Here is a 55,902-nt window from a genome sequence, read left to right on the forward strand (position 1 = left end):
GTAGGCCATGGCCGCGTTGCGTGCGCCGTGCTGGGCTTCTGATTCGGCAACGACGCTGTTGACCAGGATCTGCGGGTTGCCGGACAGGCGCCGCACAAAGTCGCGCATCGACAAAATCGGCACGGCGAAACGTGATTGGTTGATGTCGCAGATGACCAGCGCGCCGGCATTGATGAACGGGTTACGCGGGCGACCGCGCTCGAATTCCAACTGCACCATGGAGTTGAAAGGCTGCCCCGAGGGCTCGTGGCCCAGGCGTTCCCAGATGGTCTCGCCGCCGTGGTCGATGGCCTGCACCAGGCTGAACACCTTGGAAATGCTCTGCACCGAGAACAGCGTGTCGGCATCACCGGCGCAATAGGCCGAACCATCGTTGCCGTATACGGCGATGCCGAGTTGGTTGGCGGGCACGTCGGCGAGTGCGGGGATGTAGTCGGCGACTTTGCCGAGGCCGATCAGTGGACGCACTTCGTCGAGGATCGACGAAAGCATCGCCTGCATGTCTTGTCCTGTCATCTGTGTTGGAATCGCTGGTAAACGGGTCGCGGAGGATACTTCAATGCGCCCGAAAGCCCCACACAATCTCGACCACGCGCTCGGCGATCACCAGGTAGACCAGGATCAACAATAACTGCAGCGCCAGGTGATAGCGCAGCTTGGCAAGCCGGCGGATTCCATCGCTGACATTCAAGAGCATCAGCAGCGTCGACAGGATGATCAGGCCCCAGCCGGCCACGCTGGAGGCAAACACCCCGATAAACAAGTCACGCTGGCCGAGCAACGTATTCGTCCCCGCCGCAAATAGCAGCGCACACACCAGCAGGTTTTTCACGTTGTCGAAAATCTGCGTGCTCAGATCGTTTTCCAACAACGCCATATACCGTTTCCATAACGTGCGCATGGCAAGTACCGGGTAGGGATCACTCGTCAATCAAAGTAGTCCAAATGCCCGTACACTGCACCGTTGCGCTTATTCCACGAGGACTTTTGCATGAAATTGATGATCGGCCTGGCCGCCCTGCTGTTGGTATCGGCTTGCACCACGAACACGCCCAGTACGCCCCCGGCCCAAGACGCCGCTGCGTCGACGTGCCTGGCAGGCGGCGGCACGATGAAGCAAGTCGGCAAGTTGCAGACCTGGAAGTGCATCACGCCATACAAGGACGCGGGCAAGGCGTGTACCGACTCGAGCCAGTGCGAGGGTGACTGCCAGACCAGCGTGACCACGCAAACAGGCGCCACACCCATCAGCGGCACCTGCCAGGTGGACAACAGCCACTTCGGCTGCTCGGCAACGGTGGAGAAAGGCAAGCTGGGTCGGGCGATCTGCGTGGACTAAAGGTCGGCACTTACCTATCTGGGCGTTAAATCCGCTGTCCTGATGCGGGGTCAGCGCTGAACCGGGATGCGAATGTCACCGCCGCGGCACTGGGTCTTCACGCTCTTGGGGCAACCGGCAAAGCGCAGTTCCTTGCTCAGGCACACCCGCACTTCGGACAGCACCTTGCCCTTGCAGATTACCGCCACGCTGTGGTCGCCCATGGCAGGGTTGCTCTGGCGGAACAGCCGTTCTATGTCCCGTGCCTCAAGGTAATTGGGCACATTGAATGGCTGCAGTTGCTGCGGGATTTGCACCGTGGCCAGCGCCGCATCGGTTGCTTGCAGGTAACGCGTGGCACCCAGGCCACTGCACGTACCGTGCTTGGCCCATTCATGCCTGAGCAATGCCTGTGTGGGAAACATTAGCGCGCCCTTGGCCATGTCGTCGGCCGACAGCCGCGATTGCGGGTCGCACGACGCTGGCCACCCACCCCGTGCGTACTGCGGCCAAAGCCCATGCAGCACGAACCCGTAGCCTTTGCCCGTGCACTGTTCGTTAGCCGGGTGCGTCATGCAGAACGTCGGTGACCACGACAACGACAGCACATAAAAGTCAAAATCCCCCGCCGGCCGCTGCTCCCGTGGTGCCGCGATTGCACTTGTGGCGACAGCCAGCCACAACATCATCCAGTACTTCATCCCTGTGTTCCCCAAGAAAAATGAACGGCCAGCCTATCGCGCCTACCCCGGGTGATGAGGGTTACGTTGTAGCACCTTGTCGAGGATCAGATCGGTCTTCAACGCTTCGATCGCCTGCGAGGGGTGTTCGGCTTCCCCGCGAATATGGGCATTCATCGCCAGCACGTGGTGCCACTGGATATGCGCGTGGCAAGGCACGTCCAGCACCTCGTCCACTTCACCCTCGAGGCGCAGCGGTTGGTCTTCAAACACCGCAAAGGTAATGCGCCCCTTGCTGCCGATCAGCTCGACCTTGTCTTCGCGACGGTCGGCGACAAAGTTCCAGCACCCCATGCCCAGTGCGCCGGACGCGAACGTCCAGCAGGCGGTCACTGCATCCTCGGCGGCGTAGCGCCCGGCCTGCCGTGCGGTAAAGCCCGAAACCTCGACGATATCCCCGGCCAGGTACTGGAACAGGTCGAACCCATGGCTTGCCAGGTCGGCAAAGTAACCACCACCGGCGATGAGCGGGTCGGTGCGCCAATTGGCGGCGCTGGCATCGTCGGCGCCGGGGGGCTTGCACAGGGTCCAGGTCAGGTGGCGCAATTGGCCAATGCGCCCGTCCAGCAGCCACTGGCGCACCTGCTGAAAACGCGGCAGCGAGCGGCGGTAATACGAGACAAACAGATGCAAACCGGCGCGTTCGAAGGTGCGTTGCATCAATGCGCTTTGCTCGGCATTCAACGCCATCGGCTTTTCCACACAGCAATGCTTGCCCGCGGCGGCCACCATCAGGCTGTATTCGAGGTGGCTGTCGGGTGGGGTGGCGATGTACACCGCGTCCACTTCGGGATCGTCGATCAGGGCCTGGGCGTCGGTATAGAAGCGCGCAATGCCATGGCGTGTCGCATAATCGCGCACCGCTTCTTCACGGCGCCCCATTACCGCCACCAGCGCCGAACCTGGCGCTTTGTAGAAAGCGGGTCCACTCTTTAACTCAGTGACACTGCCACAGCCGATCATGCCCCAGCGTACGGTGCTCATCTGCTCTCCTCGTCCGTTTTGATCAATGGGGCAGTATCCACATCCCCACACGTCAGCGCCATAACCACTTAGCATGACAATTGCATTACACTTTTATGACATTCATCCCACTGCGGGGGCACAGACGATGAAAATAAGAGCCACGGTCATTTGCGAACACGAGGGGCATATCCTCTTCGTGCGCAAGGCCAGATCGAAATGGGCGTTGCCGGGGGGCAAGGTCGAACGCAACGAGCGCCCGGTCGGTGCAGCGGAACGCGAGCTGGAAGAAGAAACCGGCTTGAACGTGGATGGCTTGCTGTACTTGCAGGAACTGAAGGCTCGCGACACCGTTCACCACGTGTTCGAAGCGTCAGTGGTGAACATTGCCGATGCAAAACCGTGCAATGAAATAATCGATTGCCAGTGGCACCCTTATGGCGCCATGGATGAACTGGACACTACCGACGCCACCCGACACATCGTCAAATCCTTCCTACGTCGCCTGTAGCTCGGCACCCTGCCCGCTGGCCACCAGGCCTCGCCTCACCAAGCCATTCTCTTTCTGCCGTTCGACAAAGGATCTGACGAACGCGGCAGCGGCTGTCGTGGCCGGGCCTAAGCGCCTGGCTGCAGTAACAACGCCACCAACGCGCTCCATCCCGTCTGATGGGACGCGCCCAGTCCGCGCCCGGTTTCCCCGTGGAAGTACTCGTGGAACAGCACCAGGTCGCGGCTGGACGGGTCCGCCTCCAGCTGTGCGTACCCCGCCATCGACGGCCGTGAGCCGTTCTCATCGCGCAGGAACAACCGCGTCAGGCGCTGGCTGAGGCTGTCGGCGACTTCCGCCAGGGAGGACAAGTAACCACTGCCGGTCGGGTACTCCACCGAGAAGTTGTCCGCGTAGTAGCGGTGAAATTCCCGTAACGACTCGATCAGCATGTAGTTGACCGGCATCCACAATGGCCCGCGCCAATTGGAGTTACCGCCATACAGCCGCGAATCGGACTCGCCGGGCTGGTAGCGTGCACTGAGGGTGTTGCCGTTCATCTTCAATGCAAGCGGCTGCTCGGCGAACGCCTTGGACAAGGAGCGCACGCCAAACGTCGAGAGGAACTCATGGTCATCGAGCATGCGCCGCAGCAGGTCCTTGGTGCGTTCACCGCGCAGCAGCGCCAGCAACAGGCGGTTGCCCTGCCCTGGCTCATTCCAGCGCGAGACCAGTTTGGCCAGGTCGGGCCGGTGCTTCATGAACCCCAGCAAGCGCTCGCGCAAACCTTCCAGGCCTTCATGCTCACGTTGCTCCAGCACCAGCACGGCAAACAGCGGCATCAACCCCACGATCGAACGCAGGCGCACCGGCTCGTTCTCGCCGTCAGGTCGGTGCAGCACATCGTAGAAGAACAGGTCCTGCTCATCCCACAGGCCTTCGGCACTGTCGTCGACGCGGTTGATGGCGCCGGCGATATACAGGAAATGCTCGAAGAACTTCACGGCGATGTCGACATACACCCCGTTGCGTTTAGCCAGCTCCAGGCCGATACGCATCAAGTCCAGCGCATAGGCGGCCACCCATGCCGTACCGTCGGCCTGGTCCAGCTGGTAACCCGGCGGCAGCCCGGCCGAGCGGTCGAACAACGCGATATTGTCCAACCCCAGGAAACCACCCTGGAACAGGTTGCGCCCCTCAGCGTCCTTGCGGTTGACCCACCAGGAAAAATTCAGCAGCAGCTTGTGGAATATCCGCTCGAGGAAATCCATATCGCCTACGCCGTTCAACGCCTTGTCCTGCTGGTACACCCGCCAGCTGGCCCAGGCATGTACCGGCGGGTTGGCGTCGTCGAAGCGCCATTCATAGGCCGGCAACTGCCCATTGGGGTGCATGAAGCGGTCTTTCACCAACAGCAGCAGTTGCTGCTTGGCATACCCCGGGTCGATCAGCGCCATGGCCACCGCCTGGAAGCCCTGGTCCCACGACGCATACCACGGGTATTCCCAGGTGTCGGGCATGGAGAGGATGTCGAAATTCGACAGGTGCCGCCAATGGGTATTGCGGATATGCAGGCGCTCGATCGGCGGTGCGGGTTGCGCCGGGTCGCCGTCGAGCCATTGGTTGACGTCGAAATAGTAAAGCTGCTTGGACCACAGCAACCCGGCCAATGCCTGGCGTTGCACGTTGCGCGCATCCTCGTCGGTGATGCGCTGCTGCAAGGCGTCATAGAACGCGTCGGCCTCCTGGCGCCGTTGCTCGAACAGCTTGCGGGCGTTGACGTGCGGTGCGTCAACGGGTGCAAAGCGCAGGTAGAGGGTTTTGCTTTCCTGGCCTCCCAGTTCGAGGATGAAACGCGCCGCCACTTTGGTGCCGCTGTCGCGGCGAATCGCCGATTGGACACCCGCGACCACGTAATCATTGATCCCGTCCTTGAACGGCCCCGGCGCAGGCTGCCCATCCAGCCGGGTAACGTTGGTCTCGTTCTCGCAGAACAACCAGTCCACCCCGTCCTGGCCCCAGGCGCCAAGATGCCGATCGGGCAGCTCAGGGTGGCACGCCAGCACCTGCTCCCCGTCCATCTTCAACTGCGGCTTGTGCGCGTCAAAGGTCCAGCTCCAGTCATTGCGCGCCCACAGCTGGGGCATCACCTGCAAGCGCGTCGGCTGGTCCGAACGGTTATGCAGCGTGATACGCATGAAAATGTCGTCGGGTTGGTGCTTGGCGTATTCGACGCTGACATCGCAGTAACGGTTGTCTTCAAATACGCCGGTGTCGAGGATCTCGTACTCGGCATCCTCCAGGCCACGGCGGGCGTTTTCGCTGATCAAGTCGTCATAGGGAAAGGCGGCATGCGGGTATTTGTAGAGCATGCGCATATAGGCATGGCTCGGTACGCCGTCGACGAAAAAGTACAGTTCCTTGACGTCTTCACCGTGGTTGCCCTCGGCGTTATTGAGGCCGAACAAGCGCTCCTTGATGATCGCATCGCGCTCGTTCCACAGGGCCAGGCCCAGGCACCAGCGTTGCGCCTTGTCGCTGAAACCGGCCAGGCCATCCTCGCCCCAACGGTAGGCGCGGCTGCGGGCATGTTCATGGGGGAAGTAAGTCCAGGCATCGCCATCGGCGCTGTAGTCTTCGCGCACCGTGCCCCACTGGCGTTCGCTTAAATAGGGGCCCCACTCGCGCCATCGCTCGGCCTCCTGCGTCGCCAGGCGTTGGCCTTCGGTTGTAGCCAGTATTCGGGTGTCGGGGGTGGCCGTCATTGGGTCCTCCATCGCCTACCAAGTGAGAGGCAGTGTAGAGCCCAATGACGTCCGGGTGCACATGAAGACTTAGAAGATCGCGTAGGTGTAGTTGAAGATCAGGCGCGTTTGGTCCTGGTCGGCGGTGCCGGTGTTTTTACCGTGATAGGTACCGGTCCGCAACGTGGTTCCGAAACCTTTCAGAGGCCCTGCCTGCACCACGTAGTCCAGGCGGAAGTCAGCTTCGTTTTCCTTCTGGTCAGGACCGCCGGCGACCTTCGACTTGATGTCCGAGCCGTCCAGATAAGCCACGGACGCCTTCAAGCCAGGCACATAGGCCTTGAAGTCATACGAGTACTGGCCAAAGTTGACCTGCTCGCCCGCGCGGGAGAACTGGCCGACCACGGCGTCGGTAAACAGGTAGAAGTCGCTGCCGCCGGCACCTTGTGCGTGCGGGTCGGCCAGGCTGCCCTGGTTGACCCACACAAACCCGCCATCATCACCGACGCCAATGTGGCCGAGCATCAGGCTGCTGCCACCCAACTGGTAGGTGAAGGCCGCACTGTAGGTTTTGTTATCCACTTCGTTGGCGTGCTTGGCGTAGCCGCCGTTGTTGTTGAACTGGTAGCCGCTCTCGCCGTTCTTGCCGTCGCTGGTGCTGTCGAAGTAGCGCAGGTCAGTCTTGAACGACTGGTCGTTGCCCAGCGGCAGTACGTGGACCAGGCCGACGTAGTTCTGTTTGTAGAAGTCCTGCAGTTGCGCGTAGTAGTACTGCAACGTCAGGTTTTTCGCGACCACGTTGTCGGAAGAGCCAAACGGTTTGTAGTCCACCCCACCGAACTTGAAGCTGTCGCTGTCGCGGGTACCGCCTGCCACACTCAAGCCTGTGGCGTTGCTCGAGGCCCGACCTTCGGCGCGGTTCAGCTCACCACCGGTGAAGGTGACATTGGGAATGTCGTTGGAGGTGAGGATGCCGCCGTCAAAGGTCTGCGGTGCCACGCGGCTGTCGTTGGAGACCAGGATCGGCAACACCGGCGCCAGGCCACCACCGACGTGCAACTCGGTCTGGGAAATGCGGAACTTCACATTGCCCGCCGCGCGACCGAAGGAATCGGCAGGCTCGGTGCCGTTGTTCTTGGTCGGGAAGAAGCTGTTGCCGTTACCCGACAGGCCTGCGCCAGCAGTGTGGCCATCGCCGCCGTCCAGGCGCAGCGCGCCGAAGGCCATGACATCAAAACCGAGCCCAACGGTGCCTTGGGTGAAACCGGATTTATAGTCAAAACGCAGCGCGGTGGCGGCTTCGCGCAGGTCGTTGTTAGTTCCCGAGCGGTTATCCGCGCTGTAGTACATGGTCCGCGAACTGACGGACGCATGGCTGTCCTCAAGGAAACCGCTGTGACCATTGCCCGTGCCCAGGGAACCGAGCCCGAAATCATCAGCGTAGGCGTGTTGTGCAAGAACGGCGGCGGTGATCGACAACGCCAGTGTAGAAATTTTCATTAATGACGGCCCCTAAACATTTTTTTATGTGCGTGGTGTGCATAACGGCGTTTTCATCCTTGCAAACGTGACGATTCTTTCATGCCGACCGGGGCGGACTCCGTGAAGAATTAGTTAGAAAACCTGCCGAAAAATGAAATTTCTCGCCTTTTGATTTTTGTCATATTCACGTCATTTCATTCATTTGCAGAATGAAGTCCTGAAGAATCTTCGTTTGCCAGCCGGCCTGCAGCTCAACAGAATCCAGGCAAAGGCCACTTCCATCGCCATTGCCATCAGGAATTTTTCTATGCCCAACACCGCACATGTCAGCCCCGACGAGATCCGCAAGGGCTTTTCCAAGGCCATGTCCGACATGTACCGAGATGAAGTTCCCCTGTATGGCGCGCTGATGGAGCTGGTGGCCGAGACCAATGCCCACGTACTCGACACCCAACCGCGCCTGGCGCGACAGCTGCAACGGACCGGCGAAATCGAGCGCCTGGACATGGAGCGCCATGGTGCGATACGCCTGGGCACCGCCACGGAGCTGGCGACCATCCGCCGCCTGTTCGCGGTGATGGGCATGCAGCCGGTGGGCTATTACGACTTGACCCCGGCCGGTGTGCCCGTGCACTCCACCGCCTTTCGCGCCGTGCACGAACAGGCGCTGCAAACCAGCCCGTTCCGGGTGTTTACTTCGTTATTGCGCCTGGAGCTGATCGAGAACCCTGACCTGCGTACCTTTGCCGAATCCGCCCTGGCCAAGCGCTCGATCTTTACCCCTGGCGCCCTCGCACTGATCGAACAATCAGAACAGGACGGCGGCCTCGACGCTGGCGATGCCGATGAATTTATCCGCCAGGCCCTGGAAACCTTCCGCTGGCACCACACTGCCACCGTCACCGGCGCGCAGTACCAACAGCTGAGCGACCAGCATCGCCTGATCGCCGATGTCGTCGCGTTCAGGGGCCCGCATATCAACCACCTGACCCCGCGCACGCTGGACATCGACCAAGTCCAGGCCGCCATGCCCGGCAAAGGCATCACCCCCAAGGCGGTGATCGAAGGTCCACCCCGCCGCCACTGCCCTATCCTGCTGCGCCAGACCAGCTTCAAGGCCCTCGACGAGCCCATCGCCTTCACCGATGCCCAGGGCAGCCACAGCGCGCGCTTTGGCGAAATCGAACAGCGCGGCGTGGCGCTAACGCCCAAAGGCCGCGCCCTGTACGACCAGTTGCTGAACGCCGCGCGCGACGCGCTGGGCGCTTTCCCCAATGAGGGCAACGCCGCACGTTATGTCGAATTGATGGAGCAGCACTTCCAGGCCTTCCCGGACAGCCACGCACAAATGCGTGAACAGGGCCTGGCGTACTTCCGCTACTTCGCCACCGAACAAGGTTTGGCGGCGCGCGGCACTGCGGATCAACCGCGCACAGTGGAAGCATTGATCGCGGCGGGCCACATCGATGTGGAGCCCTTGGTGTATGAGGATTTTCTGCCGGTGAGTGCGGCGGGGATCTTCCAGTCGAACCTGGGGGACGCGGCGCAGAGTCACTACGCGGCGAATTCGAACCAGGCCGAATTCGAAAAGGCGCTGGGCCGTCAGACGATTGATGAATTGACGCTGTATGGCGAGACGCAGCAGCGCTCTATCGATGAATGCACCCGGACGCTGCTGGCATGAAATGAAGTGTCCTCCCGGCTCACCAGCGCAATCCTTGCGCCGCAACAGTCCCCAGAGCCGGGTGGACTGTCGGCATGATAGGCAGTGAGAAGAATCCTGTCTTTCAGACAATTCTGAACAAATATGTCCGCGTCCTGTAGGAACGCGGACGGTGGCTTACCCCAACTTCGCCACAATGTCGTCTTTGATCAACAGCCGCTTTTTCTTCAGCTTCTCCACATCCTCGTCGCTGGCGCTTGCCGATTCCGCCTTCAGCACCTCCTTGTCAGCGTCGTCATATTGAGTGAGCAGCGAGTCCAGGCGTTTGTCATTTGCCCTGCGTTCGTGAACGACTTCCTTGCTCAACCCCAAGTCCTGATACAGGTCGTGTTTCACTGGCATGGCGTACCTCCGCAAGTTGATCAATGGCTTACGCCCTAGAAGCTAGACCATTGCGAGGGGTCTTGTCATGTTCGGGGTCAATACAGCCCCGTTCGTCGCGGCGCAGGCGTTTGGATCAAACCTTTGCCGCGCCCTGCCCTCCACTCTAGATAGCCACCCGAGGGAGACCGGTTTCATGACTCATGCTGCCACCGCTGTCGACACCCAATGCATCAACACTATCCGCACCCTGGCCATGGACGCCGTGCAGAAGGCCAATTCCGGCCATCCGGGCACCCCCATGGGCCTGGCGCCGGTGGGCTATACCCTGTGGAGTCGCTTCCTGCGTTACCACCCGCAGCATCCGGACTGGCCTAACCGCGACCGCTTTGTGCTGTCGGTAGGGCATGCGTCGATGTTGCTGTATTCGCTCTTGCACCTGGCCGGCGTGGTAGAGATCGATGCCCACGGCAAGCGTTCCGGCCAGCCGGCGATCAGCCTGGATGACATCAAGCAGTTCCGGCAGGCTGACTCCAAGACCCCGGGCCATCCGGAGTACCGCATGACCACCGGGGTAGAAACCACCACCGGGCCACTGGGCCAGGGTTGCGCCAACAGCGTGGGCATGGCGATGGCCGAGCGCTGGTTGGCCGCGCGCTTCAACCGCAACGATAAGGTGCTGTTCGACTACAACGTCTACACCCTGTGCGGTGACGGCGACATGATGGAGGGCATCAGCGGCGAAGCGGCCTCGATGGCCGGGCATCTGAGGCTGGAAAACCTGTGCTGGATCTACGACAACAACACCATCAGCATCGAAGGCCACACCGAGCTGGCGTTCAGTGAGGACGTGATCAAGCGTTTCCAGGCCTATGGCTGGCATACCTTGCACGTGACCGACGCAAATGACTTGCAGGCGCTGAGCACAGCGCTGGAGACCTTCAAGACCAACACCGGTGCGCCAACCCTGATCGTGGTCGACAGCGTCATCGGCTATGGCTCGCCCCATAAGCACAACACCGCCGCTGCCCATGGCGAGCCGTTGGGCGATGAGGAAATTCGCCTGACCAAAGCCGCCTACGGCTGGCCGCAGGACTCCAGCTTCCTGGTGCCCGACGAAGCCCGCACAGTCTTGCGCGATGCGTTGCTGGAACGCAGCGAGCCGTTGTACGAGGCCTGGAACCACCACCTGTCGCAGCTTGAGCAATATGAGCCAGAACTGGCTGACGAACTGCGCCGCATGCGCGCCGGGGAAATGCCCGAGCATTGGCAAGACGACCTGCCGCATTTTGATACCGACCCCAAGGGCGTGGCCAGCCGCGCCGCGGGTGGCGAAGTGTTGAATGCGTTTGCCCAGCAAATTCCGTGGCTGCTGGGCGGTTCGGCGGACTTGTCTCCGTCGACCAAGACCAACCTCACCTTTGACGGCGCCGGACGCTTCAGTGCCGACGACTACAGCGGGCGCAACCTGCACTTCGGCATCCGTGAACACGCCATGGGTGCGATTGCCAACGGCATGGCGCTGTCCTACGTGCGGCCGTACACCTCAACCTTCCTGGTGTTCAGCGACTACATGAAGCCGCCGATCCGCCTGGCGGCCATCATGGAGTTGCCAGTGGTGTTTGTGTTCACCCATGACTCGATTGGTGTGGGTGAGGATGGGCCGACACACCAGCCGATCGAACACCTCACCCAGTTGCGTGCGACGCCGGGACTGCTGACTCTGCGGCCGGGTGATGCGAATGAAACCCTGGCGCTGTGGAAGGTAGCCCTGGCGCAAACCCATCGGCCGAGTTGCATGGTGTTGTCGCGTCAGCCGTTGCCGACGCTGGATCGCACGAAATACGCTGCGGCCTCAGGGGCCGCCAAGGGTGCCTATGTGTTGGCGGGCGCCGAGCATCCCGAGGTTTTGCTTTTGGCGACGGGCAGCGAAGTCAGCCTGGCCGTGGCAGCTTATGAGCAATTGAAAAACGAAGGTATTGCCGCACGGGTAGTGTCGATGCCGAGCTGGGAATTGTTTGAAGACCAGGACCAAACGTACCGCGACAGCGTATTGCCGCCAGCAGTGAAGGCACGGGTGGTGGTGGAACAGGCGGGCCCGCTCGGCTGGGATCGTTATGTAGGCCACACCGGCGCCAAGGTGGTGATGAACAGCTTCGGCGCGTCGGCGCCGCTGGCCAAGTTGCAGGAGAAGTTTGGGTTCACCGTGGAGCATGTGGTGAAGCAGGCCAAGGCACAGATCCAACTGATTCAGCGCTGAGCCAAAAAAGTGGCAGCGGGCGTGCTCGCTGCCACAATTGAGCGATGTTGCCGGTTAGATCAGCTCTCGGGCCAGGAAGGGTGCGGTACGGCTGGTCTTGCTCTTGGCGACCTTCTGCGGCGTACCACTGGCAACCACCTTCCCACCCAAATCCCCCGCCCCCGGCCCGATATCGATCACCCAGTCGCTTTGCGCCACTACGCGCATCTCATGCTCGACCACAACCACCGTATGCCCAGCATCCACCAGATGGTTCAACTGGCTGAGCAAGCGATCGACATCGCGTGGATGCAACCCGGTGGTCGGCTCATCCAGCACATACAAGGTGGCGCCCCGTGCATTGCGCTGCAGCTCGGTGGCCAGTTTGATGCGCTGCGCTTCGCCGCCGGAGAGTTCGGTCGCCGGTTGCCCCAGGCGCAGGTAACCCAGGCCGATATCCCGCAGCACCTGCAGCGAACGCAGCACGCCAGGCTGCTCGACAAATACTTCCACTGCCTGTTCCACCGTCAGCCCCAGCACTTGGGCGATCGTCAGGCCTTGCCATTTGATCGCCAGGGTCTCTGGGTTGTAACGCGCGCCGTGGCAGGTCGGGCATGGCGCGTACACGCTGGGCATGAACAGCAGTTCGACACTGACGAACCCCTCGCCCTCACAGTTCGGGCAACGCCCCTTGGCGACGTTGAAGGAGAACTGCCCGGCATCATAATCACGCTTCTTCGCTGCAGGCGTGGCCGCGAACAGCTTGCGTACGTTGTCGAACAGCCCGGTATAGGTCGCCAGGTTGGAGCGTGGGGTGCGGCCGATGGGCTTCTGATCCACCTGCACCAGGCGGTGGATCTGCTCCAGCCCGCTACTGATGCGCCCACCGCTGGTTTGCGGCGCGTCGTCTTCGAGGCTGGGCTCTTCGTCGTTTTCCACCACGCGCCCAAGGCCGGCACCCACCAGTTCCAATAACGCCTGACTGACCAGGCTGGACTTGCCCGAGCCGGAAATCCCGGTGACCGCCGTGAAGCAGCCCAATGGGAAATCGACGTTCAAGCCGTCGAGATTATTACGCGTCACACCCTCCAGCTTCAGCCAGCCCTTGGGCTCGCGACGCACCTGACTCGCCACGCGCTGTTCAGCGAACAGGTACGCACGGGTCTGCGACGCCTCCACCTCCGCCAGCCCCGCCGGTGGGCCGCTGTACAGCACCTGCCCGCCGTGCTCACCGGCAGCCGGACCCACGTCGATCAGCCAGTCGGCGCGGCGCATGGTTTCCAGGTCGTGCTCCACTACAAACAGCGAATTACCCGCCGCCTTCAAGCGCTCGAGCGCAGTGAACAATGCCTCGCCATCCGCCGGATGCAAACCTGCCGAGGGTTCATCCAGCACATAGATCACGCCGAACAGCTGCGAGCCCAGTTGGGTAGCCAGGCGCAAGCGCTGCAACTCGCCCGATGACAGCGTGGGTGTACTGCGCTCCAGGGACAAATAACCCAGACCCAATTCGGTCAGGGTGCTGACCCGTTCAAGCAGATCCTGGGCGATGCGTTGCGCGGCCAAGCGTTTTTCCACGGACAGTTTCATCTTGTCCTGCCCCGCCGCCACCGGCCGCAACAATTCAGCCAGTTGCGCCAGCGACAGTTGCGACAACTCACCAATGTCGACCCCGGCAAACTTCACCGACAGCGCTGCCTGGGTCAGTCGCTTGCCGTCGCACAGCGGGCAGGCGCTGCCCTGCATGAACTGCGAGACACGCTTTTTCATCAGCGCGCTTTGGGTATGAGTGAAGGTGTGCAGGATGTAGCGCCGAGCACCGCTGAACGTGCCCTGGTAGCTGGGCTCGAGTTTGCGCTTGAGCGCCTCGCGTGTCTGTTCGGGAGTAAAGCCGGCGTACACCGGCACGGTCGGGGTCTCTTCGGTGAACAAAATCCAGTCACGCTGCTTTTTCGGCAAGTCGCGCCAGGGAATGTCCACGTCATAGCCCAGGGTCACCAGGATGTCGCGCAGGTTCTGGCCTTGCCACGCCAGCGGCCAGGAGGCCACCGCGCGTTGGCGAATGGTCAACGACGGATCCGGCACCATCAGCGCTTCGGTGACTTCATACACACGGCCCAGGCCATGGCATTGCGGGCAGGCGCCTTGGGGCAGGTTGGGCGAGAAGTCCTCGGCATACAGCATCGCCTGGCCCGGTGGATAGCTGCCAGCACGGGAATACAGCATGCGGATCAGGCTCGACAACGTGGTTACGCTGCCCACTGACGAACGCGCACTCGGCGTCCCGCGCTGCTGTTGCAGGGCCACGGCGGGTGGCAAGCCTTCGATGCTGTCCACATCCGGCACACCGACCTGATCGATCAGGCGCCGCGCATACGGCGCCACCGACTCGAAATACCGCCGCTGGGCTTCGGCATACACCGTGGAAAAGGCCAGGGATGACTTGCCCGACCCCGACACGCCCGTGAAGACCACCAAGGCGTCCCGGGGAATGTCGACATCAACGTTACGCAGGTTATGTTCGCGGGCGCCGCGCACACGCACAAAGCCCTGTTGCAGGGCCGTGATCGGGGGAATATCGCGCTGTGAAGTCATGTGCAACCTTGTCGGACTGAGAGCACGCTGCGCACCCGTTGCATCAAGGCTTCGGGACTGTAGGGCTTGCTCAGCAGATGAATGTCGGGGCTCAGCAGGTGATTGCTGGAAAGAATGTCGCGGGTATGGCCGGAGGTAAACAGCACCGCGATCGGAGGCGTCTGGGCACGGGCCCAGGCGGCCAGGTCCGTGCTCTTGATGCGGCCGGGCATGACCACGTCGGTAAAAATCAGCTCCGGTTGCACACCCGATTGCAGCATATGCATTGCACGGTCACCGTCTTCGGCCGTGAGCACGGAGTAACCCGACTGCTCCAGCAATTCCACGACCGTACCGCGCACGTCTTCGTTGTCCTCGACCACCAGGATGGTCTCGTGGCCCGTGGCGGGCAATACCGGCTCGGCGTGGGTTTCGTGGACCTCTTCGCCGAGGGTGCGCGGGAAGTACATCTGCACCACCGTGCCCTTGCCTTCCTCGCTCCACACCTCGACATGCCCACCGCTTTGGCGCACGAAGCCGAACACCATGCTCAGGCCCAGGCCAGTGCCGTGACCATTGCGCTTGGTGGTGAAGAACGGCTCGAACACCCGCGCCAGGATCGTCGGCGGCATGCCCACGCCGATATCGGTGACCGCCAGCCGCACATACTCACCCGGCTTGATGCTTTTACCCACGCACTCGCGGGGGTTGAGGATGATGTTTTCGCCGGTGACCCGAATCACGCCCTCGCCCTTCATCGCGTCCCGGGCATTGATCGCCAGGTTGAGCAGTGCGTTCTCCAGCTGGTTACGGTCAACGTTGATGCACCAGGAGTCCTGGGGCAATTGCACGTCGATATGGATCGTCTCTCCCAGCGCTCGCTGCAGCAGTTCGCCAAGGCCGGCGTAAATGCGTTGCGGGTTGTACACCGCAGGGGACAACGGTTGGCGCCGAGCGAAAGCGAGCAACTGCGACGACAGCTTCGCCCCGCGCTCCACCGCCGCAATCGCGGCCGCGACACGGCGTTGCACCTGTTCGTTTTGCGGCTCATGGCGGGCCAGCAGGTGCAAATTACCGGCGATGACTTGCAGCAGGTTATTGAAGTCGTGCGCCACACCGCCGGTCAGGCCGCCGATGGCTTCGAGTTTCTGCGATTGGCGCAATTGGGCTTCGGCCGCCGAGCGTGCCTGCACTTCCTCGGCCACCCGTTGTTCCAGGTTGTGCGTCAGTTCCTGTCGCACACGTTCGGACTTCACGTGCTCGGTGGTCTCGATCACGATCACCAGGACCCCAGCGGGTTGTTGGTGATCGTCGGCCACCGGACTGTAGGTCAGGTCCATCCAGACTTCTTCCGGCTGGCCGTTGCGCAGCAACTCCAATGGAAAGTTGCGGTACGACAGGGTGCCTCCGGCCAAGCAGGTATCCAGCACATTGCGGTTGAAATCTGCGACTTCCGGCCAGCCAAGCTCCACGGGTTTTCCCAGCAGGTAGGGGTGGCGACCGCCCGCAAACACTGAGTAACTGTCGTTGTAGATCATGTGCCCCACCTTGCCCCACAGCATCACCATAGGCATGGGTGAGGCCAGCAGCATTTGCACTGCACTGCTGAGGCTGCAGGGCCACTTGTCAATCGGGCCTAACTCGGTGGTCGACCAATCGAAGGCGCGGATCCGTTGGGCCATTTCACCGCCCCAGCCTTCGCAGCCGTGGGTATTGGATAAAAATTGCATGTTGGGCTCTTGGCGACGATAGCGTTGGTGGGGAGCGCTGTTCCACTGATAAGCGTTGGAGCCTGGCCGCAATGAATCGTTTCATTTGCGTATAGCTTATCCGGGGCGACCGCTGCAAGGCCCCTCAGTGGAAATCCCGGCTGCGCACATGGATCCCTTCCAGCAGCGCCGTCAGGTCGGTCAAGCGCCCGGCAATCAGGTGCCGCACCTCGCCCACCGCCTCCCAGCGCCCATCCACTTTCAGCAGCCTCGACCCCACCAGCACCTGGCGTTGACGCTCGGCAAGGTCGCGCCAGACCACGACGTTGAGGTTACCGAACTCATCTTCCAGGGTCACGAAGGTCACACCGCTGGCGGTACCTGGGCGCTGTCGCCCCGTCACCAAACCGACGACGCTGACGTTGCGGCCATGCTCGACCACCATCAGCTCCTGCGAACTGCGGCAGCGGCGCTTGCGCAACTCGGCCCGCAACAACGCCAGCGGATGCGGGCCCAGGGTCGTACCGAGCGTGGCGTAGTCAGCCTGCAGGTCCTCGCCCACCGTCGGGGCCGGCAGTTCCACCACGGCTTCATCGGGGCTCGGCAGGCCGGCAAACAACCCCAGTTGCTTGTGCACGCCGGCCACTTCCCAGCGTGCGCTGTGGCGGTTGCCGGCCAGGGCACGCAAGGCTCCGGCATCCGCCAGCAATGCCTGGGCGCGCGCATCCAGACCGGCGCGGTCGTCCAGGTCGGCAATGTCGCTGAAAACCCGGCGTTGGCGCGCCGCCTCGATGCGCCGACCGTCCTCTTCGCGAAACCCCGAGATCATGCGCAAGCCCAGGCGAATCGCTGGCTGCGCACCGTCGATGGGCTCCAGGCTGCAATCCCAGTCGCTGGCCTGCACATCCACCGGACGGATCTGCAAGCGATGACGCCGCGCATCCTGCAGGATCTGGTCCGGGCTGTAGAAGCCCATGGGCCAGCTGTTGATCAGCGCACAGGCAAACGCCGCCGGTTCATGGCACTTGAGCCAGCAACTGGCGTAGGTCAGCAAGGCGAAACTGGCCGCATGGGACTCGGGAAAGCCATAGCTGCCAAAGCCCTTGATCTGCTCGAAGATTTGCGCGGCAAAGGCTTCGCTGTAGCCATTTTTGAGCATGCCGGCACGCAGGCGCTGCTGGTGCGGTTCCAGGCCGCCGTGGCGCTTCCAGGCGGCCATGGAACGGCGTAGCTGGTCGGCCTCGCCGGGGCCGTAGTCGGCGGCGACCATGGCGATCTGCATCACTTGCTCCTGGAACAACGGGATGCCCAGGGTGCGTTCCAGCACCACTTTGAGTTGCGGTGACGGATAAGTGGCTTCTTCCTCCTTGTTTCGCCGGCGCAAATACGGGTGCACCATGCCGCCCTGGATCGGCCCGGGCCGCACAATGGCGACCTCGATCACCAGGTCATAGAACGTCTGCGGCTTGAGCCTGGGCAGCATCGACATCTGCGCCCGCGACTCGATCTGGAACACGCCGATGGTGTCGGCCTTGCTGATCATCGCGTAAGTGGCCGGGTCTTCTTTGGGGATGGTTGCCAGGGCCAGGTCCAGGTCGCGATGGCGGCGCAGCAGATCGAAGCAGCGGCGGATCGCGCTGAGCATGCCCAGGGCGAGGATATCCACCTTGAGCAGGCCCACGGCATCGAGGTCGTCCTTGTCCCACTGGATGATGGTGCGATCGGCCATCGCGGCGTTTTCCACTGGCACCAGGGTATCCAGCGGGTATTCGGAAATCACGAAACCGCCGGGGTGCTGGGACAGGTGCCGAGGGAAGCCGATCAATTGCTGGGTAAGCGTGAGCACGCGGCGCAGGATCGGGCTTTGCGGGTCGAAGCCACCTTCGCGCAGCCGTTCCAGGGGCGGCGCCTCTTCACTCCAGCGCCCGCAGCACTCGGCCAGGGCGTTGATCTGGTCCGGCGGCAACCCCAGGGCCTTGGCCACATCGCGCACCGCACCGGACGCGTGGTAGCTGCTGACCACCGCCGTCAGCGCGGCACGGGTGCGGCCATAGCGCTGGAACACGTATTGCAGCACTTCTTCGCGGCGCTCGTGTTCGAAGTCCACATCGATGTCGGGCGGCTCGTTACGCTCCTTGGACAGGAAACGCTCGAACAGCATATTCGTCAGGCTCGGGTTGATCTCGGTGATGCCCAAGGCAAAGCACACCGCCGAGTTGGCTGCCGAGCCGCGGCCTTGGCACAGGATCGAACGGCTGCGGGCGAAGCGCACGATGTCGTGCACCGTGAGGAAATAACTTTCGTAGCCCAGCTCGCTGATCAGCTCCAGCTCTTTGTTGATCTGCAGCAAGGTCTTGGCGTCGACACCTTGCGGCCAGCGCTGGGCGATCCCCTCTTCGGTCACCGCGCGCAGCCAGGATTTGGCGTCGTGGCCGCTGGGCACCAGTTCGCGCGGGTAGTGGTAGCGCAATTGGCTCAAATCGAACGTGCAGCGGCGGGCGATGGCCTGGGTTTCGTCGAGCAGCCGTTGCGGGTACAGGTTGGCCAGGGCGTCAAGGCTGCGCAGGTGTCGCTCGCCATTAGGGTGCAGGCGCGTGCCGGCTTCGGCCACTGGCACGTGATGACGGATGGCGGTCATGGTGTCTTGCAAGGCCCGGCGGCCACGCGCATGCATGTGCACATCGCCGCAGGCCACCGCGGGAAGGTGCAGGCTGGCGGCCAGGTTCAGGCGCTGTTCGAGGTGGCGCACATCGTCCTGGCCGCAGTGCAGGTGCACTGCCAGCCACAGCCGCCCAGCAAAGGTGCGGCGCAGCCATTGGATCGACGCCTGGGTATCGTTGTCTTCGGCGACCCACAGCGCCAGCAGGCCGGGCAGCGGTTGCTCGAAATCCTCTTGCAACAGGCGATAGCGGCCTTTTTCGGCACGTCGCCGGGCCAGGGTGATCAAGCGGCACAGGTGCTGGTAGCCGGCGAGGTCTTCCACCAGCAGTACCAGCTTCGGGCCGTTCTCGATGCGCACCTCGCTGCCGATGATCAGTGGTAAGTCCACCGCCTTCGCCGCCTGCCAAGCACGCACGATGCCCGCCAGGGTGCATTCATCGGTGATCGCCAGCGCGCTGTAGCCCTGCTGCTTGGCCCGCTCGAACAACTCCAGCGCACTGGACGCGCCGCGCTGGAAGCTGAAGTTGGACAGGCAGTGCAGTTCGGCGTAACTCATGATCGCCACTCACCGCAGGCACCGGCTCGCCGGCGTCTACAGAAGGGTGTGGTATTCATGCGAACCAGCCTTGCAGCCACAGCCCATCACACTGCCCTACGGTGCGGTAGGCCCAGCCTTGCTGGCCGGCACGGGTCTGGATCAGGTAGTAGTCACGGCGGATATCCGCGCCGTCCCACCAGCCAGATTCGATGCGCTCCGGCCCCATGAGGATCTGTACGCCCTGCTCGGCCAGCAAGGTCGGCTCACTCAGCAGCCAGCCGGGGCGTTGCACCTTGTTCAGGCTCGGACATGGGTTTTTATCCGCGGCTGCTTGCCACGCGCATTCGGGACGGTGGTCGGCGTGAAAGCGCAGGCCCTGCACCGCCTCATCGCCCAGGCGCGCACGCAGGCGCTCACGCAATTGCTCCCAGGGCAACGTCTGTTGCGGGCGGTCGTCGAACAGGTCCTGGCGCTGCGGCACGAACACCGGCAGGTCCTGGGCCACCAGGCGAAAGCCGCGCACCGGCGAGGTGACTTGTACCTGCTCCAGGCGCCCCCGGGCCAGTTCAAACAGCATCGCCGGTTCGCGCTCGGCGCTGAGCAGCCCGACCTTGATCACACTGTCCGGCGCCTGGGCGTGTTCCAGATGCAGGTCGAAACGCTGCACGCCACTGTCTCGCCCGCAGAGGAAGGCGGACAGATCGCCGGTCAGGCGGCGCAGGGGGAACAACAACGCCTGGTGGGATTGCACGTCGAAATTCAGCTCGATGCGCACATCGAACCGGTCTGGCGGCTGATAAAACGCCAGGGCCAGCGGTCGCTGCCCGTTCAGTGCATCCAGGTGCTTGAGCAGGCTGGCATCAAAGCGTCGCGCCAACGTGTGCCGAGGCAACGCCTGTACCTGGGCCAGGGTGCGCAGGCCCATGCGCGACAAGGCCGTGGCGGCCTGTGGATCGAGGCCGGCACGGTCGATGGGCAGCGGCGCCAGGGCCTGCATCAACCTGTCATCCTGCACAGCCAGGCCATCGTAGATATTCGCCAGTACCCGTGCCGCTGCCGGGTTGGGCGCGGCAACGATACGGTGACGAAAACCCAGTTCGGTCAACGCCTTGCGCAGGCGCGCTTCGAACTGTGGCCACGGCCCGAATAGGCCCAGGCTTGACTCGATTTCGAACAGCAAGGCACGCGGGTAATACAGGCTGACCTGGGAGCTGAACTGGTAGGCCCAGGCGGCGAGGAATTGCTGGTGGCGTTCGATCTCGGCGGGGTCGTATTCGACACTGGCAAAGGTCTTGGCCAGGGCATGCGCCGCCGTCAGGGATTGGCCGGGGCGCAAGCCCAAGGCGCGGGCAGCGTCATTGACGGCCTGCAGCACACGCCGCTGTGGCGTGCCGGCCAGCAGCGCCAGGGGTTGATCCGGTTCGGGGTGCACACGCTGCACCCCGTCCAGCGCCAATTGCGGGAAGACAATACACACCCAGCGCATGGCAACCTCAATGCCCCGCCAGCGCAATCGGCGCCGGGTGGGCCAGACCGCCCCGGCACTTGAGCACCCGCACCTGCGCGGGTTTGGCCTCGACCGCCAGGCGCAAAGCCGCGGGCGAGGAATTGATCGCCTCGCTCAGGGCGCGCCAGGCGAACGCCAGGGTCTGCCCGGTTTCCGCCGCGACTTGCAGGCGCCGCAGCGCTCGGTCCTCAGCCTTGCGTGGCCAGCACAACACTGCGCCGCAACTGCCGGAACGCAGGCACTGCTCCGCCGCCCACAGGGCATCGCGCTCCTCGGCCTGGATCACCGAGAGCAGGCGTAAATCCACGCCAGCGTTCTGCCAGGCATGGGGGTAAGGCGTATAGGGCGGCGCCACCAACACAATGCGCTCCCCTGCCTTTGACAAGCGCGCCAGGGTTGGCAGCACCAGTTGCAACTCGCCGACGCCTTCCTTGGCCATGAGGATTTCACTCAAGGCCGCCTCCGGCCAGCCACCCGTGGGCAGCACTGCATCCAGCGCCGCCAGCCCGGTGGGATGCACGCTGGCCGGTGGCGCGGCAGGCCGGCCCTTCCAGACACGCCCGCCATTGAACAGCGTGTCCAGTGCAACGACGGCGCCCATCAACCTTGCCTCACCAAACCGCAGAACACGCCTTCGATGGCCAGGTCCTGGTCGGGGCCTACCACGATGGGTTGGTACGCGGGGTTACGCGGCAGCAGGCGCACACTGTCGCCGCTGCGCTCGAAACGCTTGATGGTCACTTCGCCGTCCAGGCGCGCCACCACAATCTGCCCATTCAAGGCCTCGGCACTGCGGCGAACACCGACCAGGTCGCCGTCGAGAATGCCATCTTCGATCATCGAGTCCCCCTGCACCCGCAACAGGTAGTCCGGGGTTTTCGCGAAGGTCGACGGGTCCAGTTGAAGGCGGCTGTGCACTTCGGCATCGGCACCGATGGGCAAGCCTGCAGCGACCCGCCCCAACACCGGCACATCCAGCCATTCCGGACGCGCCGGTTGATTGAGCAGGCGAATGCCCCGGGCCTGGTTGGGGTTGACCTCGATAAAACCGGCCTCAGTCAGCGCCAGCACATGCTTGCGCGCCACGCTGCGCGAGGCAAAGCCGAACGCCTCGGCGATCTCGGCGAGGCTGGGAGGCTGGCCTTGCTGCGCGATGCGGTCGCGGATAAAGGTCAGGATGGCGGTACGGCGGGGGGTTAGAGTCGTCATGGAGTACATTTGTACTCCTGTGGGAAATTTCTGACAATAGCCGCCAGTCGCGTGGGCGTGACAAGAGTCATCGAAACTTCCCACATAACGGTCGGAGAAGCTCTACTCCGCGCCCCTAAAAAGGTCTGCAAAGTCCTTCGCCTGAATACACAGTGCGAGGGATTGCAGATGGCGTTATTTGTTTGGGCCCCGGTTGATGGGGCTGCCTCATGTTCGAAGTGACCAGCCAAACCATCGGATTGTTGGTACTGGCCACCATGGATTCAACGACGCGGGACGTCGAATCCGTCATCAGCGACTTCAAGCGCTGCCTCAATCACTACGACGCCTGGGCCGAGAGCTTTTTCAGCTTTTCGGCGCTGGATATCGAGCAGGTATTCAAGGTCGGGGATGAAGTGGCACTGGTTGCTCCGATCGACCGTTCGCTGTTTCCCAGCACCACCACCGCAACCTGCCAGGCAGACGGCACGCTGACCCTGGTGCACATGTTCCAGAGTGCTCGATTCGTACCCATTGGCAATACGCCAGTGATGGTGCAACGCATTGATCCAAAGGGTGGCCCGCTTGGGGAGCCCCTCCATAGAACCATCGGGCCCAGCGGCATTCTCGAAATCAAGGAATGTGATCGCAACCAGCAGTACCGGGTCAGTTTCTACCCCAACGTTTCCAAAGCGCATTTCAAGGCGCTGTACACCTCTTACCAGTCGGTAATCGCACTGCTGGAAAGTTGGCTGCGCAACGAATGGGGCAGCACTTTCGAGCCGCTGTGGAAGAGTTACTCCGAAGCTAACGTCCTCAAGCGCTACCTTTCGCTGCATCAAGCCTACGCACGCGGGTTTGGTGAAGCGCTGTATTCGCTCTGGGATACCATCAAGCAGCTGTTCCAGTGGCTTTCGGACCCATGGGGTCATGCCGAAAAACTGCTGCATTACCTGTCCCAGGACGAATTTGAAAAGCTGCTGAAGCTCGGTGCTGAAAGCATCGCAAAGGGCTTGCTGGTGCTCAGCGATGAGCCGCTGCTGTTCATCTATCTGTCGGCAATGGTTAGCTGGATGCGCATGCTACCGCCGCCTTACATGAACGAGTTACTGGGGGAAATCAGCGCCGAAGTATTGATCAATTTGCTGCTGTGTCTCGCCACTGCCGGGATGGGGATGGCGGTGCGCATGAGTGCGAAGCTAATTAACGGCATCAAGTCTCAGCGTGCGCGCAGCGGGTTGGAGCACATGGGTGCACAGTTCGGAAAGTTTCGCGTGGATGATCACGCGGAGGTAGCCAAGCCGTTGTTGCTGGGCAGCGCAGCGACACCGATCCGGGTGATTCCAGATGTGCCTTTGAAGGTTGGGGATCAGGTGGTTTCCAACCCGGTGCCGCTGGTTCGGGACAAGGCCACGCAACGGACGGTGTTGGTGCGCCAGGAGCCTGTGGATGACGTGCCGTCTACTGCTCGCAATCCCAATGGGGATGCCGCTGCGTCGTCGGACAAAACCGCCACGAACGGTTGCCCGGTGTCGATGGTCACGGGCGAGGAACTGCTGACCCTGACCGATGGGACGCTGGACGGGATTTTGCCGTTTGAGTGGACACGCTTGTACCGCACCAGTGCAGTGGAAGTGGACTGCGGGTTGGGGTTTGGCTGGAGTCACTCGCTGGCGCATCGGCTTATGGTTGAGGGGGATTCGGTTGTATGGACCGATCATGAAAACCGCTCGACCACCCTGCCCTTGCCCACCGTTTCTCGGCCTGCAATCACCAATAGCCTGGCCGAAGCGGCGGTCTACCTGGGGACTGTGCCTGATGAACTGGTGCTGGCTCAGTCGTCACGTTTCTACCACTTTCGCGACGGTGTGCTGACAGCGATCAGCGATGCGTATGACAACCGGTTGCGCATTTGCCGGGATGTTCTGGGGCGCATTGAGCGCCTGGATAACGGTATCGGGCGCTCACTGTTTTTGCGCTATGCCTCGGGCCGGATCGTGGCGGTGGACTACCAGGTTCAACGCGTCGTGGATGAGGGTCCGTATGTGTGGGTGACGGAGCAGACCGTCGTTTCCTACGCCTATGACGACGCTGGACGACTGATTTCGGCGACCAATGCGGTCGGTGAAAGTGAGGTTTATCGGTACGACGCTCAGCACGTGATTCTTGAGCGTGGATTGGCCGGTGGGGCGAGTTTCTATTGGGAGTGGGAACGGTCTGGCAAGGCCGCGCGGTGTGTCCGGCATTGGGCGAGTTTCTCGCAGATGGATACGCGGTATGCCTGGGATGACAACGGGCAGGTCACGGTGTTTAACGCCGACGGCAGCCAGGAAGTCTACGTGCATGACCAGCGGGCGCGGCTGGTGCAGCGGGTGGATCCGGAGGGGGCCGAGCACTTCAAGTCCTACGATGACAAAGGCCGGCTGACGGTTGAGCAGGATCCTCTCGGTGCGATCACGGCGTATCAATACGACGAAGCCGGACACCTGGTGGCGTTGTTTCCGGGGGATGACGAGCCGACCACCTACGAGCATGACAACGGGTTCGTACGGGTTGTGCGGCGTGGTGAAGCCGTCTGGAAATACGAGCGGAATGACCAGGGCGACGTTACGCGTAGGACCGATCCTGACGGCAACGCTACTGACTACAGCTACAACAAATACGGGCAACTGGTTGGGGTTTGGTATCCAGACCATAGCTGTCAGCGACTGGTGTGGAATGAACGTGGGCAGTTGCTTGAGGAGCAGTTGCCCAATGGCGGCGTTAAGCGCTATCGCTATGACGATCTCGGCCGACAAGTTGCGCGTGAGGATGAGCATGGTGCGCTGACCCAACACCAGTGGGACAGCGTGGGTCGGTTGATCCGTGTAGTGCTACCGGGCGGTGCGTGCAGGGAATACAGCTACAACGCTTACGGAAAAATCACTTCCGAACGCGATGAACTGGGGAACGTCACCCGCTACGAATACGCCGACGGCCTGCACCTGATCAGCCGCCGCATCAACGCCGATGGCAGCCAGGTCAAGTACCGCTACGACAACGTGCGTTTATTGCTGACTGAAATCGAAAACGAGGTCGGCGAGACCTACCGGCTTCAGTACCACAGCAATGGTCTGATCCAGCAGGAAACCGGGTTTGACGGCCAGCGTACGGCTTACGTCTACGACCTCAACGGCAACCTGCAGGAAAAGACTGAACACGGTGATGACGGTAGTCGGCTGGTTACTCGCTATGAGCGCGACCCTGCCGGTCGACTCGTAGGAAAAACCCTGCCAGACGGTAACAAGGTTGATTACGCCTACGACCGCCAAGGCAATCTCCTAAGCGTCGAAGATGGCCATTGGGCCCTGACCTACGAATACGACGTCCAAAATCGCCTCACCGCCGAACACCAAGGCTGGGGCACCCTGCGCTACGGCTACGACGCCTGCGGCCACCTTCATAGCCTGCGCCTGCCGGACAACAACCGTCTCACCTTCAACCACGCCAAAGGTGGTCACCTCGCCACCGTCGAACTGAACGGCGAAACCCTGACCTCTCATCTCTACAAAGCCGGCCAGGAGCACCAACGCCAACAAGGCCAACTGATCAGCCACTACCACTATGACGACCAGCAGCGCCTGCACGCTCACGCCGTCACCCAGCAGGCATACACCCTTTATCAACGCCAGTACGACTACGACAAATCCAGCAACCTCACCCGCCTGCTCGACACCCGCAAAGGTGAACACCGCTACCACTACGACCCACTAAGCCGCCTCACCCGCGCCGACCACACCCAAGACGAGCAAGAACGCTTCGGCCATGACCCCGCCGGCAACCTGCTCATGCAAAACCGCCCCGGCCCCGATATCGTCGCCGGCAATCGCCTGATGATCCAGGGCGACCACCATTACGACTACGACGCCTACGGCAACCTCATCCGCGAACGACGCGGCAAAGGCCACACCCTCGTCACCGAATACCGCTACGACTGCCAACATCGCCTGATCGGCACCACCCAACCCAACGGCCAAACCGCCAGCTACCGCTACGACCCGTTTGGGCGGCGAATCAGCAAAACCGTCGATGGCATTACGACCGAGTTCTTCTGGCAAGGCGACACACTCATCGCCGAACACCACGCGAACCGCCACCGCAGCTACCTCTACGAACCCAACACCTTCCGCCCGCTGGCGCTGCTGAAAGGCTTCGGCCCAAAGGAAACCAAGGCCTACCACTACCAACTCGACCACCTTGGCACCCCGCAGGAACTCACCGCTCCGGATGGCGAGATCGTCTGGTCTGCGCATTACCGTGCTTACGGCGAAATCAGCCGTCACGACATAGGAAAAGTCGACAACCCCCTGCGCTTCCAGGGCCAATACTTCGATCAAGAAAGCGGACTGCACTACAACCGCCATCGCTACTACAATCCGGATGTTGGTCGTTACCTGACGCCGGACCCGTTGAAGTTGGCGGGTGGGATCAATGCTTACCAGTACGTGCCCAATCCCACAGGATGGGTAGACCCGTCGGGTCTAAGCTCGTGCCCAGGTGGAGATGGCTGCAAACCAAGTACCAACGCTCAGAATCCAACAAAGAGCGCTGATCACGGAGAGCCTGCGTTACCGCAAGTGATTCGCGCGGAAAGACAGGCGAAAATAGATGTGCTTGCCGAATCAAATGCTCATCGGCGTTTATCGGAGCTCGAGGCATCAATTCCGGGGGCGCACTTTTTAGAAAAGCACGGCGCCCAAACGTCACTAGAATCTCAACTGGAGCGGGTAAAGACCGCTAGAAACCCTACCACAGGGGAAATTGAAACCTTCGACAGGGGGAGAAGAACGGGAGAACCACGGCCTCCCAGTGCAGCTACGCACTTTTTGAGCCACCGAGATCAGCTCAATGCGATTGATCGAGCAATTTTGATCTTCAAACTTAATGGTCGATCTTTAGCGTCAAAACCAATGCACATGGGGAAAATAGTCGGCGAAGGGTATAAAAGAGACAGAATGACCTATGGAAAACAAACAAAGGCAGTTGTACATTTAAATACTGATGGCCAGCCGATAACTGTCTACTCGGAGTTTGACAAATGAACAAAAAACCAGATTTAGAAATACTTCAAGGTCTGCTCTTCACCTATAGCATAGAAAATACGAAGAACCTGGAGCGAGAAGAAATAATAGCTTCAAAAAACATAAACAACGAAACCGAACTTTCAGAGCTTTTTGACGAACTGACAAAACCAGACTTTCTTTCATACAGAGAGGACGAGCAAGAGTGGTTCATCGAAACCATTCAGCACTTCCTATCCGCAAACAACGATTTTGAATCTGTCTTTTATTTATTCGACACCTACTTTGAAGACAACATAATTGACAAGAGGGGCTTCATGAAAACACTGCTCAACTGCCTTAAGAAATATCAGGAAGACGCCAACACCATAAAAACCGACACTCACTTGAAACATAAATAAACACACTTTAGAGGCCCTGAACTCATTAGACGTTGACGACTGCCCGGCCCCTCTACTCGAAAGCGTTACACTCACTGACGCCGGACCCGGCGAAGTTGGCGGGAGGGATCAATGCTTACCAGTACGTGCTCAATCCCACGGGATGGATAGACCCATTAGGCTTAAGCACGTGCCCGAATGCGAATAGCTGTAAGTCACACACAACCACAGAAAATCCAAACACACAGATAACGGTAGACGAGGGTATTTCCTCGCTACCAGTGTCAAGTAAAAAGCAAGCATATTTATATCGAGGAGACTCAAGACACCCAGACGAAATATTTGAAACCGGCTTTAATAGCAGAGGAAAAAGTACAAACCTTTACTTGCACACGCAAATAATGCGAGCCCACCAAGCAATTTTTTCAGCACATCAGTAGTACGAGAGCAAGGGCTGATGTTCGCAACATCCTTTGGACTCGAGGAAGGCTATTTTTACACCCTAAGAAAAATCCCAAGACGGGATGTCAACAAAAAGCTAGGCAATTTTTCAGACTATAAAAAAGAGCATGAAATTGCTATACCAAACGGTATAGACACCAAGGATATTCTAGGCGCCACACCCGTTCATGATGATGGAACACATAAAGGCTACTCACTAGTCAACCCAAATAGAAATAACTCATGAAAAAGCTCGATATCACCATCATCAAAAACGCGCAAAGAGAGACAGCTAGGCTTGAACTCGACAGAACGACGTCAACGCTTTCCATAACATTCGCTGACGGCATGCAAAAAACATATTCCGACACAGACATATATACGTGCTTTGGATTAAAAATAAGAAAATTTTGTGAAATAACCTTTCTCCGTAAGGGCTCAAAAATAAATGTTTACCCTTCCGCAATGGTCTCACAGATGTCAAGCGGAGTAGTTGCTTATGAGGTAACAATGGGCGACCCCGATGCAGAACTCGTCCGTATATTCGATTACGAAGAAAACAACCTCACAAACGATATCAATGAACAGATCGCTTACCGGCTTAAGTGGTCTGATTCTCTACAACGCAGTTAATACCGTTCATATATTTGACTATGAGGAGGAAAACCTGACAAACGATTCACAAGAACAGATTGACCTCTTTTAAAAACTGGCTGGCCTCTTTAGGTGCGCAGCGGCTTCAGTCCAGGCGATGGATGTTTTCAGGTAAATCGGCATCGTCTGTTGTGGGGCTGCTCTGCAGCCCAGCACAGGTCAAGCCTACTCACTACAATAAGCAGGTTCACCAGCCTTCTTTGAGCATCCGCAATTCCAGGTGCTGCAACAGCATGATGGTCTTGCCATCGGCAATCTCGCCGTTTTGCACCATTGCCAACGCCTCATCAAAGCCCAGTTCCAGCACTTCGATATCTTCGCCCTCCTCCTCCAGGCCGCCGCCAGCACTCACGCGGTCCCCTGGCTGATATTCGCCCATGAAGAAATGAATCCGTTCCGTCACCGACCCCGGGCTCATGAACGCCGCGAAAATCTTCTCCACGTGGCCCACGCGGTAGCCGGTCTCTTCTTCGGCTTCCAGGCGAATGCGCTCTTCGGGGCTGGCGTTATCCAGCAGCCCGGCTGCGGCCTCGATCAGGTAGCCGTGGTAGTCATTGACGAACGTCGGCATGCGAAACTGGCGAATCAGCAACACCGTGCGCTGTGCGCGGTTGTACAGCAGGATAGTCGCGCCGTTGCCCCGGTCGTACACCTCGCGGGTCTGGGCTTGCCAACTGCCGTCACGGCGGCGCAGGTCGAAGCTGTATTTTTTCAGCAGGTACCAGTTTTCCGAAAGTGTCTCTTCGGCGGTGATGCGAACGGGGCTGATGTCCATGCTCGGTTTTCTCAAGAAAATGCCTGCGGTTGTTTGATGCGATCCCAGGCAGCAGCGACCTCTTGCGCATTGCTTGCCTTGATTCGAGCCAGGTCACGGGGGTATTGCACCCCTGGGTTTTCCGTGAAGCGCGTGGCGGTGAATTGGCCGTTGCTGGCCCGCAGGATGTACCCCGTGTCCTCGCACTGCGCGGATGCGAGAAAGACCACCCCCGGCGTCACCCATTCCGGCTTCAGTTCGTCCGGCGCGTCGGTCACACCCCACATGCGCGTCTTGGCGACCGGCGAGACCGCGTTGACTTTGATCCCAGCCTCCAAGCCCTCATGGCTCAACGCGTTCATGATGCCCAGTTGCGCCATCTTGCCGGCGCTGTAGGCCACCAGGCCGGTCTGCTCATACTGGGCGTACATGGCGCGGTCGGAGGTGGTGAGGATGATGCGTGGCGCGGATGAACGCAGCAGGTGCGGCCAGGCGTGCTTGCACAGCCACAGCGGGGCATAGAGGTTGATGTCCATCGCACGTTGCAGGAACGCGGCATCGAGGTCGGTGATGTTCTGGTAACCCACCCAGCCGGCGTTGTGGATCAGGATGTCAAGTTGCCCGAAGGCCTCGAGGGTGAACGCAATCAACTGCTGGCAACCCTCGTGAGTGGACAGGTCGCCACCATGCCCGATCACCGTCAGCCCTTCTGCCTGCAAGGCTTCTGCCGCCGCCTGAACCACCAAGCCGTCGCGGCCCGCACCCGCATTGTCAGCGCCGATATCGCTGATGACCACGCGCGCCCCGCCCTGCGCCAGCGCCCGTGCGTAACTGAGTCCCAAACCGCGTGCGCCGCCCGTGACAATTGCGGTTTTGCCTGTGAAATCCATGTGCTAGCTCTCCTGTTCAGCCGCCTACCCTAACAACCCTCGTACGCGTTGTTCAATGCTGTAACACTTTGCAAGCAATCCCCATTTACGGCTGTCGAATTAATTCCTGCCCTCGCAAGCCATCTGGTAAAACCGCTGCTTCACCTTTTTCCTGGAACCTTCATGTCTTCTCGTTTTCTCTCGCGCCTGAGCCTGCGCTGGTTTCCCCTGTTGTGCATGGCGCTGTTGATCGTTGGCCTGCCGGTAGGGTGCGCTGTGTTGCAACACAAGGAGCGCGAACTGGTGTTTCGCATCGAACCGGGCACGGCCAGCTGGTACAGCGGCTTGCCCAAGGCCGTGCAGGAATTCGAACTCAAGCCCGCCAGTTTCAAATCGGGGCAGAATATTCATGGCTGGTGGTACCCGGCGGACAACAAGGACGCACCGGCAATCCTTTATCTGCACGGCGTGCGCTGGAACCTGACCGGGCAACTGTTTCGCATCGAGCAACTGCACGCCCTGGGCTATTCAGTACTGGCCATCGACTATCGCGGCTTCGGCCAGAGCCACGGCGAGCTGCCGTCGGAAACCACCGTGTACGAGGATGCACGCGTCGCCTGGGAGCGTTTCCAGGTGCTGCAACCCGATCCGCAAAAACGCCTGATCTACGGACATTCCCTGGGCGGCGCGGTGGCCATCGACCTGGCTGCCGAGCTGGGCAAGCAGACACCGTTGCCGGTGCGCGGGCTGGTGATCGAGTCCACCTTTACCTCGCTGGCGGATGTGGCGACGGCCGTGGCAAATACCTCGTTGCCAGTGCGCTGGTTGTTGTCGCAGAAATTCGATTCCATCGACAAGATTGCCGACATCCGTATGCCGCTGCTGGTGGTGCACGGCCTCGAGGACCGCTACGTGCCGCCGCGTTTCAGCCAAGCATTATTTGAAGCCGCCCAGGAACCCAAGCGGCTGTTATTGGTGCCCGGCGCCAGCCATAACAACAGCATGAGCCTGGCCGGTCGCAGTTATGGCCAGGCGCTGGACAAACTGATGCAAGCGAAGATGCCGGCCCAGGTTGTCACGCACTCCACAGGTCGCAACGGCGACTCCTGAAAACGCTTTTCGGGACTGGGTTCGCGCATGCCTGTCAAGCGCAAACCCAGCCCATGCTGGGCCAAATCAGAAGTTGATCAAATATTGATCTTGGCTTAAATCGCCAACCCTGCCGGGGCTTCGCAAAGTTATCCACAGAGATACCCACGGTTTTCGTGGACAACTCTTTTTAATTATTTACGTTTTTTTTGCTCAGTAAATGCTTTCTGGAAATGTGCCCGGCAACAAAATCTCGCGATTCACCGTGCGTATATCGTTATAGCCGCACAGCGCCATGGTCACGTCCAACTCACGGGCGATAATCTCGAGCGCCTTGGTCACACCGGCCTCACCCATCGCTCCCAAACCATATAAATGCGGCCGCCCTATCATGGTGCCTTTCGCACCCAACGCCATCGCCTTGAGCACATCCTGGCCGGACCGAATGCCGCCATCAAGCCACACCTCGATGCGCTCGCCCACCGCCGCGACGATCGCCGGCAATTGGCTGATGCTCGACGGTGCGCCATCCAGCTGACGACCACCGTGATTGCTTACCACCAATGCGTCGGCGCCGGCGTTAGCTGCCAGGCGTGCGTCTTCCACATCGAGGATGCCCTTGATGATCAATTTGCCGCCCCAGCATTTCTTGATCCATTCCACATCGTCCCAGCTCAAGCGAGGGTCGAATTGCTGGGCGGTCCAGGACGATAGCGAACTCATGTCGGCCACCCCTTTGACATGCCCGACGATATTGCCAAAGCCGCGACGCGGGGTGCCGAGCATGCCCATTACCCAACGCGGCTTGGTGGCCATGTTGAGGATATTTGGCAAGGTCAGTTTTGGCGGCGCCGACAGGCCGTTGATCAGGTCCTTGTGGCGTTGGCCAAGGATCTGCAAGTCGAGGGTCAACACCAACGCATCCACACCGGCTGCCTTGGCGCGCTCGATCAATTGCTCGATGAAGGCGCGGTCGCGCATCACGTACAGCTGGAACCAGAAGGGCTTGCCAACGTGTTCGGCGATGTCTTCCAGCGAGCAGATGCTCATGGTCGACAAGGTGTAGCGCAGGCCAAACGCGGCAGCGGCGCGCGCGGTGAGTATCTCGCCATCGGCATGCTGCATGCCTGCCAGGCCGGTGGGTGCCAGCGCCACCGGCATGGCCATGTCCTGGCCGATCATGCTGGCACGGATCGAACGCTCATCGATGTTGCGCGCCACGCGCTGGCGGAATTTGATGCTGGCAAAGTCGCTTTCATTGGCCCGGTAGGTGCTCTCAGTCCAGGAGCCGGAATCGGCGTAGTCGTAGAACATGCGTGGGACACGTTTCTGCGCAAGCTTGCGTAAGTCTTCGATGGTTGTAATCAACGACATCTAGGTCACCTCTCCCTGAACTGAATGCTGAGAGTAACCGCCCACCGGCCGCACAACCAGCCATTGCGTTTAGATCGTCGGGCGACTAATCTCGCACAAACACGCAAAAAGACGCACAATCATGCACAATACTCATCAAGCCATCGACCTGCCTTCTTTGCGCAAGCAGAAGATCCTATTGCTGCTGGAGCGCGACGGTAAAGTCACCGCCTCGGAGTTGGTGGACCATTTTGCCGTGTCCCAGGACACCATCCGCCGCGACCTCGGTGAACTCGCCGCCGCAGGCCTGCTGCAACGCGTACACGGCGGCGCCCTGCCCCGGCCAAAGGACACCGGCAAAGACTTCTTCACCCGCGTCGGCGAAACCAACGAGGCCAAGCGCCACCTCGCCCGGCTGGCCGCTGACCGCGTAGAAGATGGCCAGATCGTGCTGTTCGATTCCGGTTCCACCACTTTGCAGATCGCCCAGTCATTGCCGCGCTCGATCCGCCTGACCGTGGTCACGCCGTCGCCCATGATCGCCATCGCCTTGGCCGATCATCCCGATGTGACCGTGATACTCGCCGGCGGCCAACTCAACCCGGCGACCCTGTCCACCAGCGGTCATGAAACCGTGCGGTTGATCCAGGGCATCAAGGCCGACTTGCTGTTCACCGGCGTGTGTGCGCTGCACCCGCAAGTGGGCATCAGTTCGTTGCATTTTGATGAGGTGGCCGTCAAACAAGCCTTGCTCGACAGCGCGTCCCACGTGGTGGCGGTGACCATGGCAGACAAACTCGGTGCCGTGGAGCCCTTCGTCGTGGCGCCATGCAACCGTATCCACACGCTGATCACCGAATGGCATGTACCGAGTGTGGAGGCGTATGAACAGCTAGGCTTGGAAGTGCTGCGGGTAGAGGTCGAGTAGGCACAGCGCATCAGGTGTTGCCAGGCCGCTGGCGGTGTTGTCGAAGATGCACCAGGTGGGGATACCGTCCTCAACGGACGCGCTCAACAAGCGCGCATACGCCTGGACCCGTTCGGGCCCATAGGCGCTGTGATAGATACGCGGCGTTCCGTGCAGTCGCCAATAACGCACACCTTGCCAACCAGCTGGAGTATCTCCCGACGCAATCACCGGCGGGTCAGCGGCTACTCGCCCGATCTGCAGGTCCTGCAACATCCCCTCGGCAGCAAGCCAACTCGCGTGCCGAGGCTCAAGCACGACGGCGCCCGCAAAACGCTGACGCAGCGCCGTGAAAAAAGCGTTGGCCACGCCCGGTTCGTAGCTCAACGAAGGCGGTAACTGCACCAGCAGGCAACCCAGTTGGGCGCCCAGTTGACGGCATTGCCCAAGAAACTCGTCGAGTGCAGCTTCGCAGCCTTGCAGGCGCAATTCATGGGTGATGCGCTGGGGTACCTTGACCGAGAAGCGAAAGCCTGGCGGCACCGATTGTGCCCACCGCGCATACGTCTTGGGCAGGTGCGGGCGATAGAACGAACTGTTGATCTCGACCGCATTGAAGCGCGAAGCATAGCGTTGCAAATGCGTGCCCTCGGCGGCAAATGCCGGCCACTGCTCACGCGGCAAACTCCAACCGGCGCAGCCCACAAACAAGGTTGCTGTCAAAACAGCACCTTGGCGGCATCGCGCATGAAAATCTCGATGGTCTTGGGCCCCACGCCGTCGAATGCCCCCAGGCGTTTTTCGAAGTCCGCGCGGCTCTCACTGGCATTGAGTATATGAGTGATCTTGCCGGCGTATTCGGCGTTCAACTTGGCGCTGAGGTCGAGCAAGCGTTGCGCGGTGGTTTCGTCATAGCGCACGTAATGGGCGCGTCCGAGCATGGTTACCAACTCGCGCGACGTGCAATGTTGCAACTTGCGCGCCGTGTCGCGGCCCTGCTCTTCAACGATTTCCTTATAGGCCTGCGCGGCAATGGGTGCCTGGATACGCTTGCCCATGAGGAAACTGGCGATAAACCACTTGAACAGGCCGCTGTCATCGTCGGGCTTGAGTTCGATGCCCAACTCTGACGCGGTGATAGAACGAGCCATGCTCAGTGGCCCAGCTTGCGCTCAGCCTTGGCGGCCTGTTCGTTGATGGCATCGGTCTGGCGCTCAGTCTCCTTGATCGAGGTCGGCGTCACGACCTTGTCGACGGTTTCGGTCTTGGGATTCGGGCGCTCCAGGGTGTGGCCTTTCGTGGCTTTATCAGTGCCCTTCTGGGCCTCTTCAGAGCTGATAGGTGCAGGGGTTTTATCGGCAGTCATAGTCTGTCTCCAGTGAAATGAAGGCCCGCAGAAAGGGCGAGCACTTAAGCAGCAGAGGCTTGCCGGTTTGGATAGTTCAAGGAAATTGCCCGCGCCAACCGCCCGAGAAATAAGCGCAAATTAATTTAAACCTTTGCCGCCCGTGCCGGATCAACTCTCCCATATCCCATCCTTCGCTCACCCATCAGGAGATACTCGATCATGAGTTCACACCTCAACGGCAAGAAGATTCTGGTCATCACTTCCAACACCGGCATCGAGCGCGATGAACTGCTCAAGCCATTGGAAGCCTTGCGCGGTCATGGCGCCACGGTGACTCACGCTTCCAGCAAAGGTGGCACCACCCAGACCTTTGTCGGCGACACCGAAAAGGACAAGACCGTGGAGTCCGACGCGAAACTGTCCGAGGTTTCCGGCGCTGATTTCGATGCCCTGGTCATCCCCGGCGGCACCGTCAATGCCGACACCCTGCGCCAGGATACGGCGGCACAAACGCTCATCAATGAGTTCGTCAAAGCCGGTAAAACCGTGGCTGCCATCTGTCACGGCCCTTGGGCGCTGATCGATGCAGGGGTGATCAAAGGCAAGACGCTCACCTCCTACAAGAGCGTGCGCATCGACCTGGAAAACGCCGGCGCTGCCGGCTGGGTCGATACCGAAGTCAAGGAGTGCAAGGCCAATGGCTGGACCTTGATCACTTCGCGCACACCGGACGATCTGCCAGCATTCAATGAGGCAATCGCCAAGGCCGTAGCGGGCTGAGTAGTTGACCGTTGAACGAAAACAGGCGCCTCAAGGGCGCCTGTTTTTTATCTGCTTATGCTTCAGCTTTTACGATGCTCTGGCATTTCGCGTTTCGGTCCGAACATCGCCCAGGCTATCAAGCCCACCAACGGCACAAAGATCAGCACCACCAGCCACAGCCCCTTGGTCTCCCAGCCCCCGGTGCTGCGCAGTACGATATTGATCGCCCACAACTCCAAGAGCAGCAGAACCACTGCCAGCCCGATCCAGATATATTGAATTTCCATGCTTCACCTCCTAGGTCGTATTCCTTAGGTCAAGCATCGGCCGCGAGGGTTCATTAAAATTTGCGCAAATATCCCGGGAGGGTGGAATGCAACGCGCCACAACGCCAACCATGCAACCTGCACGACAGGCATGGCCGCCCTACCCTCGCAGCCCTTTGAATTACTTGATGAATCACCGATAGCTCAAGTTGGTACAACTGATGCAACCGTTACTGGACGAGGCGTGCATTTCGACATGCCCTTGGTTCCCGTGAGGTGTCACCCATGAATGCCATTGATCTGCTCAAAGCCGACCACGAACGCGTGAAGACCCTGTTGACTCAATTAAGTGAGTCCACCGAGCGCGGAGTAAAAAAACGCACAGAGCTGCTGGCCAAGCTGGAAGCGGAAATCAGCCTGCATACCAAAATGGAAGAGGAGATCCTTTACCCTGCGTTCAGGAAGGCCGGCGGCAAGGAGCAGGACATCATGTACCACGAGGCCAAGGAGGAGCACCGCACAGTCGACTCGCTCGTGCTGCCGGATCTGAAGCAGACCGAGCCTTCGACCACGGAGTTTTCCGGCCGCGTCAAAGTGGTCAAGGAATTGTTGGAGCATCACATCGAGGAAGAAGAAACCGAGATGTTCCCGCAGGCTAAAAAGCTGTTGGGTAAAGCGCTGCTTGAAGAGTTGGGCGCCGAAATGGAAGCAATGAAGGCGGCACATAAAAAATTGCAGTCGACCAAGTCGATGGCGGCTTGATCGCGGCCTGACGGAGCCTGGAATTGTTCCAGGCTCTTGATACACCCACACCATAGGGGATTGCGTCATGAAGACCACATCGTCCCAAAGGATTTTGCTCATCGTCGGCCTGTCAGCCCTGCTCTGCGGCCCCGCTTTCGCCGCATTTGGCGACAATCCCGAACCGTCCTCCAACGCCTTGAGTAGCGACAGCGCCCCTGGCTCCGCCCTGCCGCCAGGAACCTACCCCAGCAGCCCCTCCGACAGCGACAAGAAAACCGAAGACACAGACAAGCAGCCGAGTAAACCGGCCAAACCGGCGGACACTCACAAACCCAGCAAAGAGAAGCCCCGCTCAGGCAGTTGACGATCGGTAGACCTTGATCCGGGGAAAGCCCGCCGCTGCCAGCAGGTCGATGTCCCAGGCATCCAAGCGCTTGTCGGCGCTCACCACAGGCTGCCCGCGTTGCAGCAGGTGCGCACGCTTGATGACGTGTTCACCCATGCGCAACGGCGGGCACCAGATGCGCGGGCCGTACACTCGGCAGCGCTGCAGGGCCACCACGCTGTCGGCACCCGCTGGCAGCGGCGCGCCGGTCAATACCCGTGCGGCTTGACTGGCCTGCAATGGCAGGTCACGCCCGTGGGGTCTGACCAGCACCAGATAGCCGCCGAGCTCCGACACGTCAACCGCACGCAGGGCATAGCCGTCCAGGACGCTGATGTCCCGACCTGGCACATCGACGGGTGAAAACACCTCTTCGGCGGTCACCCGTCCAAGGGCCTGGGACAAGGCAATCATTTCGGTGCAGACGACACGGTGCTGAATCAGATCGTCCATGATCCAGGATCCGCGCACTGACACGCAAAAGACGCGTCTCGACGGCGAAGCAATTGCGCAAGGGACAAGGGCATGGCGTCTTCCTCCAGAACGTTCGTCACAGTGTGGGAACTGTTGCCGCGTCATCCCTTGACCGCGATCAACGAACAGGCGCGGCATGGCGCCGCACGCCAACCAAGGTGTGTTCGCCCAGGAAATCGGCATGGCCTGGGACGCGGCCGTGACGCTCTACGTCCGAAACCCGATCGCCGTGACGGACGTTGCCGCGAGGGTTCGCCGGCCCCTCAGGGCACCGGCAACCAGCGACCGAACTCACCACGGGCATTCAATGGGCACCAGGCAAAGTCCCACTCCAAGCCTGGCAACGCTTGCTGTTCGGCGCCCGCCAGCGGAGCCCCCTTCCAGTCGAACACCGTTGCTCCCTGCCAGGCCAGGACCACACCCTGGGCCTGGCTGTCATCCGTGTCGACCCAACGCGCGGCTGCCGCTGCCATCAAGGCCTCGATCGGCTCGTCGTCGATCTGCGATCGGTACGACGAGCCCAACAGCCAACGGCAGACATGCAGGTGATAGGTCCAATCCTGTGGCGGCCGATTGCGATAGGCCCAGGTCATGAAGCTGCGAAACAGGTCCAGGCCCTCGGGTGGGTCGAGCTTGAGCAGCGCCGGGCAGATATCGAACAGCGTGTGCCAATAGGGCAACAGGCGTGCATCCAGGTGCACGAAATTGCGGGAATTGCTGGGGTATTCAGGCGGCGCAGGGTCGGCGTGCAGGCGACGGGACGCCTTGCTGACCAGGCGGCGGGCGCCTGCAGGCAACAGGTGGTTCATGAAGCGCACTCACAGTCTTGACGATGGAATGCCTCCCGGTCTCAGGAGGCCCAGGGCATACGTCAGGATGCAGGGGAAGCGCGGGGGTTGGCCGAGGGCCAGGAATAACGCGGCGGCGCCTTGTTGCGTCGCTCATGGCCCGGATGCGGGGGCTTTTCCAGGCCCAGCAGCCAGGCCAGTCCCACCAGGAACACCAACGCGACCGTCAGGGCGTTGCAGACGGGGCAGGTAAAGTAGTTCGAGATGTTGCCGGAGGATGGGCTGCCCAACCCTTTGTCGGAAAGTGGCGGCTGGCTGCCGTCCACCGAACAGAACGACCCGCCGATACCATTGAGTGCCTGGCCCATCATCTGCCCATGCCCCAAACCGCAGACGAACAGGTTCATCAGCACGCAGAAGTACAGGGCCCAGGCGATCAGGGAACGGTCAGGGTGGCTCAATTTCATGGCGGCGACTCTACCACCAGAGCCGCAAAAGGATGAAGCGCCGCATGCCCCTGTGGCAGAACGTCGCAGATTACGTGGCATGGCCAGGGTTGGTAGACTTGGCACCCTCAAAGCCTGATGGTTCGATCCAGAGCACTGCAGGCGTTTCACAGGATGCGCAGTTGATGAGTACGTTATTCACCCGCCGCAAAGTGCTGACCGGTATGGGCCTGCTGGGCCTGGGCAGCCTGCTGGGCGGCTGTGACTACAGCCCCAAGCTGAACTTCAAGTACGGCAAGGACTTGAGCGACAAGATCATGGGTCGCACCTTCAAGCTCAAGAACACCGACGGCGAAACCGTCACCCTGAGCTCCTACCGTGGCCTGATGCCGGTGGTGTTCTTCGGTTTTACCCAGTGCCCCGCCGTTTGCCCGACCACGCTGGCGCGCGCTGCCCAGGCCAAGAAGCTGATGGGCCGCGACGGCGAAATCATGCAGGTGGTGTTTATCACCCTGGACCCGGAACGCGACACGCCGGAGATTCTCGACAAGTACGTCAAGGCCTTCGACCCCAGCTTTGAAGCGCTGTACGGCACCCCGGAAGAAATCGCCGTGGCGGCCAAGGAATTCGGGATCTTTTATGAAAAGATCCCCGCCGGCGACACGTACACACTGTCCCACACCGCCACCAGTTTCGTGTTCGACACCCGTGGCAACCTGCGCCTGGGCCTGCAGGCATCCCTTACCGCTAAAGAGTGCGCAGAAGACCTGCTCACCGTCATGGAGGTCTGCTAATGACTGCCGTTCAACACCTCAAGCACACCCTCATCGGCATGACCCTGCTGGGCCTTGCGGCGCACGCCAGTGCCCAGGTGCAAGTGACCGACGCATGGGTACGCGCCACCGTGCCGGGCCAACCGTCCAGCGGTGCGTTCATGACCGTCACCGCCGACAGCGACAGCACGCTGCTGAGCGTGGCGTCGCCGGTGGCCAAGGACGTGCAGATCCATGAAATGAGCATGAAGGACGACGTGATGCGCATGGGCCCGGTGGACTCGGTGGCCCTGCCGGCCGGCAAGGCCGTGACCCTTGACCCTAATGGTTACCACGTGATGCTGATGGGCCTGACCGGCCAGATCAAGGAAGGCGACCAGGTGCCGCTGACCCTGACCGTGCAGAACGCCAAGGGCGAGAAGCAGGCGATTGACGTGACGGCCCCTGCCCGTGGCCTGGATGGAATGGATCACAGTAAGATGCACTGAGGTGTGCTGTGGTGAGCGGGCTTGCGCCGCTCACCACAGAACTCCGACGGGGCCTCGTCCAAAGGCAATGACACTTCGCCAATTCCTCCGGCGTTTGCTCGCTATCCAGCAGGCATGTACCACGAGCAATCGCTCAATCCACACTAAACAGCTTCTGCCCTATGCGGGTATTCTGCCGCCACCACGCTAAGGGATACACCAATGCAGATCGACCCTGCCTTTGTGCTTCACGAAACCCGACACTGGCTGCTCAACCACCATTTGACTTCCGCATTGCCCGGTTACCTGATGCTGGGCGCCAAGGCGCCGATCCACTCCCTGGCTGACATGTCGGAAGCGGCGCTGGCCGAACTGGGTGGTTTGCTGGCGACGACTCAGCGGGTGATGGAGGCGCAGTTGGAACCGAAGTGGCTGTACATCAGCCGGTATGGGCACATGCCGGGATTCCCGCTGCACTTTCATTTCATCCCTGTGTACGACTGGGTGGAGGAAGCGTTCTGGCGCGATGAGCGCTATCGGTTGCTGCAAGCCTTTGGCGCACAGGGCCAGGCGCAGGCATTGACCGATGGGGCCGAGTTGACCCTGTTTGTGTGGCGGGAGTTTGGGGAAAGCGCAACACCGCCGCAGGTTGAGGGAAAACCAGTCCATCAGGTGATCGCGCAATTGCGGGCGGCTTTTCGCTCGCGGTGAGACTTCCACAGTTGAGCTTCGTCGTGGCTCAAATTTGCGTCTACAAAGCAGATCTTCTGTGGGAGCTGTCGAGCTTTAGCGAAGCTGCGATAGCGGTGGGTCAGGCTACAGCAATGCCGGTCGGCACTCCGCTATCGCAGGCAAGCCAGCTCCCACAGTTGATCTTTGTCTCGGCTCAAATTCTGCCGATAAAGCAGCTCCCACCTGCCAAGCATTGCTCAATCAGGCATCCAGGTGTTTTTTCATCGGGACACAGGCCAACTGCAAGCCCGATGGCGAGTGATACATCGCCTGCTCGTCGCCCACATAACCGCGCGCCCGATAGAAACTGGCCGCATTCAACGTCGAGTCCAGCACCAACGTTGACATGTCCAGCTCACGCGCCAGGTCCTCCAGAAAGGCCAGCATCGCCTTGGCATAACCGCGCCCGGTGTGATCCGGCAACACAAACAGCGCGCCCACTTCGTTATTGGCCAAGTCGAGCATTCCGGTAGCTACCGCCTCGCCGTTCACCCACCCCAGGTAAAACGGTTGATCCATCAGGGCGCCATAACCGTCTTCGGCTTTACCCCGCGTCCACAGCATCATTTGCTCGGACGTGTAGGCGCCGATGCATTGGCCGCGGATGGCCTGCAAGCGGATGTCGAATGCCACTTGGGCATCCGCGGGGGTGGCGCGTCTTATCTCCAGCATTTGACTCTCCCTACATGAAATCATCGTGCCACTAGCACACTTGTGCTAATCGACCCCTCGTCCCTGCGGCGCTATATTCCACGGCACTTCCAACGTTCCCAAGACACCGCGCATTCATTGCGCGAGGGGTCGTTGCGCGCTGGAAAAACCCTAACAACCCCAAGGAAGAATCACCATGAAACTGCAACCCTCCGTTACCCGCCTCGCACTGCTGGCCACCCTGATCATCGGCGTCGCCGGCTGCAGCAATGTCAAACCCAGCGAAGACCACCTCAAGACCCTGTCGGAAACCAACCTGGGCGAGCCGGTCAAGCGTATCTCCAATGTGCGCAGCGACTCGATGACCACCTACTACATCGCCAGCGCCGCGTCCGGTGAATACAACTGCTCCGTGCCCAGTGGCGCCAGCGGTGGCCTGTTCACGGTGGCCAGTTTTGGCCTGATGAAGCCTGCCGCGTACTGCCAGCCCAAAGGCGCACGGGGCAACGCACTGCAGGGTTTCACCCAGTAACCGTCTCTTGGCTCAGGTCCCGCAAGGTCCCGCGCAGTTCAGCGGGACGCACCGGCTTGGAGAGAATGGCGATCTGACGGTTATGCAAGGCGGCCTGGATTTTCTCCACATCATGCCCGGTGAGGATCAGTGCCGGAACCGCCCAACCGCGCTGTTCCCGCAGGGCATCGATGCATTCGATACCGGTGGCGTGGTTACCCAAGTCATAGTCGGCGACGATGATGTCGCAGTCGCTGACCAGATCACGCCCCGACGACTCAGCCTGCACCTCGCAGCCCCAGCGCTCCAGCAGCGCCTGGGTAGCGAGCAGTACGTTGTGGTCATCCTCCACCAGGCACACCTTCAAACCGGTGAGCAGCCCGGCCTGGCGCGTATCGTCGCGCGGTGCCATTGCGCGCGGCGCGGTGGCCAGGGTCAGGCCATGCAGGCTCACGGAGGTGCCGTGGCCAACCCGAGAACGCAGGCTCACTTGCACGCCCATCGACTGCCCCAGGCGCTTGACGATAGACAGCCCCAGGCCCACGCCTTCGACGTCTTTGTCTCGCAGGTGGCGTACCCGATAAAACTCCTCGAAGACCTTGGACAGATGCTCCTCGGCAATCCCCCGGCCCCGGTCATGAATCTCCACCGCCAAGCCGCCGTCGCGTATGCGCACGCCGATCAGTACGGGGCGGTGCGCGCCATATTTAAAGCAATTGGACAGTACGTTCTGCACCATGGTCGCCAACAGCGCCGGGTCGACCAGCACCCAATGTGCACACGGCCGCAGGCGCAGTTCCACGCCGGCCCAGCGCGCGGCCTCGGCGTTCTGGCGCACCAGGTCGGCAAGGAATTCGCCCAGGTGCACGGCCTGGTATTTGGGCAGCAGGCGACCGTTGTCGAGGGTGTAGAGGTCAAGAATCGAGCGGAACAATTGCGACACGTTAAGCAACGATCGGTCGATGTTGTCCACCAGGCGCCGTTCTTCATCGCCCAACCGGGCTTCGCGCAGGCACGCAGTGAACAGGCCGATGGAGTGGATGGGCTGGCGCAGGTCATGGCTGGCCTGGGCGAGAAAGCGGGATTTTTCCAGGTTGGCCGCAATGGCTTGCTCGGACGCCTTGCGCGTGCGCTCCAGCAGGATATGCGCGTACACCGGGATCACCGTGCTGGTGATCATCAGCATCAGCACCATGAAGGGTTGCGCCTGCCAGACCGGCGTGAGCCGATACACCACCAACAGCGCCAGCAACGCCAATGCAGTGGCGATCGCCAGGTAGCGCGAGCCATAGCGCATGCCGTTGCCCAGGTTGACCCACACCATCACCGCATACAGCGGCAGTGCGGCTTCGCCACCGATCACCATGCCGAACGAGGTGCCGGTGTAGTCGTGGAGCATGCCGAGGATCCGCCGCGCCGGGTAATGCCCGGGCCACCGCGCGATCACCTGGCGCAGCGCGATGGAAGCCAACAGGAACAGCACGATATAGAGGATCACCGGCAGATAGGTGTCCACCGACTGTCCGGGCAGGAAGCACAGCGTGCCGATGTACACGATAGCGATGGTGGCCACCACGATGCGCAGGTTGGCCTGGTCGAGTTCGGAGTTGGTCTCAAGACTCATGGTTTACGTCCTTGTGCGGCAATCAACAAATCCATCATGCGCCACAGGCAGGCCTCGTGCGCGGTGGTAAGGTAGCATGCCACGACACACCGCTGCCCCAGGGAGGAGCACCCCATGACCGGCCGCATCATCATCGCCGATGATCACCCGATGTTTCGCGAGGGCATGCTGCGCACTGTGCAGCGCCTGCTGCCGGATGCCCTGGTGCAGGAAGCCGGCGACCTCGATGGCGTGCGCGCGCTGATCCACGAGGGCAGTGAGATCGACACGCTGATTCTCGACCTGCGCTTCCCCGGCCTGACCTGCATGAGCCAACTGGCCGAACTGCGCCAGCAGTTACGGCGCACCACGCTGATCGTGGTGTCGATGGTGGATGACCCGGCGCTGATCGATCAGGTGATGGCCCTGGGCGCGGACGGCTTCATCGGCAAGAACATTGCTCCCGACGAGATCGGCCAGGCGTTGCTCGCCATCCGCGACGGTGAAGTGCTGGTCAAGTTCGCGCCATCAGGCCTGCTGCCGCTGGACACCCACACCCTCACCGCCCGCCAGCAGGACGTGCTGCGCCTGATCGCCCAGGGCAAGACCAACAAGGAAATCGCCAAGGCCCTGGATATTTCGCCGTTTACCGTGCGTATCCATGTGTCGTCGCTGTTGCGCACCCTGGATGTGCCTTCGCGGGCCGCGGCCGCGGTGAAGTATTCCGGGGAGTTCTAGGCGTTTTCATCGCCGGGGCGGGTGAAGGAATAGCGGTCGATATCGGTGCGCAGATGCCAGCCCTGGCCTTGCCAATAGCGGGCGGCGCGAGTGTTGGTCTTGAACACGTCGAGGTGGCATTTGTGGATGCCCAGTTGCGCCAGCGCATCAAGGCAGCGTTGCGTCAACGCCTGCGCAATACCCTGGCGGCGATACTCCGGCAGCACCAGCAAATGCTGCAGGTAACCACGACGCCCGTCATGGCCGCACATCACGCAGGCAATCAACTGGCCTTCGGCTTCGGCGACAAAACTCATGCCGGGGTTGCGTGCCAGGTAGCGCTCGGTGGCATCGCGGGAGTCGGCGTCGCGCAGGGAGATGCCGGGGGTGCCTTGCATAAGGGTGAGGACGGCGTCGTAGTCGGTCAAGGTCATCACGCGGATGTGGAACATGGGCTGGGCCTGGCTGGAATGGCCAGGCAGATTGGCACATTTTTGTGACGCGCCACAGCGCTCTGCATCCGATATTTATGCTCACTTCACAGCTTAATAATATTTTATTAATAACCGCCCTCCCCCTAGCCTTGAAGTCATGCCAACGCTGAATCCAACTGCATTACGCAAGGACAGAGACATGACTGAAGCACTAACAAAAACAGACACCCTGGTGGTGGGCGCCGGTCAGGCTGGCGTGGCCATGAGCGAACACCTGAGCAAGCAAGGCGTGCCGCACCTGGTGCTGGAGCGCAGCCGCATCGCCGAGCGTTGGCGCACCGGCCGCTGGGATTCTCTGGTGGCCAACGGTCCGGCCTGGCATGACCGGTTTCCCGGCCTGGAATTCGATACGGTCGCGCCGGACGGCTTTGCGCCAAAAGAACGCGTGGCCGATTACTTTGAAGCCTATGCCCGCAAGTTCAACGCACCGATCCGTACCGGCGTCGACGTGCTGTCCGTGGTCCGCAATGTCGGCCGTCCCGGCTTCACCGTGCACACCAGCGAAGGCGTGATCGAAGCCAACCGAGTGGTTGCCGCAACCGGGCCGTTCCAGAAGCCGGTCATTCCGGCCATCGCGCCGAAGGACACGGTGCTGCACCAGATCCACTCCGCCGATTATCGCAACCCTGCGCAACTGCCGGCCGGCGCCGTGCTGGTGGTGGGTGCAGGTTCGTCCGGCGTGCAGATCGCCGATGAATTGCAACGATCCGGGCGCCAGGTATACCTCTCGGTCGGGGCGCACGATCGTCCGCCGCGCGCCTACCGCAACCGCGACTTCTGCTGGTGGCTGGGCGTGCTGGGCGAATGGGACCAGGCGGCAATGAAGCCCGGCCGCGAGCACGTGACCATTGCGGTCAGCGGCGCACACGGCGGCAAGACCATCGACTTCCGTGAACTGGCCCAGCAAGGCATGACCCTGGTTGGCCTGACCCAGGCATTCAATGGCAACGTCGCCTCGTTCCAGCCGAACCTGGTGGAAAACCTCGCACGCGGCGATGAGAACTACCTGGCCCTGCTGGACGCCGCCGATGCCTATATCGAGCGCAACGGCCTGGACCTGCCGCTGGAACCCGAAGCCCGCCGGGTGTTTCCCGACGCAGACTGCATCAAAAACCCGATCCTGGAATTGGACCTGGCCAAGGCCGGTGTCACCTCGATCATCTGGGCCACGGGTTTCGCTGTGGACTACAGCTGGTTGAAAGTCGCTGCGTTTGACGCGGCCGGCAAGCCCCAGCACCAGCGTGGCGTGTCCAGCGAAGCCGGGATCTACTTCCTCGGCCTGCCGTGGCAATCGCGCCGTGGCTCGTCGTTTATCTGGGGTGTCTGGCACGACGCCAAATACGTCGCCGACCACATCGCCATCCAGCGTCAATACCTTGAATACCGCAACGCCGCCCCGGTGGCTCGCCCCTCCACTGTCAGCGCCTGATCACCTTATTTACCGGAGTTTTTCTGATGCCTACTCACACTCGCATCCGCATGTTCAACACCAAGGAAACCTACCCCAACCAGAGCCTGGACAACGACCTGTGCCAGGCTGTGCGCGCCGGCAATACCGTGTACGTACGCGGCCAGGTGGGCACCGATTTCGAGGGAAACCTGGTTGGCCTGGGTGACCCGCGCGCCCAGGCCGAGCAAGCGATGAAAAACGTCAAGCAACTGCTGGAAGAAGCCGGCAGCGACCTCAGCCACATCGTCAAGACCACCACCTACCTGATCGACCCGCGCTACCGCGAGCCGGTGTACCAGGAAGTCGGCAAGTGGCTCAAGGGCGTGTTCCCGATCTCCACAGGCCTGGTGGTGCCGGCCCTCGGCCAGCCGCAATGGCTGATGGAAATCGATGTGATCGCCGTTATTCCCGAGTAAGGAGCCGCACATGACTTTTTCAATCGTCGGCCGCTGCGCCGATACCGGCCAGTTGGGCATTGCCATCAGCTCATCGAGCATTGCCGTGGGCGCGCGCTGCCCGTGGCTGCGGCCGGGTGTGGGGGCGGTGTCGACCCAGAACATCACCTTGCCGGCCCTGGGCCCGGACGTGCTTGACCTGCTGGAACAAGGCCTGGCACCCGCCGAGGCCATCGACACGGCCCTGACTCGCAACGGCTATAGCCAGTACCGGCAGTTGACGGCGATTGATCACCTGGGTCGCAGTGTGCATTTCAGCGGCAGCGAAACCCTCGGTACCCACAACGCGGTGTCGGGCGAGCAGTGCGTGGCGGCGGGCAACATGCTTGCCGATCGCGCCGTGATCGAGGCAATGGTCGGCGCCTTCGAGCACGGTGAAGGCCAATTGGCGGACCGGCTGCTGGCAGCGATGCATGCCGCCATTGCCGCCGGGGGCGAAGCCGGCCCGGTGCATTCCGCCGCGCTCGTGGTGGTGGGCGAACTGACCTGGCCGATTATCAACCTGCGGGTGGATTGGGCCGATGAACAGCCGATACTCGCGCTGCAAAAGCTTTGGGACGCCTATCGCCCACAAGTGCAGGACTACATCGATCGCGCCCTCGCCCCGGATCGCTCGCCCGGCTACGGCGTGGCCGGAGACGACCGATGAGTGCCAGCCGCGACCTGCTGCAGACACTGGTGGGGTTCGATACCACCAGCCGTGAGTCCAACCTGCAACTGATCGAGTTCGTGCATGATTACCTGGCAGGGTTTGGCGTGGCCTGCGAGCGAGTCTATAACCCAGAGCGCAGCAAGGCCAACCTGTTCGCCAGCATTGGCCCCGTAGACACACCGGGCATTGTGCTGTCGGGCCATACCGATGTGGTGCCGGTAGACGGCCAACCCTGGACAGTGCCGCCGTTCGCGTTGACCGAACGCGACGGCAAGCTGTTCGGCCGGGGCACCGCCGACATGAAAGGCTATATCGCCTGCGTCTTGGCGCTGGTGCCGGCATTGGTCGAGGCACCGCTGCGGATGCCGGTGCACATCGCCCTGTCGTATGACGAAGAAGTCGGTTGCCTGGGCGTGCGCTCGCTGCTCGCGGTCCTGGAGCAACGCCCGGTCAAACCCATGCTGTGCATCATCGGCGAACCGACCGAACTCAAGCCGGTGCTTGGCCACAAGGGCAAGCTGGCGATGCGCTGTGATGTGCACGGCGAGGCCTGTCATTCGGCCTATGCGCCGTATGGCGTGAATGCCATCGAGCATGCGGCAGACCTGATCAATGAACTGGGACACATCGGGCAGCGGTTGCGAGCCATCCAGGACCCCCGCTTTGATCCGCCCTTCAGCACGGTCCAGACCGGTGTGATCAGCGGGGGCAAGGCGCTGAATATCGTGCCGGCAGACTGCCAGTTTGATTTCGAAGTGCGTGCGCTGCCGTCACAGGATCCGGCCGAGGTGGCTGAGGCGCTCAAGGCTTACGCCGCGCAGCAGGTGTTACCGCGCATGCAAGCCGTGAGTGCGCAGAGTGCGATCCGCTTTACCGAGTTGTCGGCGTACCCCGGGCTGGTCACGGATGAGCGCAGCCAGGCCGCGCAGTTGATTGCAGCGTTCTGTGGCTCGCGAGAATTCGGCACCGTGGCGTTTGGGACCGAAGGCGGCCTGTTCGATGCGGTGGGCATTCCCACGGTGGTGTGCGGGCCGGGCAGCATGGACCAGGGGCATAAGCCGGATGAGTTCGTCAGCGTGGCACAGCTGCAAGGCTGCGATGCCATGTTGCAACGGCTACTCGTGGCGGTTGCTGGCTAACGCATCCAGGCGTTCATGACAGGGTCGGCGTTGGCGCGATGCCCGTCGACCCGCGCTCGATCAACTGCACTTCCAGCATCGGGGGGCCGTCACAGGCGCGCCCCGCCAGGCGTTCGATCAAGTACTGCGCCGCCATTTCGCCTATCTGCCGATCCGGCACCCGGACTGTCGTCAACGCAGGATGGCTATGGGCAGCGATCTCGATGTCGTCGAACCCACAGATGGACAGTTGGCCGGGCACGGCGATGCCCAGTGCCTGGGCTTCCAGCAGCGTGCCGAAGGCAAGCATGTCATTGCCGCAAATGATCGCGGTGGGCGGCGGTTGCTGGCTCATGATGTGTTTGAGGCTGGCGCGGGCGAAGGCCACGCGGCCCTCGTTGAGGCTCTCGGTGCGGATTGCCTGGTGCTGGGGCCGCAGGGCAAGCCCTTGCTCGGCGAGCGTGGCGTGCACCGCTTGCAGGCGGGCGTGAATCCGGCCGTTGTCGGCCACCGACTGGAAAATGATGCCAAACCGTTGGTGCCCCAACGCCAGCAGGCGCCGGGTAATCATTGCGTAGGCTTGCCCATGGTCAAACCCGGCACAAGGGTGTCGCGAGCCGGCGCGCTTGCCAAAGGTGACCACGTAAGGCGTGCCTTTGGCCTCCAACTGCTCAAAGAGCGCGTCGGGATAATCGTCGCCCAGCAACGCCAGCGCATCGACGCCGCGCGCCAACATCCCCCTGGCCTGCCGATACCCCTCGGCCGGATCGTAGGATGAGCATGCGACAAACACTGCCAACCCTTGCGCCCCCAAGCGATTCTGGAACGCCTGCAACTGCTGGTGGAATTTTTCATGCTCCAGTGTCGGCACAATCGCGCCAATGGTGTACGAGCGCCTTGACACCAGGGACCGCGCCGCCGCGTTGGGCACCCAGTCCAGTTGGTCGATGGCCGCTCGGACCTTGGCGCGGGTTTTCTCGCTGACACGCTGGGGCTCGTTCAAATAGCGCGAGACCGTCGCGGTGGACACCTTGGCGACGCGGGCAACGTCGGCCAATACCGGTTCCTGGGTCGCAAGGTGATGAGGAGTATCGAGGGTCGGGGCGTCTGGGGCAGGCATGAGCGGCTTCAGGTCAAAAGTAAGCGTTGCGCACAACCTAAGCCGGGCAGCTTTTGCCGTCAACGAATCGTTGACAGCCAGCGAGCCTGAAACCTAGGATGTAAGCGCTAGACAAAAACAAAAAAGACCCTTAGACCCTGCCTAAACTGGTCATTAACTGTTACAGCTAAAGCGTCTGGCGAACCTAACAACGGATATGACAAACGGTTACATAACGCTCTGCGCCAACCTGTAAGCAGGCCATCGCGCAGGCATGCACAAGCGCTCAAAACAATAAAAAGAGACATGATCATGAGCCAGACTTCTGCACACCCGGTTGCGCCACCGCGCATTCGGCGCCAACAAACCCTCGCCCTCAGCCTCCTGGTGCTCAGCGGCATCATCAATTACCTCGACCGTGGCACCCTGGCTGTCGCCAATGAATTCGTGCGCGCCGACCTGGGCCTGTCGCTTGGCGAAATGGGCATCCTGCTCTCGGCGTTCTCTTGGAGCTATGCACTGTGCCAGCTACCGGTCGGCGCCCTGGTAGACCGGGTCGGGCCGCGTTGGCTGCTGGGCGGCGGCCTTGTGCTGTGGTCCCTGGCCCAGGCGGCTGGCGGCCTCATGTCGAGCTTTGGCTGGTTCGTCCTGGCCCGCGTGCTGCTGGGTATTGGCGAGTCGCCGCAATTTCCTTCTGCCGCGCGGGTAGTCAGCAATTGGTTTCCTCTGCGTGCTCGCGGCACCCCGACCGGGATCTTCAACTCGGCGTCGCCGCTGGGCATTGCCCTGGCGCCGTTGTGCCTTTCGGCGTTGATCGCGGCACTCGACTGGCGCTGGGCGTTCTATCTCACTGGCGCCGCGGGCCTGGTAGTGGCGGTGGTCTGGCTGGCGGTGTACCGCGACCCGGTCAAGGAGGCCCTGACCGAGGAAGAGCGTCGTTATTTGTACAGTGATGAGCCCACGCCGCACATCGTCGCCCCCAAGGTCACGTTTGCCGACTGGCGCTCGCTGTTCGGCCATGCGACGACGTGGGGCATGATGATCGGCTTCATGGGGTCGGTGTACTTGAACTGGGTCTACCTCACCTGGTTGCCTGGCTACCTGCGCACGGCCCGGCACATGAGCCTGGAGATGACGGGCGTGGCCGCTGCCATTCCCTTTCTTTGTGGTTTTATCGGCGCACTGGTCGCCGGCTGGGTGTCCGACCGCATCACCCGGCGCAGCGAAACCGCCGTACTGGGGCGTCGTAATGCCATGGTCGTGGCGATGCTGGGCATGGTCGTCTTCACTGTCCCGGCGGCGCTGGTAGACAGCAACGTGATCGCCGTGGCCTGCATTTGCGTGGTGATCTTCCTGGCCAATGCCTCCTCGGCCTGTGCCTGGTCGCTGGCCACGGCAGTGGCGCCGGCTAATCGCGTGGCATCGCTGGGTTCGATCCAGAACTTCGGCGGCTTCCTGGGTGGCGCGCTGGCGCCCATCCTGACTGGGTTCATTGCCCAGACCTGGTCATTTGTACCCGCACTGCTCACCGGAGCCGCCATCGCATTGGTGGGCGCCATGTCTTACCTGTTCCTGGTCCGCAACCCCATCCCCGACACCGCGTCAACGCCGTTGGCCGATGCCACCGTGGCGGCTCATCCATGAACATTTACCCAGAGGACTCCTCCATGCCACACGCCGCCCAACCTGTCATCGAAGGCATCGTCCCGGTGATGCTCACGCCTTTCGACGACGCCGGCAAAATCGACTTCCCCGGCGTCGACCGCCTGATCGAATGGTACCTGGGCCATGGCTGCGACGCTTTGTTCGCGGTGGCCCAGTCCAGCGAGATGCAGTGGCTCAGCCTTGAGGAGCGCACCCAGCTTGCCCGGCACGTCGTACAAAAGGTCGCGGGGCGGGTTCCCGTGGTCGTCTCCGGCCACATCAGCGACAACCTCGACACTCAGGTCCACGAACTCAATGCAATGGCTGCCAGCGGCGCTGACGCGGTGGTGCTGGTCACCAACCACCTCGACCCACAAGGCCAGGGCACCCCTGTGTTCCTGGATAACCTGCACTACCTGCTGGCCCGGCTGCCGGAAGACTTGCCACTGGGCCTCTATGAATGCCCGGCGCCTTATCGACGCCTGCTCAGCGATGAAGAACTGCAAGCCTGCATCATCAGCGAGCGCTTCATCATGCTCAAGGACGTGAGCTGCGACCTGCACGTGGTCACTCGGCGCGTTGCCATGGCCCGTGGCTCATCCCTACGCATACTCAACGCCAATGCGGCGATCGCCTGGGACGCCATGAAAGCCGGGGCTGCCGGCTTCAATGGTGTGTTTACCAACATTCACCCGGACCTCTACCGCTGGCTACGCCTGGAAAGCGCGCGTGACCCGCAACTCGCCGAGGAGCTCGCGACTTTCCTGGTGCTGGCCGCCACCACGGAAAGCCTGGGCTACCCTGCCCTGGCCAAAATCTATCACCAGCGTATCGGCACCTTTGCTTCCATCCACTGCCGAGTGATCGACTACGACGTCAGGGAGCGCTATTGGGCGCTGGATGCCGTGCTCGATAAACTCGTCGCGGGCACGGAACACTTCCGCGCCAGGATCCGTGCGCTCGATACGGCGCAGGGCCCCCTTGCGGGAGAGCGGCTGCATGTCGGATAAGCGCGTGATTTGTGTGGGCTGCGCGGTGTGGGACACCATTTTCAGCATCGATCACATCCCGCTGCGTGGCGGCAAGATCCTGCCGCGCCAGGCGATCCAAGCCGCCTCCGGGATGGCGACGGCCGCTGCGTTCAGCATCGCGCGCCTGGGCGGCCCGGTGACCCTCTGGGCACGCATCGGTGACGACACCACCGGCAGGATGTTCATCGACAGCCTGAGCGGGTCCGGCGTTTCCACCGCGTGCATTCGGCAGGTTCCCGAGGGCCGTACCCCGTTTTCGACCATCCTGGTGGACCGCGACGGCGAGCGCCTTGTGGTGCCCTACATCGATCCCTCACTGGACACCGACCCCACCTGGCTGCCGCTCAACGACATCGCCGGGGCCGCTGCGGTACTGGCCGACATGCGCTGGGTAGAAGGCGCTCGCGCGGCGCTGACCGAGGCCCGACGGGTGGGGGTACCGACTGTCCTGGATGCTGATGTCGCCGCCGTGGAAGACCTCAAGGCCCTGATGCCCTTGGCCGACCACCTGCTGTTTTCAGAACCGGCGCTGCGTTTGCTGGCCGACAACGCCAAGCCCGAAGACGCGCTGCTGGCCCTGGCGCCCCACACGGACGCCAAGGTGATCGGCGTCACCCTGGGCGAGCGCGGCTCATTGATCTGGCAGCGGGATGTTTCGAGCACCGAGGTGCAGCACTTTCCGACACCGCGCATTCGCGCCGTCGACACCCTCAACGCCGGCGATGTCTGGCACGGCACCTACGCCTATGGCCTGGCCCACGGCTGGGCCCTCGCCGACAGCGTGCGCGCAGCGAGTGTTGCCGCCGCGATGAAATGCGAGGTATTTGGCGGGTACCTGGGCGCACCGCGCATGGCAGAGCTGGTCAGGCGCATGGCCAGCACCTACCGGCCTTGAGTCAGCCGAGCAAGCGGGCGAGTTCTTCGCGGCAGTAGTCGACGAACAACTGCACCGGCTTGGTCAACGGCGCGCGCCGCAACCAGACCGCCGACAAGCCTGAACCCGTGACCGTTTCTGCCAGCGGCACGCACACCACTGTCTGGCCGTCATAGGTGTACTCGGTAAACGGCTTGGTCACCAGGATCGAAAACCCGAAGCCCCGGCCCACCATGCCACGCACCATCTCGATCGATGGTGAGCTGAACACAATATTCGGCGTCAGCCCGCGCTCTTCGAAGATGCTCACGAAGTAGGTGCGGCTGGGCAGCACGTCGAGCAAAATCATCGGCTCCAGCACCAGATCCGCCAACGACACCTTGGCCTGCTGCGCGAAGCGGTGATCCGCCGGCAACAGCGCATAAGGCTGCTGCGGCGGCATCAGCGGCGTGGTTTCGATGGTGCCGCCCAAGTCGTGCTCAAAGAGCATCGCTACGTCGATACTGCCCGCCGTCAGTGCTTGCACCAGCTCCTGCTGCTCGCCATCGCGAATCCGGATCTCCACCCCCGGCCAGCGCGCCTTGAAGCCGGCGATCAAGCGCGGCAGGTACAGCGGCGCCACCGTTTCAAAGCAGCCGATATCGATCTGCCCCGCCACCACGTCATTGTCCGCCAGAGCGTTTTGCTCGAACTCATGGGCCACCCGCAACAGCTCCAGCGCCTTGCGATAGAAACGCGCGCCGCTGGGAGTGAGCGACACCCCCTGGGCGTGATGACGAATAAACAGCTGCACACCAAAGCTGTCTTCCAGTTGCTTGATTGCCGTGGACACCGACGGTTGTGCGATATACAGCTTGCGCGAGGCCTCGGCGACGCTGCCGCATTCGGCCGTGGTAACGAAATATCTGAGTTGGCGCAGATTATAGGCAGCCATCGGGGCCTCCAGAAACGTGGGACTTCGCCCGCAAGACAGGTGTAGGCAACATACCGGAGCGCGCCGGAGCGCGAGCTATATTTTTTAAGGTCTATAGCAACAAACTTACTAATTTACCTCCCCGCGCCCATTGCAGATGATCACTCCAACAACAAAGCGCCGCGCAGGTGGCGCACAGCGAAGTACGTCAACGTACTCACCTTGCCTTGGAGCTCGTCATGGTTACCACTGCAACATCCTCCGCCCCGCTTATCGAAAAACACACGATTGGATACGTGCCCCCGGAAGATCGCCATGGAAAGGTAAGGGACCTGTTCACCCTGTGGTTCGGCGGCAATATCGCGCCGTTGCCGATCGTCACCGGTGCACTGGGTGTGCAACTGTTTCACCTCAACCTGGTGTGGGGCATTGTCGCCATCCTCGTTGGCCATTTGGTCGGCGGTGTGTTGATGGCGCTGCACTCGGCCCAGGGTCCGCAAATGGGCATCCCGCAAATGATCCAGAGCCGCGCCCAGTTCGGCTCCCTCGGCGCCCTGCTGGTGGTGGTGATTGCGGGTGTCATGTACGTGGGTTTCTTTGCGTCCAACATCGTGCTGGCGGGTAAATCCTTGCACGGTGTGGTCGACGCCGTGCCCGTACCGGTGGGCATTGTGATCGGTGCCATCGGCTCCGGAATCATCGGCATCATCGGCTACCGCTTCATCCACGTGCTCAACCGCATCGGCACCTGGGTGCTGGGCGCCGGGATCGTGCTGGGGTTTGGCTATATCTTTACCCACGTGCAGACCACGGACTTCCTGACTCGCGGTGAATTCAACATCTCCGGTTGGCTGGCGACGGTGTCCCTGGCGGCGCTGTGGCAAATCGCATTCGCGCCCTACGTCTCCGACTACTCGCGCTACCTGCCGGCCGACGTGCCGGTAGCGTCCACCTTCTGGACCACCTACCTCGGCTCGGCCCTGGGCTCGAGCCTGTCGTTCATCTTCGGCGCCGTCGCCGTCCTCGCCACGCCGATCGGCATGGACACCATGGACACGGTCAAACTCGCCACCGGCGCCATCGGCCCGTTGATGCTGGTGCTGTTCCTGCTCAGCGTGATCAGCCACAACGCCCTCAACCTGTACGGCGCAGTGCTGTCGATCATCACCCTGATACAGACCTTCGCGTACCGCTGGATTCCAACGGCCAAAAGCCGTGCAGTGATTTCGATCCTGGTATTGGCGGCCTGTGCGATTGCAGCCGTGTTCGCCTCGAAAGACTTCATCGGCCACTTCGTCGACATGGTGCTGGTGCTGCTGGTGGTCCTGGTGCCGTGGACAGCGATCAACCTGATCGACTTCTATGCAATCCATAAGGGCAAGTACGACATTGCGTCAATCTTCCGCGTGGATGGCGGGATTTACGGGCGGTATAACCCGCAGGCGCTGCTGGCGTATGCGGTGGGCATCGTGGTGCAGATTCCGTTCATGAATACACCGCTGTATGTGGGCCCGATCTCGGAGCACATCAACGGGGCGGATTTGTCCTGGGTGGTGGGGTTGGTGGTGACGTCGCCGTTGTACTTCTGGCTGGCGAGTCGGGACAGTGCGTATAAGCGCCGGATGGAGGGTGGGAAGTGGGTGGCTGGCGTGTGATCCGCCTGCCAAGGTCTGAGCTGCCTTGAGTGGCAAGAAAACCCGCCTAGGCGGGTTTTCTGGTTTTTGAATGATCAGCCACACGCCCCCTGGTTGTGGGAGGATGGGTTGTTGTGGCGAGCGGGGATTAGTGGTGCTCGTCGTAG

General features: G+C 61.3%; 54 protein-coding genes and 1 pseudogene (1 of these 55 running past the window's edge). 27 read left to right on the forward strand and 28 right to left on the reverse strand.

What is annotated here, in order from left to right; translation table 11 throughout:
* On the reverse strand, positions 1-501 hold the 5' portion of the coding sequence (gene glsB / locus ATH90_RS15585; RefSeq protein ID WP_025856146.1) for a glutaminase B. 408 nt of this gene lie to the left of the window's left edge; only the first 501 of its 909 coding nucleotides appear in the window; its start codon is at positions 499-501; the stop codon falls past the left edge of the window.
* A gap of 55 nt (positions 502-556) precedes the next feature.
* Positions 557-901, reverse strand: a complete 345-nt coding sequence (locus ATH90_RS15590) for a hypothetical protein (protein WP_034106268.1) — start codon at positions 899-901, stop codon at positions 557-559.
* 90 nt (positions 902-991) lie between these two features.
* On the opposite strand from ATH90_RS15590, the gene ATH90_RS15595 reads away from it, so the two are divergent.
* On the forward strand, positions 992-1,339 hold the full coding sequence (locus ATH90_RS15595; RefSeq protein WP_098466699.1) for a hypothetical protein: 348 nt from the start codon (positions 992-994) through the stop codon (positions 1,337-1,339).
* A gap of 50 nt (positions 1,340-1,389) precedes the next feature.
* Here the strand turns inward: ATH90_RS15595 and ATH90_RS15600 are convergent, their stop codons facing one another.
* Positions 1,390-2,019 carry a ribonuclease T2 family protein gene (locus ATH90_RS15600; RefSeq protein WP_098466700.1) on the reverse strand — a complete coding sequence of 210 codons (630 nt, stop codon included), beginning with the start codon at positions 2,017-2,019 and terminating at the stop codon, positions 1,390-1,392.
* Positions 2,020-2,061: 42 nt separating this feature from the next.
* A complete protein-coding gene (locus tag ATH90_RS15605; RefSeq protein WP_098466701.1) occupies positions 2,062-3,042 on the reverse strand; it encodes a Gfo/Idh/MocA family protein in 981 nt (326 codons plus the stop codon).
* Positions 3,043-3,169: 127 nt separating this feature from the next.
* Here ATH90_RS15605 and ATH90_RS15610 point away from each other — a divergent pair, with 127 nt between their 5' ends.
* Positions 3,170-3,532, forward strand: a complete 363-nt coding sequence (locus ATH90_RS15610) for an NUDIX hydrolase (protein ID WP_010209895.1) — start codon at positions 3,170-3,172, stop codon at positions 3,530-3,532.
* A gap of 107 nt (positions 3,533-3,639) precedes the next feature.
* Here ATH90_RS15610 and ATH90_RS15620 read toward each other — a convergent pair whose 3' ends face one another.
* Both ATH90_RS15620 and ATH90_RS15625 read right to left on the reverse strand, forming a co-directional pair.
* The gene (locus ATH90_RS15620) at positions 3,640-6,276 is read right to left on the reverse strand and encodes an MGH1-like glycoside hydrolase domain-containing protein (RefSeq protein WP_034106278.1); all 2,637 of its coding nucleotides are present in this window, start codon (positions 6,274-6,276) and stop codon (positions 3,640-3,642) included.
* A 69-nt stretch (positions 6,277-6,345) separates the two neighbouring features.
* On the reverse strand, positions 6,346-7,755 hold the full coding sequence (locus ATH90_RS15625; protein WP_098466702.1) for an OprD family outer membrane porin: 1,410 nt from the start codon (positions 7,753-7,755) through the stop codon (positions 6,346-6,348).
* Positions 7,756-8,044: 289 nt separating this feature from the next.
* On the opposite strand from ATH90_RS15625, the gene hglS reads away from it, so the two are divergent.
* Entirely contained in the window at positions 8,045-9,421 is a 1,377-nt protein-coding gene (hglS, locus tag ATH90_RS15630) for a 2-oxoadipate dioxygenase/decarboxylase HglS (protein ID WP_098466703.1), read from the forward strand.
* Between the two features lie 156 nt (positions 9,422-9,577).
* On the opposite strand, the gene ATH90_RS15635 is transcribed toward hglS, so the two are convergent.
* Positions 9,578-9,802: a DUF465 domain-containing protein gene (locus tag ATH90_RS15635; RefSeq protein WP_034106285.1), complete on the reverse strand. Its 225-nt coding sequence runs from the start codon at positions 9,800-9,802 to the stop codon at positions 9,578-9,580.
* A 175-nt stretch (positions 9,803-9,977) separates the two neighbouring features.
* Between ATH90_RS15635 and tkt the strand changes: the two genes are divergently transcribed.
* Positions 9,978-12,041 carry a transketolase gene (gene tkt, locus ATH90_RS15640; protein WP_098466704.1) on the forward strand — a complete coding sequence of 688 codons (2,064 nt, stop codon included), beginning with the start codon at positions 9,978-9,980 and terminating at the stop codon, positions 12,039-12,041.
* A 54-nt stretch (positions 12,042-12,095) separates the two neighbouring features.
* On the opposite strand, the gene uvrA is transcribed toward tkt, so the two are convergent.
* From uvrA to lexA, 6 genes are all read right to left on the reverse strand, one after another.
* A complete protein-coding gene (gene uvrA / locus ATH90_RS15645; protein ID WP_098466705.1) occupies positions 12,096-14,615 on the reverse strand; it encodes an excinuclease ABC subunit UvrA in 2,520 nt (839 codons plus the stop codon).
* A complete protein-coding gene (locus ATH90_RS15650) occupies positions 14,612-16,324 on the reverse strand; it encodes an ATP-binding protein (RefSeq protein WP_098466706.1) in 1,713 nt (570 codons plus the stop codon). Before ATH90_RS15650 ends, uvrA begins: the two co-directional genes overlap by 4 nt.
* A 124-nt stretch (positions 16,325-16,448) precedes the next feature.
* Positions 16,449-19,520 (reverse strand): error-prone DNA polymerase, encoded by a 3,072-nt coding sequence (locus ATH90_RS15655; protein ID WP_098466707.1) that lies wholly within the window; start codon positions 19,518-19,520, stop codon positions 16,449-16,451.
* A 55-nt stretch (positions 19,521-19,575) separates the two neighbouring features.
* Entirely contained in the window at positions 19,576-20,988 is a 1,413-nt protein-coding gene (locus ATH90_RS15660; protein ID WP_098466708.1) for a Y-family DNA polymerase, read from the reverse strand.
* A 7-nt stretch (positions 20,989-20,995) separates the two neighbouring features.
* Positions 20,996-21,610, reverse strand: a complete 615-nt coding sequence (gene imuA / locus ATH90_RS15665) for a translesion DNA synthesis-associated protein ImuA (protein WP_034106294.1) — start codon at positions 21,608-21,610, stop codon at positions 20,996-20,998.
* Positions 21,610-22,227 carry a transcriptional repressor LexA gene (lexA, locus tag ATH90_RS15670; RefSeq protein ID WP_034106295.1) on the reverse strand — a complete coding sequence of 206 codons (618 nt, stop codon included), beginning with the start codon at positions 22,225-22,227 and terminating at the stop codon, positions 21,610-21,612. Before lexA ends, imuA begins: the two co-directional genes overlap by 1 nt.
* Positions 22,228-22,427: 200 nt before the next feature.
* On the opposite strand from lexA, the gene ATH90_RS15675 reads away from it, so the two are divergent.
* The 5 genes and pseudogenes from ATH90_RS15675 to ATH90_RS15685 all read left to right on the forward strand — a co-directional run bounded on the left by ATH90_RS15675 (position 22,428) and on the right by ATH90_RS15685 (position 28,711).
* Positions 22,428-27,278, forward strand: coding sequence for an RHS repeat-associated core domain-containing protein (locus ATH90_RS15675; protein WP_098466709.1), 4,851 nt, complete (start codon positions 22,428-22,430; stop codon positions 27,276-27,278).
* On the forward strand, positions 27,275-27,658 hold the full coding sequence (locus ATH90_RS15680) for a hypothetical protein (RefSeq protein WP_098466710.1): 384 nt from the start codon (positions 27,275-27,277) through the stop codon (positions 27,656-27,658). The genes ATH90_RS15675 and ATH90_RS15680 overlap by 4 nt, the downstream gene beginning before the upstream one ends.
* A 260-nt stretch (positions 27,659-27,918) precedes the next feature.
* The gene (locus tag ATH90_RS29955) at positions 27,919-28,077 is read left to right on the forward strand and encodes a hypothetical protein (protein ID WP_170041125.1); all 159 of its coding nucleotides are present in this window, start codon (positions 27,919-27,921) and stop codon (positions 28,075-28,077) included.
* Positions 28,047-28,325, forward strand: a pseudogene (locus ATH90_RS29120) (scabin-related ADP-ribosyltransferase); the annotation flags it as partial. The gene ATH90_RS29955 and the pseudogene ATH90_RS29120, both read left to right, overlap by 31 nt.
* The gene (locus ATH90_RS15685; RefSeq protein ID WP_098466711.1) at positions 28,322-28,711 is read left to right on the forward strand and encodes a hypothetical protein; all 390 of its coding nucleotides are present in this window, start codon (positions 28,322-28,324) and stop codon (positions 28,709-28,711) included. The pseudogene ATH90_RS29120 and the gene ATH90_RS15685, both read left to right, overlap by 4 nt.
* 208 nt (positions 28,712-28,919) lie before the next feature.
* Here ATH90_RS15685 and ATH90_RS15690 read toward each other — a convergent pair whose 3' ends face one another.
* Positions 28,920-29,507: an NUDIX domain-containing protein gene (locus ATH90_RS15690; protein ID WP_034106322.1), complete on the reverse strand. Its 588-nt coding sequence runs from the start codon at positions 29,505-29,507 to the stop codon at positions 28,920-28,922.
* A gap of 11 nt (positions 29,508-29,518) precedes the next feature.
* A complete protein-coding gene (locus ATH90_RS15695) occupies positions 29,519-30,376 on the reverse strand; it encodes an SDR family NAD(P)-dependent oxidoreductase (protein ID WP_034106323.1) in 858 nt (285 codons plus the stop codon).
* A gap of 162 nt (positions 30,377-30,538) precedes the next feature.
* Here ATH90_RS15695 and ATH90_RS15700 point away from each other — a divergent pair, with 162 nt between their 5' ends.
* A complete protein-coding gene (locus ATH90_RS15700; protein WP_034106324.1) occupies positions 30,539-31,465 on the forward strand; it encodes an alpha/beta hydrolase in 927 nt (308 codons plus the stop codon).
* 192 nt (positions 31,466-31,657) lie between these two features.
* Here ATH90_RS15700 and ATH90_RS15705 read toward each other — a convergent pair whose 3' ends face one another.
* Positions 31,658-32,818 (reverse strand): alpha-hydroxy acid oxidase, encoded by a 1,161-nt coding sequence (locus tag ATH90_RS15705; protein ID WP_069077558.1) that lies wholly within the window; start codon positions 32,816-32,818, stop codon positions 31,658-31,660.
* A gap of 121 nt (positions 32,819-32,939) precedes the next feature.
* Here ATH90_RS15705 and ATH90_RS15710 point away from each other — a divergent pair, with 121 nt between their 5' ends.
* Entirely contained in the window at positions 32,940-33,725 is a 786-nt protein-coding gene (locus ATH90_RS15710) for a DeoR/GlpR family DNA-binding transcription regulator (protein ID WP_034106328.1), read from the forward strand.
* Here the strand turns inward: ATH90_RS15710 and ATH90_RS15715 are convergent.
* Genes ATH90_RS15715 through ATH90_RS15725 form a run of 3 tightly spaced genes read right to left on the reverse strand, consistent with a single transcriptional unit; the run spans position 33,690 to position 35,070 of the window.
* Entirely contained in the window at positions 33,690-34,427 is a 738-nt protein-coding gene (locus ATH90_RS15715; protein ID WP_098466712.1) for a DUF72 domain-containing protein, read from the reverse strand. The two genes, ATH90_RS15710 and ATH90_RS15715, sit on opposite strands and share 36 nt — an antisense overlap.
* The gene (locus tag ATH90_RS15720) at positions 34,424-34,855 is read right to left on the reverse strand and encodes a DNA methylase (RefSeq protein WP_098466713.1); all 432 of its coding nucleotides are present in this window, start codon (positions 34,853-34,855) and stop codon (positions 34,424-34,426) included. The genes ATH90_RS15715 and ATH90_RS15720 overlap by 4 nt, the downstream gene beginning before the upstream one ends.
* Positions 34,856-34,857: 2 nt before the next feature.
* Positions 34,858-35,070 (reverse strand): hypothetical protein, encoded by a 213-nt coding sequence (locus ATH90_RS15725; RefSeq protein WP_034106331.1) that lies wholly within the window; start codon positions 35,068-35,070, stop codon positions 34,858-34,860.
* A 201-nt stretch (positions 35,071-35,271) separates the two neighbouring features.
* Here ATH90_RS15725 and ATH90_RS15730 point away from each other — a divergent pair, with 201 nt between their 5' ends.
* Positions 35,272-35,832 carry a type 1 glutamine amidotransferase domain-containing protein gene (locus ATH90_RS15730; protein WP_098466714.1) on the forward strand — a complete coding sequence of 187 codons (561 nt, stop codon included), beginning with the start codon at positions 35,272-35,274 and terminating at the stop codon, positions 35,830-35,832.
* Positions 35,833-35,894: 62 nt separating this feature from the next.
* Here ATH90_RS15730 and ATH90_RS15735 read toward each other — a convergent pair whose 3' ends face one another.
* The gene (locus ATH90_RS15735; protein WP_034106335.1) at positions 35,895-36,101 is read right to left on the reverse strand and encodes a PLDc N-terminal domain-containing protein; all 207 of its coding nucleotides are present in this window, start codon (positions 36,099-36,101) and stop codon (positions 35,895-35,897) included.
* A gap of 264 nt (positions 36,102-36,365) precedes the next feature.
* Here ATH90_RS15735 and ATH90_RS15740 point away from each other — a divergent pair, with 264 nt between their 5' ends.
* A complete protein-coding gene (locus ATH90_RS15740) occupies positions 36,366-36,842 on the forward strand; it encodes a hemerythrin domain-containing protein (RefSeq protein ID WP_098466715.1) in 477 nt (158 codons plus the stop codon).
* A 67-nt stretch (positions 36,843-36,909) separates the two neighbouring features.
* Positions 36,910-37,188: a hypothetical protein gene (locus tag ATH90_RS15745; RefSeq protein ID WP_034106338.1), complete on the forward strand. Its 279-nt coding sequence runs from the start codon at positions 36,910-36,912 to the stop codon at positions 37,186-37,188.
* Here the strand turns inward: ATH90_RS15745 and ATH90_RS15750 are convergent.
* The 3 genes from ATH90_RS15750 to ATH90_RS15760 all read right to left on the reverse strand — a co-directional run bounded on the left by ATH90_RS15750 (position 37,177) and on the right by ATH90_RS15760 (position 38,938).
* Positions 37,177-37,662: a molybdopterin-binding domain-containing protein gene (locus ATH90_RS15750; protein ID WP_098466716.1), complete on the reverse strand. Its 486-nt coding sequence runs from the start codon at positions 37,660-37,662 to the stop codon at positions 37,177-37,179. The two genes, ATH90_RS15745 and ATH90_RS15750, sit on opposite strands and share 12 nt — an antisense overlap.
* 284 nt (positions 37,663-37,946) lie before the next feature.
* Positions 37,947-38,492 (reverse strand): putative natural product biosynthesis protein, encoded by a 546-nt coding sequence (locus tag ATH90_RS15755; RefSeq protein ID WP_034106340.1) that lies wholly within the window; start codon positions 38,490-38,492, stop codon positions 37,947-37,949.
* Between the two features lie 62 nt (positions 38,493-38,554).
* Positions 38,555-38,938 carry a DUF2946 domain-containing protein gene (locus tag ATH90_RS15760; protein WP_034106342.1) on the reverse strand — a complete coding sequence of 128 codons (384 nt, stop codon included), beginning with the start codon at positions 38,936-38,938 and terminating at the stop codon, positions 38,555-38,557.
* 164 nt (positions 38,939-39,102) lie between these two features.
* Here ATH90_RS15760 and ATH90_RS15765 point away from each other — a divergent pair, with 164 nt between their 5' ends.
* The 3 genes from ATH90_RS15765 to ATH90_RS15775 all read left to right on the forward strand — a co-directional run bounded on the left by ATH90_RS15765 (position 39,103) and on the right by ATH90_RS15775 (position 40,868).
* Positions 39,103-39,711: an SCO family protein gene (locus ATH90_RS15765; protein WP_034106413.1), complete on the forward strand. Its 609-nt coding sequence runs from the start codon at positions 39,103-39,105 to the stop codon at positions 39,709-39,711.
* Positions 39,711-40,178: a copper chaperone PCu(A)C gene (locus tag ATH90_RS15770; RefSeq protein WP_034106344.1), complete on the forward strand. Its 468-nt coding sequence runs from the start codon at positions 39,711-39,713 to the stop codon at positions 40,176-40,178. The genes ATH90_RS15765 and ATH90_RS15770 overlap by 1 nt, the downstream gene beginning before the upstream one ends.
* Before the next feature lie 201 nt (positions 40,179-40,379).
* Entirely contained in the window at positions 40,380-40,868 is a 489-nt protein-coding gene (locus ATH90_RS15775; RefSeq protein WP_098466717.1) for an HIT family protein, read from the forward strand.
* 222 nt (positions 40,869-41,090) lie between these two features.
* Here ATH90_RS15775 and ATH90_RS15780 read toward each other — a convergent pair whose 3' ends face one another.
* Positions 41,091-41,561: a GNAT family N-acetyltransferase gene (locus ATH90_RS15780; RefSeq protein WP_098466718.1), complete on the reverse strand. Its 471-nt coding sequence runs from the start codon at positions 41,559-41,561 to the stop codon at positions 41,091-41,093.
* Between the two features lie 175 nt (positions 41,562-41,736).
* Between ATH90_RS15780 and ATH90_RS15785 the strand changes: the two genes are divergently transcribed.
* Complete coding sequence (locus ATH90_RS15785) at positions 41,737-42,072, forward strand: hypothetical protein (protein WP_034106350.1); 336 nt, start codon at positions 41,737-41,739, stop codon at positions 42,070-42,072.
* Here ATH90_RS15785 and ATH90_RS15790 read toward each other — a convergent pair.
* The gene (locus ATH90_RS15790; protein WP_098466719.1) at positions 42,062-43,675 is read right to left on the reverse strand and encodes an ATP-binding response regulator; all 1,614 of its coding nucleotides are present in this window, start codon (positions 43,673-43,675) and stop codon (positions 42,062-42,064) included. The genes ATH90_RS15785 and ATH90_RS15790 overlap by 11 nt on opposite strands.
* Before the next feature lie 114 nt (positions 43,676-43,789).
* Here ATH90_RS15790 and ATH90_RS15795 point away from each other — a divergent pair, with 114 nt between their 5' ends.
* Complete coding sequence (locus tag ATH90_RS15795; RefSeq protein WP_034106355.1) at positions 43,790-44,392, forward strand: LuxR C-terminal-related transcriptional regulator; 603 nt, start codon at positions 43,790-43,792, stop codon at positions 44,390-44,392.
* Here ATH90_RS15795 and ATH90_RS15800 read toward each other — a convergent pair.
* The gene (locus ATH90_RS15800) at positions 44,389-44,823 is read right to left on the reverse strand and encodes a GNAT family N-acetyltransferase (RefSeq protein WP_098466720.1); all 435 of its coding nucleotides are present in this window, start codon (positions 44,821-44,823) and stop codon (positions 44,389-44,391) included. The genes ATH90_RS15795 and ATH90_RS15800 overlap by 4 nt on opposite strands.
* Before the next feature lie 139 nt (positions 44,824-44,962).
* On the opposite strand from ATH90_RS15800, the gene ATH90_RS15805 reads away from it, so the two are divergent.
* Genes ATH90_RS15805 through argE form a run of 4 tightly spaced genes read left to right on the forward strand, consistent with a single transcriptional unit; the run spans position 44,963 to position 48,561 of the window.
* The gene (locus ATH90_RS15805; RefSeq protein WP_371919475.1) at positions 44,963-46,294 is read left to right on the forward strand and encodes a flavin-containing monooxygenase; all 1,332 of its coding nucleotides are present in this window, start codon (positions 44,963-44,965) and stop codon (positions 46,292-46,294) included.
* A 26-nt stretch (positions 46,295-46,320) separates the two neighbouring features.
* Positions 46,321-46,731, forward strand: a complete 411-nt coding sequence (locus ATH90_RS15810; RefSeq protein WP_098466721.1) for a RidA family protein — start codon at positions 46,321-46,323, stop codon at positions 46,729-46,731.
* 10 nt (positions 46,732-46,741) lie between these two features.
* Positions 46,742-47,419 carry a DUF1028 domain-containing protein gene (locus ATH90_RS15815; RefSeq protein ID WP_098466722.1) on the forward strand — a complete coding sequence of 226 codons (678 nt, stop codon included), beginning with the start codon at positions 46,742-46,744 and terminating at the stop codon, positions 47,417-47,419.
* On the forward strand, positions 47,416-48,561 hold the full coding sequence (gene argE, locus ATH90_RS15820) for an acetylornithine deacetylase (RefSeq protein ID WP_034106365.1): 1,146 nt from the start codon (positions 47,416-47,418) through the stop codon (positions 48,559-48,561). The genes ATH90_RS15815 and argE overlap by 4 nt, the downstream gene beginning before the upstream one ends.
* A gap of 13 nt (positions 48,562-48,574) precedes the next feature.
* Here the strand turns inward: argE and ATH90_RS15825 are convergent, their stop codons facing one another.
* Complete coding sequence (locus tag ATH90_RS15825) at positions 48,575-49,660, reverse strand: LacI family DNA-binding transcriptional regulator (protein WP_098466723.1); 1,086 nt, start codon at positions 49,658-49,660, stop codon at positions 48,575-48,577.
* Between the two features lie 291 nt (positions 49,661-49,951).
* Here ATH90_RS15825 and ATH90_RS15830 point away from each other — a divergent pair, with 291 nt between their 5' ends.
* Genes ATH90_RS15830 through ATH90_RS15840 form a run of 3 tightly spaced genes read left to right on the forward strand, consistent with a single transcriptional unit; the run spans position 49,952 to position 53,209 of the window.
* Positions 49,952-51,283 carry an MFS transporter gene (locus tag ATH90_RS15830; protein WP_098466724.1) on the forward strand — a complete coding sequence of 444 codons (1,332 nt, stop codon included), beginning with the start codon at positions 49,952-49,954 and terminating at the stop codon, positions 51,281-51,283.
* A gap of 23 nt (positions 51,284-51,306) precedes the next feature.
* On the forward strand, positions 51,307-52,293 hold the full coding sequence (locus ATH90_RS15835; RefSeq protein ID WP_098466725.1) for a dihydrodipicolinate synthase family protein: 987 nt from the start codon (positions 51,307-51,309) through the stop codon (positions 52,291-52,293).
* Positions 52,283-53,209 carry a PfkB family carbohydrate kinase gene (locus ATH90_RS15840; protein WP_098466726.1) on the forward strand — a complete coding sequence of 309 codons (927 nt, stop codon included), beginning with the start codon at positions 52,283-52,285 and terminating at the stop codon, positions 53,207-53,209. Before ATH90_RS15835 ends, ATH90_RS15840 begins: the two co-directional genes overlap by 11 nt.
* A gap of 1 nt (position 53,210) precedes the next feature.
* Here the strand turns inward: ATH90_RS15840 and ATH90_RS15845 are convergent, their stop codons facing one another.
* Positions 53,211-54,122 carry a LysR substrate-binding domain-containing protein gene (locus ATH90_RS15845; protein WP_098466727.1) on the reverse strand — a complete coding sequence of 304 codons (912 nt, stop codon included), beginning with the start codon at positions 54,120-54,122 and terminating at the stop codon, positions 53,211-53,213.
* A gap of 218 nt (positions 54,123-54,340) precedes the next feature.
* Here ATH90_RS15845 and ATH90_RS15850 point away from each other — a divergent pair, with 218 nt between their 5' ends.
* Entirely contained in the window at positions 54,341-55,756 is a 1,416-nt protein-coding gene (locus ATH90_RS15850; protein ID WP_098466728.1) for a purine-cytosine permease family protein, read from the forward strand.
* Positions 55,757-55,902: the final 146 nt, after the last annotated feature.

The organism is Pseudomonas lurida (genome assembly GCF_002563895.1).
In the GTDB taxonomy this organism is placed as follows: Bacteria; Pseudomonadota; Gammaproteobacteria; order Pseudomonadales; family Pseudomonadaceae; genus Aquipseudomonas; species Aquipseudomonas lurida.

Coding starts and splice junctions, on each gene's coding strand:
- ATH90_RS15810 (WP_098466721.1), top strand. CDS start 46,321: ATGCCTACTCACACTCGCATCCGCATGTTCAACACCAAGGAAACCTAC.
- ATH90_RS15830 (WP_098466724.1), top strand. CDS start 49,952: ATGAGCCAGACTTCTGCACACCCGGTTGCGCCACCGCGCATTCGGCGC.
- ATH90_RS15590 (WP_034106268.1), bottom strand. CDS start 901: ATGCGCACGTTATGGAAACGGTATATGGCGTTGTTGGAAAACGATCTG.
- ATH90_RS15850 (WP_098466728.1), top strand. CDS start 54,341: ATGGTTACCACTGCAACATCCTCCGCCCCGCTTATCGAAAAACACACG.
- ATH90_RS15835 (WP_098466725.1), top strand. CDS start 51,307: ATGCCACACGCCGCCCAACCTGTCATCGAAGGCATCGTCCCGGTGATG.
- ATH90_RS15730 (WP_098466714.1), top strand. CDS start 35,272: ATGAGTTCACACCTCAACGGCAAGAAGATTCTGGTCATCACTTCCAAC.
- ATH90_RS15600 (WP_098466700.1), bottom strand. CDS start 2,019: ATGAAGTACTGGATGATGTTGTGGCTGGCTGTCGCCACAAGTGCAATC.
- ATH90_RS15595 (WP_098466699.1), top strand. CDS start 992: ATGAAATTGATGATCGGCCTGGCCGCCCTGCTGTTGGTATCGGCTTGC.
- ATH90_RS15635 (WP_034106285.1), bottom strand. CDS start 9,802: ATGCCAGTGAAACACGACCTGTATCAGGACTTGGGGTTGAGCAAGGAA.
- ATH90_RS15760 (WP_034106342.1), bottom strand. CDS start 38,938: ATGAAATTGAGCCACCCTGACCGTTCCCTGATCGCCTGGGCCCTGTAC.
- ATH90_RS15750 (WP_098466716.1), bottom strand. CDS start 37,662: ATGGACGATCTGATTCAGCACCGTGTCGTCTGCACCGAAATGATTGCC.
- ATH90_RS15740 (WP_098466715.1), top strand. CDS start 36,366: ATGAATGCCATTGATCTGCTCAAAGCCGACCACGAACGCGTGAAGACC.
- ATH90_RS15770 (WP_034106344.1), top strand. CDS start 39,711: ATGACTGCCGTTCAACACCTCAAGCACACCCTCATCGGCATGACCCTG.
- ATH90_RS15655 (WP_098466707.1), bottom strand. CDS start 19,520: ATGAGTTACGCCGAACTGCACTGCCTGTCCAACTTCAGCTTCCAGCGC.
- ATH90_RS15735 (WP_034106335.1), bottom strand. CDS start 36,101: ATGGAAATTCAATATATCTGGATCGGGCTGGCAGTGGTTCTGCTGCTC.
- ATH90_RS15695 (WP_034106323.1), bottom strand. CDS start 30,376: ATGGATTTCACAGGCAAAACCGCAATTGTCACGGGCGGCGCACGCGGT.
- ATH90_RS15765 (WP_034106413.1), top strand. CDS start 39,103: ATGAGTACGTTATTCACCCGCCGCAAAGTGCTGACCGGTATGGGCCTG.
- tkt (WP_098466704.1), top strand. CDS start 9,978: ATGACTCATGCTGCCACCGCTGTCGACACCCAATGCATCAACACTATC.
- ATH90_RS15690 (WP_034106322.1), bottom strand. CDS start 29,507: ATGGACATCAGCCCCGTTCGCATCACCGCCGAAGAGACACTTTCGGAA.
- ATH90_RS15845 (WP_098466727.1), bottom strand. CDS start 54,122: ATGGCTGCCTATAATCTGCGCCAACTCAGATATTTCGTTACCACGGCC.
- ATH90_RS15840 (WP_098466726.1), top strand. CDS start 52,283: ATGTCGGATAAGCGCGTGATTTGTGTGGGCTGCGCGGTGTGGGACACC.
- ATH90_RS15675 (WP_098466709.1), top strand. CDS start 22,428: ATGTTCGAAGTGACCAGCCAAACCATCGGATTGTTGGTACTGGCCACC.
- ATH90_RS15725 (WP_034106331.1), bottom strand. CDS start 35,070: ATGACTGCCGATAAAACCCCTGCACCTATCAGCTCTGAAGAGGCCCAG.
- ATH90_RS15775 (WP_098466717.1), top strand. CDS start 40,380: ATGCAGATCGACCCTGCCTTTGTGCTTCACGAAACCCGACACTGGCTG.
- ATH90_RS15625 (WP_098466702.1), bottom strand. CDS start 7,755: ATGAAAATTTCTACACTGGCGTTGTCGATCACCGCCGCCGTTCTTGCA.
- ATH90_RS15685 (WP_098466711.1), top strand. CDS start 28,322: ATGAAAAAGCTCGATATCACCATCATCAAAAACGCGCAAAGAGAGACA.
- ATH90_RS15745 (WP_034106338.1), top strand. CDS start 36,910: ATGAAGACCACATCGTCCCAAAGGATTTTGCTCATCGTCGGCCTGTCA.
- ATH90_RS15680 (WP_098466710.1), top strand. CDS start 27,275: ATGAACAAAAAACCAGATTTAGAAATACTTCAAGGTCTGCTCTTCACC.
- uvrA (WP_098466705.1), bottom strand. CDS start 14,615: ATGACTTCACAGCGCGATATTCCCCCGATCACGGCCCTGCAACAGGGC.
- ATH90_RS15755 (WP_034106340.1), bottom strand. CDS start 38,492: ATGAACCACCTGTTGCCTGCAGGCGCCCGCCGCCTGGTCAGCAAGGCG.
- ATH90_RS15815 (WP_098466722.1), top strand. CDS start 46,742: ATGACTTTTTCAATCGTCGGCCGCTGCGCCGATACCGGCCAGTTGGGC.
- ATH90_RS15800 (WP_098466720.1), bottom strand. CDS start 44,823: ATGTTCCACATCCGCGTGATGACCTTGACCGACTACGACGCCGTCCTC.
- ATH90_RS15790 (WP_098466719.1), bottom strand. CDS start 43,675: ATGAGTCTTGAGACCAACTCCGAACTCGACCAGGCCAACCTGCGCATC.
- argE (WP_034106365.1), top strand. CDS start 47,416: ATGAGTGCCAGCCGCGACCTGCTGCAGACACTGGTGGGGTTCGATACC.
- lexA (WP_034106295.1), bottom strand. CDS start 22,227: ATGTACTCCATGACGACTCTAACCCCCCGCCGTACCGCCATCCTGACC.
- ATH90_RS15610 (WP_010209895.1), top strand. CDS start 3,170: ATGAAAATAAGAGCCACGGTCATTTGCGAACACGAGGGGCATATCCTC.
- ATH90_RS15700 (WP_034106324.1), top strand. CDS start 30,539: ATGTCTTCTCGTTTTCTCTCGCGCCTGAGCCTGCGCTGGTTTCCCCTG.
- ATH90_RS15825 (WP_098466723.1), bottom strand. CDS start 49,660: ATGCCTGCCCCAGACGCCCCGACCCTCGATACTCCTCATCACCTTGCG.
- ATH90_RS15720 (WP_098466713.1), bottom strand. CDS start 34,855: ATGGCTCGTTCTATCACCGCGTCAGAGTTGGGCATCGAACTCAAGCCC.
- ATH90_RS15605 (WP_098466701.1), bottom strand. CDS start 3,042: ATGAGCACCGTACGCTGGGGCATGATCGGCTGTGGCAGTGTCACTGAG.
- ATH90_RS15785 (WP_034106350.1), top strand. CDS start 41,737: ATGAAACTGCAACCCTCCGTTACCCGCCTCGCACTGCTGGCCACCCTG.
- imuA (WP_034106294.1), bottom strand. CDS start 21,610: ATGGGCGCCGTCGTTGCACTGGACACGCTGTTCAATGGCGGGCGTGTC.
- ATH90_RS15705 (WP_069077558.1), bottom strand. CDS start 32,818: ATGTCGTTGATTACAACCATCGAAGACTTACGCAAGCTTGCGCAGAAA.
- ATH90_RS15660 (WP_098466708.1), bottom strand. CDS start 20,988: ATGCGCTGGGTGTGTATTGTCTTCCCGCAATTGGCGCTGGACGGGGTG.
- hglS (WP_098466703.1), top strand. CDS start 8,045: ATGCCCAACACCGCACATGTCAGCCCCGACGAGATCCGCAAGGGCTTT.
- ATH90_RS15780 (WP_098466718.1), bottom strand. CDS start 41,561: ATGCTGGAGATAAGACGCGCCACCCCCGCGGATGCCCAAGTGGCATTC.
- ATH90_RS15795 (WP_034106355.1), top strand. CDS start 43,790: ATGACCGGCCGCATCATCATCGCCGATGATCACCCGATGTTTCGCGAG.
- ATH90_RS15620 (WP_034106278.1), bottom strand. CDS start 6,276: ATGACGGCCACCCCCGACACCCGAATACTGGCTACAACCGAAGGCCAA.
- ATH90_RS15805 (WP_371919475.1), top strand. CDS start 44,963: ATGCCAACGCTGAATCCAACTGCATTACGCAAGGACAGAGACATGACT.
- ATH90_RS15710 (WP_034106328.1), top strand. CDS start 32,940: ATGCACAATACTCATCAAGCCATCGACCTGCCTTCTTTGCGCAAGCAG.
- ATH90_RS15650 (WP_098466706.1), bottom strand. CDS start 16,324: ATGCAATTTTTATCCAATACCCACGGCTGCGAAGGCTGGGGCGGTGAA.